At 70.6% G+C, this 55,837-nt stretch carries 55 protein-coding genes (2 of these 55 cut by a window edge); 22 read left to right on the top strand and 33 right to left on the bottom strand.

Features of this window, described 5'->3' with window-relative positions:
• The 4 genes in view from BWI15_RS35100 to BWI15_RS35085 are tightly spaced (at most 11 nt apart) and all read right to left on the bottom strand, a layout consistent with a single transcriptional unit that may run on beyond the window.
• On the bottom strand, positions 1–823 hold the start of the coding sequence (locus BWI15_RS35100; RefSeq protein ID WP_077018779.1) for an IlvD/Edd family dehydratase. 1,055 nt of this gene lie to the left of the window's left edge; the window shows 823 of its 1,878 coding nt (coding positions 1–823); its start codon is at positions 821–823; its stop codon lies off the left edge, out of view.
• Entirely contained in the window at positions 820–2,277 is a 1,458-nt protein-coding gene (locus BWI15_RS35095) for an aldehyde dehydrogenase (NADP(+)) (RefSeq protein ID WP_077018778.1), read from the bottom strand. Before BWI15_RS35095 ends, BWI15_RS35100 begins: the two co-directional genes overlap by 4 nt.
• Positions 2,274–3,164 (bottom strand): fumarylacetoacetate hydrolase family protein, encoded by an 891-nt coding sequence (locus tag BWI15_RS35090; RefSeq protein WP_077018777.1) that lies wholly within the window; start codon positions 3,162–3,164, stop codon positions 2,274–2,276. The genes BWI15_RS35095 and BWI15_RS35090 overlap by 4 nt, the downstream gene beginning before the upstream one ends.
• A gap of 11 nt (positions 3,165–3,175) precedes the next feature.
• Entirely contained in the window at positions 3,176–5,893 is a 2,718-nt protein-coding gene (locus tag BWI15_RS35085; protein WP_077018776.1) for a UxaA family hydrolase, read from the bottom strand.
• A 132-nt stretch (positions 5,894–6,025) separates the two neighbouring features.
• On the opposite strand from BWI15_RS35085, the gene BWI15_RS35080 reads away from it, so the two are divergent.
• Positions 6,026–6,712 carry a GntR family transcriptional regulator gene (locus BWI15_RS35080; protein ID WP_077018775.1) on the top strand — a complete coding sequence of 229 codons (687 nt, stop codon included), beginning with the start codon at positions 6,026–6,028 and terminating at the stop codon, positions 6,710–6,712.
• 24 nt (positions 6,713–6,736) lie between these two features.
• On the opposite strand, the gene BWI15_RS35075 is transcribed toward BWI15_RS35080, so the two are convergent.
• Entirely contained in the window at positions 6,737–8,353 is a 1,617-nt protein-coding gene (locus tag BWI15_RS35075) for a phosphodiester glycosidase family protein (protein WP_077018774.1), read from the bottom strand.
• A 138-nt stretch (positions 8,354–8,491) separates the two neighbouring features.
• Here BWI15_RS35075 and htpX point away from each other — a divergent pair, with 138 nt between their 5' ends.
• Positions 8,492–9,376 (top strand): zinc metalloprotease HtpX, encoded by an 885-nt coding sequence (gene htpX / locus BWI15_RS35070; RefSeq protein WP_077019510.1) that lies wholly within the window; start codon positions 8,492–8,494, stop codon positions 9,374–9,376.
• 120 nt (positions 9,377–9,496) lie between these two features.
• On the opposite strand, the gene BWI15_RS35065 is transcribed toward htpX, so the two are convergent.
• From BWI15_RS35065 to BWI15_RS35005, 13 genes are all read right to left on the bottom strand, one after another.
• Positions 9,497–10,693 (bottom strand): Gfo/Idh/MocA family protein, encoded by a 1,197-nt coding sequence (locus BWI15_RS35065; protein WP_077018773.1) that lies wholly within the window; start codon positions 10,691–10,693, stop codon positions 9,497–9,499.
• A 76-nt stretch (positions 10,694–10,769) separates the two neighbouring features.
• The gene (locus BWI15_RS35060; protein ID WP_077018772.1) at positions 10,770–11,450 is read right to left on the bottom strand and encodes a glycerophosphodiester phosphodiesterase; all 681 of its coding nucleotides are present in this window, start codon (positions 11,448–11,450) and stop codon (positions 10,770–10,772) included.
• Positions 11,451–11,496: 46 nt separating this feature from the next.
• Positions 11,497–12,819 carry an ABC transporter substrate-binding protein gene (locus BWI15_RS35055; protein WP_083751175.1) on the bottom strand — a complete coding sequence of 441 codons (1,323 nt, stop codon included), beginning with the start codon at positions 12,817–12,819 and terminating at the stop codon, positions 11,497–11,499.
• Entirely contained in the window at positions 12,816–13,631 is an 816-nt protein-coding gene (locus BWI15_RS35050; RefSeq protein WP_077018771.1) for a carbohydrate ABC transporter permease, read from the bottom strand. The genes BWI15_RS35055 and BWI15_RS35050 overlap by 4 nt, the downstream gene beginning before the upstream one ends.
• Positions 13,628–14,578, bottom strand: coding sequence for a carbohydrate ABC transporter permease (locus tag BWI15_RS35045; protein WP_237771591.1), 951 nt, complete (start codon positions 14,576–14,578; stop codon positions 13,628–13,630). Before BWI15_RS35045 ends, BWI15_RS35050 begins: the two co-directional genes overlap by 4 nt.
• Entirely contained in the window at positions 14,575–15,375 is an 801-nt protein-coding gene (locus BWI15_RS35040; RefSeq protein ID WP_077018770.1) for an inositol monophosphatase family protein, read from the bottom strand. Before BWI15_RS35040 ends, BWI15_RS35045 begins: the two co-directional genes overlap by 4 nt.
• A gap of 69 nt (positions 15,376–15,444) precedes the next feature.
• The gene (locus tag BWI15_RS35035; RefSeq protein ID WP_077018769.1) at positions 15,445–16,137 is read right to left on the bottom strand and encodes an MgtC/SapB family protein; all 693 of its coding nucleotides are present in this window, start codon (positions 16,135–16,137) and stop codon (positions 15,445–15,447) included.
• A gap of 25 nt (positions 16,138–16,162) precedes the next feature.
• Positions 16,163–17,185, bottom strand: coding sequence for a 2-hydroxyacid dehydrogenase (locus BWI15_RS35030; RefSeq protein ID WP_077018768.1), 1,023 nt, complete (start codon positions 17,183–17,185; stop codon positions 16,163–16,165).
• Positions 17,186–17,273: 88 nt separating this feature from the next.
• Positions 17,274–18,860 (bottom strand): FGGY-family carbohydrate kinase, encoded by a 1,587-nt coding sequence (locus BWI15_RS35025; protein WP_077018767.1) that lies wholly within the window; start codon positions 18,858–18,860, stop codon positions 17,274–17,276.
• 9 nt (positions 18,861–18,869) lie between these two features.
• Positions 18,870–19,664, bottom strand: a complete 795-nt coding sequence (locus BWI15_RS35020; protein WP_077018766.1) for a DeoR/GlpR family DNA-binding transcription regulator — start codon at positions 19,662–19,664, stop codon at positions 18,870–18,872.
• Positions 19,661–20,281 carry a histidine phosphatase family protein gene (locus BWI15_RS35015; protein ID WP_077018765.1) on the bottom strand — a complete coding sequence of 207 codons (621 nt, stop codon included), beginning with the start codon at positions 20,279–20,281 and terminating at the stop codon, positions 19,661–19,663. The genes BWI15_RS35020 and BWI15_RS35015 overlap by 4 nt, the downstream gene beginning before the upstream one ends.
• A complete protein-coding gene (locus BWI15_RS35010; protein ID WP_077018764.1) occupies positions 20,278–21,702 on the bottom strand; it encodes an FGGY-family carbohydrate kinase in 1,425 nt (474 codons plus the stop codon). Before BWI15_RS35010 ends, BWI15_RS35015 begins: the two co-directional genes overlap by 4 nt.
• A 63-nt stretch (positions 21,703–21,765) precedes the next feature.
• On the bottom strand, positions 21,766–21,999 hold the full coding sequence (locus BWI15_RS35005; protein WP_077018763.1) for a hypothetical protein: 234 nt from the start codon (positions 21,997–21,999) through the stop codon (positions 21,766–21,768).
• Positions 22,000–22,274: 275 nt separating this feature from the next.
• On the opposite strand from BWI15_RS35005, the gene BWI15_RS35000 reads away from it, so the two are divergent.
• The 5 genes from BWI15_RS35000 (at position 22,275) to BWI15_RS34980 (ending at position 26,870) form a co-directional block, all read left to right on the top strand.
• Complete coding sequence (locus BWI15_RS35000) at positions 22,275–23,123, top strand: hypothetical protein (RefSeq protein ID WP_143466092.1); 849 nt, start codon at positions 22,275–22,277, stop codon at positions 23,121–23,123.
• A gap of 97 nt (positions 23,124–23,220) precedes the next feature.
• On the top strand, positions 23,221–24,672 hold the full coding sequence (locus tag BWI15_RS34995) for a family 43 glycosylhydrolase (RefSeq protein ID WP_077018761.1): 1,452 nt from the start codon (positions 23,221–23,223) through the stop codon (positions 24,670–24,672).
• Between the two features lie 49 nt (positions 24,673–24,721).
• On the top strand, positions 24,722–25,333 hold the full coding sequence (locus BWI15_RS34990; protein WP_077018760.1) for a transcriptional regulator: 612 nt from the start codon (positions 24,722–24,724) through the stop codon (positions 25,331–25,333).
• Positions 25,330–26,034 carry a hypothetical protein gene (locus BWI15_RS34985; protein ID WP_077018759.1) on the top strand — a complete coding sequence of 235 codons (705 nt, stop codon included), beginning with the start codon at positions 25,330–25,332 and terminating at the stop codon, positions 26,032–26,034. Before BWI15_RS34990 ends, BWI15_RS34985 begins: the two co-directional genes overlap by 4 nt.
• A 113-nt stretch (positions 26,035–26,147) precedes the next feature.
• Entirely contained in the window at positions 26,148–26,870 is a 723-nt protein-coding gene (locus tag BWI15_RS34980; RefSeq protein WP_143466090.1) for a hypothetical protein, read from the top strand.
• 210 nt (positions 26,871–27,080) lie between these two features.
• Here BWI15_RS34980 and BWI15_RS40360 read toward each other — a convergent pair whose 3' ends face one another.
• Positions 27,081–28,520, bottom strand: a complete 1,440-nt coding sequence (locus tag BWI15_RS40360) for a serine/threonine-protein kinase (protein ID WP_237771590.1) — start codon at positions 28,518–28,520, stop codon at positions 27,081–27,083.
• Positions 28,521–28,683: 163 nt separating this feature from the next.
• On the opposite strand from BWI15_RS40360, the gene BWI15_RS34970 reads away from it, so the two are divergent.
• From BWI15_RS34970 to ptsP, 4 genes are all read left to right on the top strand, one after another.
• On the top strand, positions 28,684–29,271 hold the full coding sequence (locus tag BWI15_RS34970) for an RNA polymerase sigma factor (protein ID WP_237771589.1): 588 nt from the start codon (positions 28,684–28,686) through the stop codon (positions 29,269–29,271).
• A gap of 149 nt (positions 29,272–29,420) precedes the next feature.
• Positions 29,421–30,425, top strand: a complete 1,005-nt coding sequence (gene dhaK, locus BWI15_RS34965; RefSeq protein ID WP_077018757.1) for a dihydroxyacetone kinase subunit DhaK — start codon at positions 29,421–29,423, stop codon at positions 30,423–30,425.
• 2 nt (positions 30,426–30,427) lie between these two features.
• On the top strand, positions 30,428–31,048 hold the full coding sequence (dhaL, locus tag BWI15_RS34960) for a dihydroxyacetone kinase subunit DhaL (RefSeq protein ID WP_077018756.1): 621 nt from the start codon (positions 30,428–30,430) through the stop codon (positions 31,046–31,048).
• 4 nt (positions 31,049–31,052) lie between these two features.
• Positions 31,053–33,578, top strand: coding sequence for a phosphoenolpyruvate--protein phosphotransferase (gene ptsP, locus BWI15_RS40355; protein ID WP_077018755.1), 2,526 nt, complete (start codon positions 31,053–31,055; stop codon positions 33,576–33,578).
• Here ptsP and BWI15_RS34950 read toward each other — a convergent pair.
• The 3 genes from BWI15_RS34950 to BWI15_RS38550 are packed head-to-tail and all read right to left on the bottom strand — an operon-like array spanning position 33,566 to position 35,526.
• Positions 33,566–34,222 carry a hypothetical protein gene (locus BWI15_RS34950; protein ID WP_077018754.1) on the bottom strand — a complete coding sequence of 219 codons (657 nt, stop codon included), beginning with the start codon at positions 34,220–34,222 and terminating at the stop codon, positions 33,566–33,568. The two genes, ptsP and BWI15_RS34950, sit on opposite strands and share 13 nt — an antisense overlap.
• A gap of 13 nt (positions 34,223–34,235) precedes the next feature.
• On the bottom strand, positions 34,236–34,769 hold the full coding sequence (locus BWI15_RS34945) for a GNAT family N-acetyltransferase (RefSeq protein WP_077018753.1): 534 nt from the start codon (positions 34,767–34,769) through the stop codon (positions 34,236–34,238).
• 28 nt (positions 34,770–34,797) lie between these two features.
• Positions 34,798–35,526, bottom strand: a complete 729-nt coding sequence (locus BWI15_RS38550; protein ID WP_083751174.1) for a DUF1707 SHOCT-like domain-containing protein — start codon at positions 35,524–35,526, stop codon at positions 34,798–34,800.
• 221 nt (positions 35,527–35,747) lie between these two features.
• On the opposite strand from BWI15_RS38550, the gene BWI15_RS34935 reads away from it, so the two are divergent.
• Together BWI15_RS34935 and BWI15_RS34930 are read left to right on the top strand one after the other, a co-directional pair.
• On the top strand, positions 35,748–36,314 hold the full coding sequence (locus BWI15_RS34935; RefSeq protein ID WP_237771588.1) for an RNA polymerase sigma factor: 567 nt from the start codon (positions 35,748–35,750) through the stop codon (positions 36,312–36,314).
• Positions 36,301–37,149, top strand: coding sequence for a hypothetical protein (locus BWI15_RS34930; protein WP_077018751.1), 849 nt, complete (start codon positions 36,301–36,303; stop codon positions 37,147–37,149). Before BWI15_RS34935 ends, BWI15_RS34930 begins: the two co-directional genes overlap by 14 nt.
• Before the next feature lie 27 nt (positions 37,150–37,176).
• Here BWI15_RS34930 and BWI15_RS34925 read toward each other — a convergent pair whose 3' ends face one another.
• A complete protein-coding gene (locus BWI15_RS34925; protein ID WP_077018750.1) occupies positions 37,177–37,695 on the bottom strand; it encodes a DUF1707 SHOCT-like domain-containing protein in 519 nt (172 codons plus the stop codon).
• Positions 37,696–37,772: 77 nt separating this feature from the next.
• A complete protein-coding gene (locus BWI15_RS34920) occupies positions 37,773–38,507 on the bottom strand; it encodes an SDR family oxidoreductase (RefSeq protein WP_077018749.1) in 735 nt (244 codons plus the stop codon).
• 80 nt (positions 38,508–38,587) lie between these two features.
• Here BWI15_RS34920 and BWI15_RS34915 point away from each other — a divergent pair, with 80 nt between their 5' ends.
• Positions 38,588–39,163, top strand: coding sequence for a TetR/AcrR family transcriptional regulator (locus BWI15_RS34915; protein WP_143466088.1), 576 nt, complete (start codon positions 38,588–38,590; stop codon positions 39,161–39,163).
• 16 nt (positions 39,164–39,179) lie between these two features.
• On the opposite strand, the gene BWI15_RS34910 is transcribed toward BWI15_RS34915, so the two are convergent.
• Both BWI15_RS34910 and BWI15_RS34905 read right to left on the bottom strand, forming a co-directional pair.
• Positions 39,180–39,869 carry a tyrosine-protein phosphatase gene (locus BWI15_RS34910; RefSeq protein WP_077018748.1) on the bottom strand — a complete coding sequence of 230 codons (690 nt, stop codon included), beginning with the start codon at positions 39,867–39,869 and terminating at the stop codon, positions 39,180–39,182.
• A 45-nt stretch (positions 39,870–39,914) separates the two neighbouring features.
• Positions 39,915–40,784, bottom strand: coding sequence for a LysR family transcriptional regulator (locus tag BWI15_RS34905; RefSeq protein WP_077018747.1), 870 nt, complete (start codon positions 40,782–40,784; stop codon positions 39,915–39,917).
• Between the two features lie 83 nt (positions 40,785–40,867).
• On the opposite strand from BWI15_RS34905, the gene BWI15_RS34900 reads away from it, so the two are divergent.
• Positions 40,868–41,593: an SDR family oxidoreductase gene (locus BWI15_RS34900; protein ID WP_077018746.1), complete on the top strand. Its 726-nt coding sequence runs from the start codon at positions 40,868–40,870 to the stop codon at positions 41,591–41,593.
• 57 nt (positions 41,594–41,650) lie between these two features.
• Here BWI15_RS34900 and purL read toward each other — a convergent pair whose 3' ends face one another.
• From purL to purS, 4 genes are read right to left on the bottom strand one after another with little or no spacing between them, the layout of a single operon-like run.
• Positions 41,651–43,912: a phosphoribosylformylglycinamidine synthase subunit PurL gene (gene purL / locus BWI15_RS34895; protein WP_077018745.1), complete on the bottom strand. Its 2,262-nt coding sequence runs from the start codon at positions 43,910–43,912 to the stop codon at positions 41,651–41,653.
• 4 nt (positions 43,913–43,916) lie between these two features.
• Positions 43,917–46,022, bottom strand: coding sequence for a hypothetical protein (locus tag BWI15_RS34890; RefSeq protein WP_237771587.1), 2,106 nt, complete (start codon positions 46,020–46,022; stop codon positions 43,917–43,919).
• 14 nt (positions 46,023–46,036) lie between these two features.
• The gene (gene purQ / locus BWI15_RS34885) at positions 46,037–46,708 is read right to left on the bottom strand and encodes a phosphoribosylformylglycinamidine synthase subunit PurQ (RefSeq protein WP_077018743.1); all 672 of its coding nucleotides are present in this window, start codon (positions 46,706–46,708) and stop codon (positions 46,037–46,039) included.
• The gene (gene purS, locus BWI15_RS34880) at positions 46,705–46,956 is read right to left on the bottom strand and encodes a phosphoribosylformylglycinamidine synthase subunit PurS (RefSeq protein WP_077018742.1); all 252 of its coding nucleotides are present in this window, start codon (positions 46,954–46,956) and stop codon (positions 46,705–46,707) included. The genes purQ and purS overlap by 4 nt, the downstream gene beginning before the upstream one ends.
• A 138-nt stretch (positions 46,957–47,094) precedes the next feature.
• Here purS and BWI15_RS34875 point away from each other — a divergent pair, with 138 nt between their 5' ends.
• The 5 genes from BWI15_RS34875 to BWI15_RS34855 all read left to right on the top strand — a co-directional run bounded on the left by BWI15_RS34875 (position 47,095) and on the right by BWI15_RS34855 (position 50,854).
• Entirely contained in the window at positions 47,095–47,616 is a 522-nt protein-coding gene (locus BWI15_RS34875) for a PadR family transcriptional regulator (RefSeq protein WP_077018741.1), read from the top strand.
• The gene (locus BWI15_RS34870; protein ID WP_077018740.1) at positions 47,616–48,299 is read left to right on the top strand and encodes an ABC transporter ATP-binding protein; all 684 of its coding nucleotides are present in this window, start codon (positions 47,616–47,618) and stop codon (positions 48,297–48,299) included. The genes BWI15_RS34875 and BWI15_RS34870 overlap by 1 nt, the downstream gene beginning before the upstream one ends.
• Positions 48,296–49,627: an FtsX-like permease family protein gene (locus BWI15_RS34865; RefSeq protein ID WP_077018739.1), complete on the top strand. Its 1,332-nt coding sequence runs from the start codon at positions 48,296–48,298 to the stop codon at positions 49,625–49,627. The genes BWI15_RS34870 and BWI15_RS34865 overlap by 4 nt, the downstream gene beginning before the upstream one ends.
• Positions 49,627–50,247 (top strand): CDP-alcohol phosphatidyltransferase family protein, encoded by a 621-nt coding sequence (locus BWI15_RS34860; RefSeq protein WP_077018738.1) that lies wholly within the window; start codon positions 49,627–49,629, stop codon positions 50,245–50,247. The genes BWI15_RS34865 and BWI15_RS34860 overlap by 1 nt, the downstream gene beginning before the upstream one ends.
• 115 nt (positions 50,248–50,362) lie before the next feature.
• Positions 50,363–50,854: a VTT domain-containing protein gene (locus BWI15_RS34855; RefSeq protein WP_077019504.1), complete on the top strand. Its 492-nt coding sequence runs from the start codon at positions 50,363–50,365 to the stop codon at positions 50,852–50,854.
• 46 nt (positions 50,855–50,900) lie between these two features.
• Here the strand turns inward: BWI15_RS34855 and BWI15_RS34850 are convergent, their stop codons facing one another.
• Positions 50,901–52,469: a tannase/feruloyl esterase family alpha/beta hydrolase gene (locus BWI15_RS34850; RefSeq protein ID WP_077018737.1), complete on the bottom strand. Its 1,569-nt coding sequence runs from the start codon at positions 52,467–52,469 to the stop codon at positions 50,901–50,903.
• A 162-nt stretch (positions 52,470–52,631) separates the two neighbouring features.
• Here BWI15_RS34850 and BWI15_RS34845 point away from each other — a divergent pair, with 162 nt between their 5' ends.
• On the top strand, positions 52,632–53,468 hold the full coding sequence (locus BWI15_RS34845) for a helix-turn-helix transcriptional regulator (protein WP_077018736.1): 837 nt from the start codon (positions 52,632–52,634) through the stop codon (positions 53,466–53,468).
• Positions 53,469–53,471: 3 nt separating this feature from the next.
• On the opposite strand, the gene BWI15_RS34840 is transcribed toward BWI15_RS34845, so the two are convergent.
• Entirely contained in the window at positions 53,472–54,347 is an 876-nt protein-coding gene (locus BWI15_RS34840) for a phosphoribosylaminoimidazolesuccinocarboxamide synthase (protein ID WP_077018735.1), read from the bottom strand.
• A gap of 42 nt (positions 54,348–54,389) precedes the next feature.
• Positions 54,390–55,469: an FAD-dependent monooxygenase gene (locus BWI15_RS34835; RefSeq protein WP_077019503.1), complete on the bottom strand. Its 1,080-nt coding sequence runs from the start codon at positions 55,467–55,469 to the stop codon at positions 54,390–54,392.
• A gap of 47 nt (positions 55,470–55,516) precedes the next feature.
• Between BWI15_RS34835 and BWI15_RS34830 the strand changes: the two genes are divergently transcribed.
• On the top strand, positions 55,517–55,837 hold the 5' portion of the coding sequence (locus BWI15_RS34830) for a TetR/AcrR family transcriptional regulator (RefSeq protein WP_077018734.1). Its footprint extends 282 nt past the window's final position; only the first 321 of its 603 coding nucleotides appear in the window; it begins with the start codon at positions 55,517–55,519; its stop codon lies beyond the right edge, outside the window.

Here is a 55,837-nt window from a genome sequence, read left to right as displayed (position 1 = left end):
TCGAGTACCGCCGGGAGTCGACGGCCGGGATCGCCGCGGACCCGGTCAGCTGCAGACCCAGCGCCTCGGCCATGCAGGCCATCGTCGACGCCGTGCCCATCGTCATGCAGTGGCCGTTGCTGCGGGACATGCCGGACTCGGCCGCGGCGTAGTCCTCCTCCGACATCCGGCCCGCGTTGCGGTCCTGGGTGAAGCGCCAGACCGCCGTACCGGAGCCGATGTCGCAGCCGCGGAACTTGCCGTTCAGCATCGGGCCACCGGTGACCACCAGGGTCGGCAGGTCGACCGACGCGGCGCCCATGATCGAGCCGGGCGTGGTCTTGTCACAGCCGGTCAGCAGCACGGCGCCGTCGATCGGGTTGCCGCGCAGGGACTCCTCGACGTCCATGCTGAGCAGGTTCCGGAACAGCATCGCGGTCGGCCGGAGCATGGTCTCGCCGAGCGACATCACCGGGAACTCGAGCGGGAAACCGCCGGCCTGCCAGACACCGCGCTTGACCGACTCGGCCAGGCGGCGCAGGTGCGCGTTGCAAGGCGTCAGCTCGGACCAGGTGTTGCAGATGCCGATCACCGGGCGGCCATCGAACACCTCGTCGGAGAATCCCTGCGCCCGCATCCAGGACCGGTGGATGAACCCGTTGCGGTCCTTCTCCCCGAACCAGTGGTCGAAGCTGCGGCGACCGGTCGCGCCGTGACCCGCCGCACTCGGTGGCTCGCCCGCCGGACGGCCGGTCTTCTCGGGAGTCGGCTCGCCTTCGACCCCGCCCGCGCCGAGCGGGGGCGTGACGTCGTTGGGATCGTTGGTCGGGGGCAGGTCCGTCATCGAGATACCTCCGCGGTGGTGATCGTCCCGTTCACCCGGCGGCTGATGCCGGCCGGGTTCTTGTCCTGCAGTACGGCGGGCAGTACGGCGTCCGGCGTGTCCTGGTAGGCGACCGGCCGCTGGAACCGCCGGGCCGCCGTCACCCCGACGCTGGTGTGGATCGATCCGACCGTCGACGGGAACGGGCCACCGTGGTGCTGCGCCCAGGAGACGGCCACACCCGTCGGCCAGCCGTTCCACAGCACGCGGCCGGCCCTTGCCGTCAGCAACGGAAGCAGCCGCGCGGCGAGCTCGGCGTCCGGCTCGGCCTCGGCGTGCAGCGTCGCGGTCAGGTTGCCACCGAACGCCTCGACGCCGGCGACCAGCTCGTCGACCGACGCGTACTCGACCACGATCGAGACCGGTCCGAAGCACTCCTCGAGAATCTCGTCGGAGCGGGCCAGCAGTTCCGGCACGGTGGTCTGCAGCAGCGTCGCGCCGCCGCCTTCGCTCCACACGCGCAGCCCGTCGACCTTGCGCAGCCGGTCCAGCCCCGAGGCGAAGCCCTCGGCGATCCGCTCGTTCAACATGGTCGCGGCGGCGACCCCACCGGTTGCCTCGACGAGCTGCTCCTGCAGCCCGTGCCCGGCCGGCAGGAACAGCAGCCCCGGCTTGGTGCAGAACTGCCCGACCCCCAGCGTGTACGACGCGACGTACCCGCTCGCGATGTCCTTGCCGCGGGCATCGATCGCGGCCTGGGTGACGAACACCGGGTTGAGGCTGCCGAGCTCGCCGTAGAACGGGATCGGCTCCGGCCGCGTCACCGCGATCTCGTGCAGCGCCTTGCCGGCCGGTACCGAACCGGTGAAGCCGGCGGCGGTGATCCGCGGGTCCTTCAGCGCGTTCACGCCGACGTCGTAGCCCTGGATCAGCCCGAACGTCCCGGCCGGCGCGCCCGCCGTCCGCAGCGCCTCCATCATCACCTCGGCGGTCTTCACCGACAGCTCCGGGTGACCGGGGTGCGCCTTCACGACGACCGGGCAGCCGGCCGCCAGCGCCGACGCGGTGTCGCCGCCGCAGACGCTGAACGCGAACGGGAAGTTGCTCGCGGCAAACACGAGCACCGGACCGAGCGGGACCAGCACGCGCCGCAGGTCCGGCCGCGGGACCGGCTTGGCGTTCGGGTCGGCGGTGTCGATGACAACCTCGAGCAGCGAGCCCTCCTCGAGCACCTCGGCGAACATCCGCAGCTGGCCGGAACTGCGCGCGACCTCGCCTCGCAACCGCGCCTCGGGCAGCGACGTCTCGCGCATCCCGATCGGCACCAGCTCGTCGGCGGCCGCGTCCAGCGCGTCGGCCACCGCACGGATCCAGCCGGCCCGCTCGGCGGGGGCGGAAGCGGCCAGCGGCGCGGCGGCCTCGGCGGCGTCGGTGAGGGCCTGCTCCAGCTCGGCGGGAGTGGTGTCGGGGGTCATCGGTTCTCCTCCAGGGTCTCGGCGGCCAGGAAGGTGAAGGGTTCCCGGCCCACCTCCACCGTATTCGTCAGCGTGCCGACCTCCGCGATGGCGATCTCCACCACGTCACCGGCCTGCAGCGCGAAGTCCAGCTCGGGCACGATGCCGGTCCCGGTGGCCAGGATCACGCCGTCGGGGAAGTCGTTGGGCACGAACAGCACGTCGATCAGGTCCTGCAGCTCGCGGACGAGCTGCGCGGTCGACGTCGTTCCGGTGAACACCTCGTCGCCGCCACGCCGGATCACCAGGTCGATGGTCAGGTTCTTCGGATCGCCGACCTCCCAGGCCGGCCGGATGCCGGTGGACAGCGCGCAGCCCCCGGCGAACACCTTGGCCTGCGGGATGTAGAGCGGGTTCTCGCCCTCGATCGAGCGCGAGCTCATGTCGTTGCAGACCGTGAAGCCGACGATCTCGCCGTGCGCGTTGGCGACCACGGCCAGCTCGGGCTCCGGTACGTCGTGACCGGAGTCGACGCGGATCCCGACCGGGTCGCCGTCGGTGACGAGGCGCCAGGCCGGCGACTTCAGGAACAGCTCCGGACGCTTGGCCGAGTACACCCGGTCGTACACGTCCTGCTCGCTGCTCTCCTCCATTCGGGCGCCGCGAGACCGCTCGTAGGTGACGCCCGCGCACCAGACCTCACCGCGACCGTCGAGCGGCGGCAGCAGCCGGACCTCGCTGACCGGCAGCTCGGGGCCGGTCTTGGCCACCGCCGCGCGGAACTCCTCGGCGGTCAGCCGGAGCAGTTCGGCCAGGTCGGTGACGCCGAGCACCGGTGCCACCGTGTCACCGGTGCGCACACCGGCCTGGGGACGGCCGCCGGAGGATTGGTATCGGACCACGTGCATGTGTTCACCTTTCACATCGAGGTCCCGAGCAGACCGCGGGTGATCTGGAAACCTACGTTGCCGGAAGCAACTGCTTTGGGGACCTGCAGGCGGCTCGCGACCGCGGCGATCGCCTCCAGGCCGGTGCGCGCCTGGTCGGCAGGGCCACCGGCCGCGACCGCGTCCAGGTCGTCGCCGTACTTGGCGACCGTCTCCGGGTCGCTGCTGAACTCCACCACCGGGACGAACCGCTGTGCGGACAAGGTGCCGCCGGCAACATGCGCCAGGATCTGCTGGACGCCGCCGGCGCCGAAGCCGGTCGCGGTCTCCATCCAGTCGGTGCCCGGCATGCGCATCACGTGCCAGCCCGGTGCGGCCAGGCGCTGGCCGTGGGCGATCGTCGGGCCGACGTCGCCGGTGGAGCCGAAGGCCGTCGTACGGAACGTGCTGTTGGCAAGCAGTCCGCCGCGGGACGACAGGACGACGGAACCGCCGGCGCCGACGATCTCGCTGCCGATGATCGCTATCGCCTCGGCAGTCTGGTCGCTCAAGGGTCCGCGGGCCTCGAGGCCGACGGTCAGTGCGCCGACGTTGCCCTCGACATCGATCGGTGCGGGCAGATCGAAACTCGCGAACCATTCGCGGACCCGCTCGCCCACCGCGTCCAGGCCGCCGTCGGCCTGGATGCTCGCCCAGCCGAAGCGCGAGGGGTCCGCTCCGGCCTCGACCAGCTTGGAGCGGAAGTAGTCGTTGTGGGTCTTCTCGCAACCGTGTTCGAGCAGGAGGGCCAGGCGGGTGTTGGGGTGCAGGAGGTAGCCGAGCATCGTGCGGGCGAAGGTCTCCTCGGAGGCGCCGCCGGAGCTCCCGCAGCCTTCGGTGTGCGGGAGGGCGACCATTCGGGTGACGGCGTCGCCCGCCCATTTCTCGGCTTCGGCCTGAGCGGCCAGGCGGAGGGCGATCTGCCCGGAGCACAAGCTGGTGGGCAGGATGAGGCCAACAGCTTCGGGTAGTTGCCGACCATCGACGGAGAGAAGCCTGGCTGCTGTTGCCTGCCTCTCAACAGTTGGTACGTCGAGCGGAAGTCCCGGCAGCAGCGCGTCGCGGTCTTCGGCGGGCAGGTCGTCCAGTGGGCGGCTCATCCGGCCGTCGGTGGTGATCGAGATGCCTTCGCGCGGACCGGACTGGCGCCAGTTGCGCCAGATGGAGACCTGGCTGTGGCCGGCTCGTTCGCCGGCACTGCGCTCGCCGGACGCGACGCGGACGGTGAGGTCGAAGGTCTCCGCCGTGAGCTCGTCCATCGGCGTACCGGTCAGGTAGCGGCCGGCGTCGACGTCCATCTCCGCCTGGAGGTGCTCGTAGCGCGCCGTCGTGGTGACGAACTTGAGCGTCGGCACGAACGGGAAGTTGGTGATCGACCCGTTGCCGGTGGTGAAGAAGATCAGGTTGCAGCCACTGGCGACCTGGCCGGCGATCGACTCCAGGTCGTTGCCGGGGCTGTCCATGAAGACGTACCCGGTGCCGGGCAGCGGTTCGCCGTACCCGATGACGTGGTCGAGCCGGACGTCGCGCGGCAGCTTGCGGGCGGCGCCGATCGACTTCAGCACGATGTTGTAGAGCCCGCGGTACAGGTTTCCGCCGGACGGGTTGCCCTCCGCGGTGTGCCCGTGCCAACCGACCCGGTCCTTGAACGAGCGGACGGTCTCCAGGAAGCGTCGCGCGGTCGCGAGGTCCCGGACGTTCTTCAGCACGTACTGCTCGGCGCCGATCAGCTCGTCGGTCTCCGCGAGCACGGCCGCGCCGCCGTGCCGGATCACCTCGGCGCCGACGTTGCCCGCCAGCGGGTTCGCCGAGATCCCGGAGAACGCGTCGGACCCACCGCACTGCAGCGCGATCCGCAGGTCGACCAACGGGACCTCCACCCGCTCCTGCGCGTCCACCACCGGCAGCCACGGCTCGATCAGCGCGCCGGCGGCAGTCAGGTCCTGCTCGAATCCGGCCTGCCGGGTGAAGTAGGCGTGCGGCACCCGGATCTCCGGATAGCCCTCCTCGGCCATGAAGTCCCGGATCGCCTGTCCGGAGACCAGGTCGTCCTCGGTGTCGACGATCAGCACCGCCCCGACGTTCGGGTTCAGCGCGAAGCCGGCCAGCGTCGACAGCAGGAACCGCAGGTTGTTCGGCGTACCGTCCTCGCCGCCCTCGGTGTGCGCCACCGGTACGACGCCGTCGCCGGCCGGCGCGCCGTCGAAGCGCCGGGCCAGCTCGGTGACGAACCCGCTCGACCGGGAACTGGTTGCCAGCAGGACGACGTGGTTGCGCGTCCCGGCCGGGCCTTGCGCGCGCGGGAAGCCGAGGAACGTGCCGGGCTGCTCGACGGAGGTGACCTGGCGGCCGAAGTTCAGTGCGTTCTCGTCCAGCGTGTACGGGTCGAGCGGCTCGTTGCTCGCGGAGGCTTCGGCCGGCAGGCCATCCACGCCGCGCCCGGCGACGGCGGCCAGGCTGGTCGGCGTACAGACGTAGTCGCCGATCCGGAGATCGCGCAGGGCGCGGGCGAACGGGGTGTTCCAGGACGTGATGGCCTCGCCGGTCGCGACCGGGCGGACGACGATCCGGTGCCCTTCGAGCACGGTGTGCGGCAGCGTCACCGGCGTACCGCCGAAGTCGACAACGGTCCCGGCCTCGAGCCGGCGGGAGCAGATCGCGGCGTTGTCGCCCGGCTCGGGCACAACGCCGATCTCGTCGAACCTCAGCATCAGGTGGACCTCTCCCAAGCCGTTCGGTGCTGGTGGTCGAACCGCGAATCGTGCATGATGCATGATTACGACAGCCACCCTGCCGAATCCACGCGGCCGGGTCAAGGGCGAGACCACTGTGTGGAGAGGCCGATGACGGACATCCTGGAGCCGCACGACCGGCGGCTGATGCGTCGGCAGATGCTCGCGGACGACGTCTACGAGGCGATCAAGACGATGCTGATGGACCACACGATCCGGCCGGGTGGGCGGATCTCCATCGACGGGCTGGCGCGGGAGTTCCAGGTGTCGTCCACGCCGGTCCGCGAGGCGCTGGCGCGGCTGGAGTCGGAGGGGCTGGCCGACAAGGAGCCGCTCAAGGGGTACCGGGCGACGCCGTTGCTGACGCTGGAGGAGTTCGACGACCTGTACGCGTTCCGCCGCCTGATCGAGCCGTGGGCCGCGCGCCGGGCCGCCGAACTGATCGACGACATCGGGCGCGAGCGTCTCACCGCCGAACTGTCCACCGCCGTCGAGCCCACGTCGGTCGACTACGCGGGCTACCGGTCGCTCACCGCGCACGACAACCGGTTCCACACGCTGATCGCCGAACTGTCCGGCAGCGAGCAGGTCCGCCTCGCCTTCGAGCGGACCCACTGCCACCTGCACATCTTCCGGCTGCACTACGACCGCGACATCGGCCCCGAGGTGCTGGCCGAGCACCACCACCTGGTCGAGGCGATCTGCTCCGGCGACCCGGTCGCGGCCGAGGACTCGATGACCCAGCACCTGATCAACTCGATGTCGGTTCGCCTCCGCGGCATCTACGACCAGGCGTAGCCGGGGCTTCGACGGGTCCGGCTATCAGCGGCGGGGTGTGATCACCAGCGCGTCGCCGACCGGGCGTTCGCCGGTCGCGTCCGACGGGGCGTTGATGACCTTGCCGTTGGCCACCATCGTGGTGGAGCCGCCGCCGTCCAGGTTGATCGCCTCGCGCAGCCCGAACGACTTCGCCACCGCCGCGGCCTCGGCGATGCCCAGGCCGAGACTGGCGGTACTGCGGCCGTCGGCGGTGATCAGCACCGTCCGGCCCTGGCCGTCGACCCCGGCGATCGTGCGCGGGTTCCGCTTGTGCACCCAGCCGTAGTAGAAGTTCACGTTGTCGGCCGGCGCCATGCCGTCGGCCTTCGGCGTCCCGGTGATGCGCCCGTCGCGGACGAGCTCGGGGCCACCGTTGACGATCGTCGTCTTCGGTGACAGCCGGACATCGTGGCCGCGCTGGTCGACCAGCTCGGCCCGGATCCGCAGCCGCTGACCGAGCTTCGCGGCCGCCAGCAGCCGCGCGACCTGGTCGCCGGTCGCCTGGACGGTCCGGCCGCCCTCCGGGATCGCGCCGCCGCGGGTGGCCGTGCGGATCGCGGTGACGACCCCTCGGCGATCGACGATCACCTCGGCACCGGGTCCGCTCGGCGTCGCCACGCCGTACGACGCGTCGTACGCGATCAGCTCGTCGGGGTCCGTGCAGGTCACGTCGTGCAGCGGCTTGGCCGTCGGAAGGTCGTCGGTGGTGCCGCCGCAGTTGCGAATCAGGCCGGGCACGCGGTTCAGCCCGTCGAGCGGGAGCGGCCGGCCGATTCCGCGGACCTCGCCCTGCCAGCGGAAGCGCTCGACCGACGTACCGAGTGCTTTGTCGCTGATCACCAGCGCGGGCCGTCCCGCTGTCGGCTCGCTGACCAGGCGGCCGTCGTACACGGCGACGCCGGCCGGATCGCCCGGTGCGCCGGCCTTGGGGTCGAGCACGAAGAACCCGGCGTTCACCGCGGCCGTGGCCCCGGTCAGCGTCGCCAGCGTGCTGGTCGTCTCCCGCGCCTCCAGGTCCAGCCCGTACGACGCGTCGAGCGTGCCGCGGAACTTCTTCGGGTCGATCGTCAGCACCTGGACGCGCCACGGACCGGTCGATCCGCTGACGTCGTCGGGCTCGCCGTCCCAGCCGGTGTAGATGCTGGAACCGCTCAATCCGGCGGCGATCACCTTCGTCCGCAGGGCGTCCGCCTCGGCCTTCGTCGGGAAGGATCCGAGCCGCACCCGGTACCCGAGGTTGTTTCCGCCGGCGTCGGCCAGCTTCGGCGTCGGTACGTCCTCGACGCGCGGCTCCAGTCCTGCTGCCTTCAGCTTCGCCGCGGCGGCGTCGGCACCGGCCTTGTCCGACAGGGCCGTCGCCGGGGCATCGGGATCCGGCGAGCTCGACGGGATCGCGACCTCGACCGTCCAGGTCGAGCCGGGACCGGTCTGGCCGCGCGTGATCGTCGTCAGGGTGACGCCGGCCTGCAGGGTCGAGGTCTGGCGCGTCTCGGCGAGGTTGGCGGGGCCCAGCGGAAGTCCAGCGGCGTCCTGGGACTGAGCCCGGGCGCCTACTGCGGGAACGGCGGCGAGCGACACCACGGCGAGCGCGCTCAAGGACCGGCGAAGTCGAGACGTCATGCTCACTGTCCTATGTCAGCGGCCTACCGGCCGCAAGAGTCTGGCGGTGAACGACTGGCGATTTTCCTGGAATACCGCAGGTCAGAGCGATGTTCTGAGCAATGTAACCACTAGCTCCGATGGAGAGTGATCGACACCATGACCGGTCTTCGACGCGTTGGCAACACCGTCAAGACCGCCGCCCTGCTGGCTCTGCTGACCGCCCTGATCATCGCCGTGGGCGGCCTGGTCGGCGGTCCGACGGGTGTGGTCGTGGCGACCGTGCTGTCGCTCGGCCTGAACGCCTACCTCTACTTCAACTCCGACAAGCTGGCCCTGCGCTCGATGGCGGCGCGGCAGGTGAGTCCGCAGGAGGCGCCGGAGCTGTACTCCGTCGTCGCGGAGCTGTCGCAGCGCGCCGGGCAGCCGATGCCGCGGATCTACGTCAGCCCGATCGCGCAGCCGAACGCGTTCGCGACCGGGCGCAACCCGGAACACGCCGCGGTCGCGGTGACGGCCGGGATCCTGCGGCTGCTGTCGCGGCGGGAACTGCGCGCGGTGCTCGGGCACGAGCTGGCGCACGTCTACAACCGCGACATCCTGACCTCCAGCGTCGCCGCCGGCCTGGCCGGAATCGTCAGCATGCTGGCGAACCTGGCGATCTTCCTGCCGTTCGGTTCCGGTGACGACGACGAGGCGCCGAACCCGATCGCCACGCTGCTGACCGTACTGCTCGCGCCGTTCGCGGCGGGGCTGATCCAGCTGGCGATCAGCCGCAACCGCGAGTACCAGGCCGACCACGACGGCGCGGAACTGTCGGGTGACCCGCTGGCTCTGGCCAGCGCCCTCGCCAAGATCAGCCGCGGTACGACGGCCCTGCCGTTGCCCGCCGAATCCAGCGTGGCGACCCAGAGTCACCTGATGATCGCCAACCCGCTCACCGGCCGCGGTGTCGCGGCGCTGTTCGCCACGCACCCGCCGATGGAGAACCGCATCCGCCGCCTGCAGGAACAGGCGAGTCGCCAAGGCGTTCTCGCCCGCTGAACTCTCGCCCGGGCGAGAGGGGTAGTGCAAGGGAAGGCGGAGTTGATCGGGGCCTCTCCTCCCTCAACCACCGAACGGCCGCCCGCGCGGAGCGCGGGCGGCCGTTCGTCGTACCGCAGGTCAGGCCGGGGCGTCCCCGTGGTCCGGGATTTCCAGCTGGACTCCGCCCTGGAGGGCCGACTGGTGGGCGTAGATACCAGGCAGCGTGTACCGGGCCGCGACCCAGGCGTTGACCGGGGGCAGGGTCTTGTCGACGACCGCGCGGACGAAGTCGTCGGCCAGGAAGTGGTGCGAGCCCTCGTGGCCGTTGTGCAGGCCGGCGAACTCGGCGGGCAGGCGGGTGCGGTCGTGCACCGGGGACAGGCCCGACAGGAACGCGTCGCGCAGCGCGGGGTCGACGTTGGCCAGGTCGTCGTCCTCGAGCGAACCGGACGGCTTGGTCTCCATCAGGTGGCTGATGTCCTCGACGCCCTCCTTGGTCTGCCAGACCGTGGTGGTGGCGAGCTGCTCGAAGCTGCCCTCGGTGCCGAAGACCCGCAGGCGCGACTCGCGGATGTGCGACGGGTAGCCGACCCGGCGCATCTCGTTGGTCCGCATCACGCCGCCGTCGGCGAGCGTGAACAGCGCGGTCGCGTTGGAGAAGTCGTTGTCGAACTGGCTGACCGCCTTGTCGAACACCCCGTCGCCGCGGTCGTCCTTCACACCGACGCAGGACACGTGCGTCGCGTGCTGCCCGGTCACCGACAGCACGTTGCCGACGGCATGCGTCGGGTAGAGCATGGGCGGGAACGACGCGGTCTTCTTCCAGTCCTCACCACCGGAGTACTGGTACGCCGCGTAGAACCCGAGATCCATGTCGTGGACGTAGTCGCCCTCGCAGTAGAAGACCCGGCCGAAGTCACCCTTGGCCAGCCGGTCGCGGCAGTAGACCGACGACGGGTAGTAGTAGCTGGTCTCGCCCATCATGTACGTCAGGCCGGTTTCCTTGACCAGCTCGATGATCCGGGCGATCTGGTCGGCCTCGATCGCCATCGGGACCGTCGAGTAGACGTGCTTGCCGGCCTCGAGCGCCTGGATCGCCATCTCGCCGTGCAGCCAGCGCTGGGTGAAGATCGCGACCGCGTCGACGTCCGAGGCGAGCATGTCCTCGAACGACTGGTAGGTGACCTTCACCCCCTGCTTCTCGGCCATCGCGGCCAGCCGGTCCGGCAGCACGTCGGTCAGCGAGACCTCCGTGACGTCGGGATGCGCGGTCCACAACCGCAGGAACGAGGGGGCGAACTGGCCGGCTCCGACCACACCGATGCTGATGCTCATGACGCTAGGCAATCACACATTTTTGTTCCACGAAAGAACAAATCCGCACGTTGAAATATGTGATCCAGGCCACTCCCTAGATCCGTACGGCGGCCAGACGTTCGGGGTAGTCCGTGGTGATCCCGTCGACTCCCAGCTCAACCGCCCGCGCGAACGTCTCCGCGTCCGGCACCGGCCAGGCGGTGACGTCGAACCCCTCGCGATGCAGCTCGGCCACTGCCTCGACCGTCAGCCCCGCGATGCCGCACAACGCCGTACCGGCTTCGGCGGCGCGCGTCAGAGCCAGTACGTCGGCCACGTCCGGCGTCCGCCCGAAGATCAGGCCGGTGGACGCGGACGGCATCGCCTGCCGGATCGCGAGCAGGATCTCCGCGTGCGACGACGTGACCATCGTCCGGGCGGCCAGCTCCGGATCAGCCTGCAGCGACTCCACCAGCAGCGGTACGGCGCGGGCCGCCTTCACCTCGGCCTGGATCCGTACGCCGACGACCTCGATCGTCTCGGCCCACGTCGGCACCCGCTCACCGAGCCCCGCGTCCAATGCGCGCAGCTCGTCGAACGTGAGTTCCTCGACCGGCCCGGTGCCGTTCGTGGTCCGGCCGACCGTCGCGTCGTGCAACACCACCAGCCGGTCGTCCGCGGTGACCCGCAGGTCCAGCTCGATCTCGTCGCAGCCGTCGGCGATCGCGCGCCGGAACGAGCGGATCGTGTTCTCCGGTTCGGATCCGAGCGAACCTCGGTGTCCGGTGACGATCACAGCGTGTTCTCCTCGACTCGATTGCTCTCGACAACGATGTGGTTGCTCACAGCACCTTGCTTTCGTACAGCCGGGACACCTCGTCGGCGATCGCCTCCAGCCGTCGGGCGACCGAAGCGAACACCTTCTTCGGGTCTGCGTTGTCGGCGTAGATCTGCTGCAGGCCGGTGTAGATCGCGACGTTCGCGTTGCGCCCGTAGAGCCGGATCGCGTCCTGCGGGCGGGCGTTCACCAGCTGGGCGATCGCCACCCCGTAGTTGGGTTCGTCGGCCACCAGCTTCTTCAGCGCCGGATCCTCGCGGGCCTTGTCGACCACCGGCAGGTAGCCGCTCTGGGTGGTCCACCAGGCCGAGTTCTCCGGCGTGGCCAGGAACTCGAGGAACTTCGCGGCCGCCTGCTTGCGCTCGGCCGACGCGTTGCGGAACATCCCGATCCCGCCACCGCCGGTCGCGAGTCCGGCCGCGACCTCGGAGGGGATGAACCCGGCGCCGACCTTGAACTTCGCCTTGCTCATCGCGCTTTTCAGGCCACCGGTGGAGTCCTGGCACATCGCGACCAGGCCGCCGGCGAAGTCCGTCATCGGGCTGCTGGCCATGTAACCGTGGCCGTCGATGTGGATCAACTGCCGCTGGAACTCGCCGGCCGCGACCGCGCCGTCCTCGTCGATCGTCACGTCGAGGCCCTTGGAGTACGCGCCGCCGAACTGCCAGACGTTGCCCTGGAACTGCCAGTCGCCGTCCACCTTCGCCAGCGCCAGCGTCCGCATCGGCCGGCCGTTGGCGTCGACCTTCGCGAGCGTGGCACCCCACGACCGCAGCTCGCTCCACGTCCGCGGCGCCCGATCGGGCAGTCCCGCCTTCGCGAACACGTCGCGGTTGTAGTAGAGGATCGGCGTACTCCGGGCGAACGGGACGCACCAGCTCTGCCCCTTCACGACGTACTCGTTGAACAGCTTGGAGTGGAAGACCGCCGGGCCGAAGCCGTCGGTGAAGTAGCCGTTCAGCGGTTCCAGCGCGTCGTTCAGGAAGAAGCGTTCCCAGGTGACGTCGGACAGGACGGCGAGGTCCGGGGTCTGCCGCGCGATCAGCCCGGCCGCGATCTTCTGCGCGACGTCGTCGTAGCTGCCCTGGAACTGAGCCTCGACGTAGACGTCGGTCTGCGACTCGTTGAACTTGGCAACGAGTTTGTCGACCGCCTTGCCGTTCGTCCCGCCGTACGACGACCAGAACACGACTCTGGTCCGCCCGGCGTACTGCTTCGGTACGGCGCCGGCCGGCTGCTTGTACTCGGCGTCCGGCGAGCGGTACCCACAGCCCGCCAGCGACGCCACACCGGCCAGGCCGAGGAAAGTTCTGCGGCGCATCGTCATCCCTTCAGCGCTCCTTGCGTGATGCCGCCGACGATGTAGCGCTGGGCGAACAGGAAGATCAGCAGCATCGGCGCCAGCACCAGCAACGTGCCGGCCATGATCGTGCCCCAGTTCGCCAGGCCTTCTTCGTCCTTGAGGATCAGCAGGCCGACCGGCAGCGTGCGCATCTCGGCGGTGTTGGTGACGATCAGCGGCCAGACGAAGTTGTTCCACTCCTCGACCGCGGTGATCACCACCACGGTGACCAGCATCGGCCGCGACATCGGCAGCACCACCCGCCACAGCGTCCGCAGGTGACCGGCGCCGTCGACCGCGGCCGCATCGGTCACCTCACCGGGCAGCGTGAGGAAGTGCTGGCGCATCAGGAACGTCGCGAACGCCGACCCGATGCCGGGGATGATCAGCCCGGCGTAGGTGTTGATCCAGCCCAGCGACGCCACGGTCAGGTAGTTCGGCAGCAGCGTCACGTGGCCCGGCACCATCATCGCGCCGAGGATCAGCAGGAACAGCACCTTCTTGAACGGGAACCGCAGATAGGCGAACGCGTACGCCGTCAGGACCGCGTTGGCCACCTTCAGGATCGTGCCGGCGACCGTGATCACCGTCGAGTTGACGAAGAACCGGTCGAACGGCGCCGCATCCCAGGCGAGCTTGAAGTTGCCCCAGGTGAAGTCGTCGGGCCACCACACCGGCGGCCACTGGTAGATCTCGGCCGGCTGCTTCACGGCCGCGCTGATCAACCAGTACAGGGGCCCCAAGAAGATCGCCGCGACGCCGAGCAGGACGACGTACTGGACCGCACGCACCTTCATCGGTAGTGCACCCGCCTTTCCATCACCCGGGCCTGGATCGTGGTGACCACCAGCAGGATGGCGAACATGATGATCGACAACGTCGCGGCCCGGCCGGCGTTGAACGCCTGAAAGCCCTCGTTGTAGATCGACCAGCTCAGCGTCGTGGTGGCGTCACCGGGACCGCCGCCGGTCATCACGGCGATCACGTCGAAGGCCTGGAAGGTGCCGATCACGGTGGTGATCAGCAGGAAGAACGAGATCGGCGCGAGCAGCGGCAGCTTGATCGCGCGGAACCGGGTCCAGGTGCCGGCGCCGTCGATCGCGGCGGCCTCGTCGAGTTCCTTCGGTAGTCCCTGCAGCCCGGCCAGGTAGATCAGCGCGGTGAACCCGACGTTCTTCCACAGGTAGACGATGACGAGGCCGGGCAACGCCCAGTCGGAGTTGTTCATCCAGTCCGGTGGCTCGGCGCCGAACGGCTCGATCAGCGCCCGCATCAGGCCGTAGCCGGGATCGAAGACGAACAACCAGATCGTCGCGACCGCCGCCCCGGACAGGATGTGCGGCGCGAACGAGATCGTCCGGACCAGGCCGCGGCCCTTCAGCGGCTGGTTGAACAGCACCGCGAGCGCGAGGCCGATCACCAGGCTGCCGGCCACGATCAGTCCGGTGAACGCGACCGTGACACCCAGCGTCTTGTGGAAGGCCGGGTCGGTCAGCGTGTTCACGTAGTTGTCCAGGCCGACGAACGTCGGCCGGGCCGCGATCATGTTCCAGTCGGTCAGGCTGAGCCACGCGTTGTAGACGATCGGCCAGTACGCGAACACCGCGATCACCAGCAGGTTCGGCGCCACCAGGAGCGCGAACAGCCCGTACTCGCGGCGGGTGCGCCGCCGTCGTTCGTCGGTCCCGGGCGGTTGCCGGACCTCGTCCGGGTGCGCCCGGGCCGGCAGGTCGACCACTGTCATGCCACTTGTCTCCTCACCCTGCTCAACAGACGCTCTATGGCCTCGGCCAGGTCGGGCGGGGCCGCGAGCAACCCACCCGGCAACGACGTGCCCGGCCCGCCGATCGTGCGCGCCCCGGCCTCCCGCGCGATCAGTCCACCGGCGGCGACGTCCCACGGCTGGATGACGTGCTCGTAGTAGGCATCCGCCGAACCGTCGGCCACCGAGCACAGGTCGAGCGCCGCCGACCCACCCCGCCGCAGATCCCGTACGGCGGGCAGCAGGTGGCGCAGGTACTCGGCCTGCTCCGCGCGGCGCTCGGCCAGGTACGAGAAGCCGGTGGCGACCAGCGCCTCGGCGAGCTTGCGGCGGTCGCGGATCCGCAGGTACTTCCCGTCGCGGGACGCTCCCGCTCCGCGCACCGCCGACCAGGTGATCCCGGTCGTCGGTTGGTGGACCACGCCGACGAGCGCGCCGCGCGCGTCCTGGACCGCGATGCTGACGCACCAGTCCGGGCGGCCGTACAGGTAGTTGACCGTCCCGTCGAGCGGGTCGATCACCCAGGTCAGTCCGGTCGTGGATCTCTCCCTGGCGCCCTCCTCGCCGAGCAGTCCGTCACCGGGCCGGGCGGTCAGCAGCCCGTCGACGATCAGTTGCTCCGAGGCCCGATCGGCTGCGCTGACCGGGTCGGTGCCGGAGCTCTTGGTCTGGGCGCTCTCCAGCGACACCTCGTCCCGCCGGGACAGCAGTTCCGCCCCGGCCGCATGGGCCAGGCGGGTCGCCAGGCCGAGCAGGTCGCGCGGATCGGGAGTGGACATGCCGGTGAAATTATCACCGAACGATGGTTTCAAACAGTCCTAGGATGTGATTTTCTCACTCAATTCACATCAATCGTCATCCGCGCGCCGTCTGACCGCGGTCACACCGTCCAGCTCTCCGAGCGCGAGGACAAGGTCCTGCAGCGGCGGACGGCCGCGGAACCGCATCTCGGCCCGGACCTGCGGCCGGCCGTCCTCGCGCCGGACGTCGGTGCCGAGGATCGACGCCTCGAAGCCCATCACGGTCGCGGTCGACAGGATCGACCGCAGGACTCCGGAGCCGTCGAGATACCGGACGACGACCAGCCGGTTCCGGTCGGGCGACGGCAGGCACCTCGCCAGGCGGCCGAACGCGCCGACCGCGATCAGGTGCAGCACGGTCGCCGCGGCCGCGAGCACCGGCATACCGGCCCCGCAGGCCATGCCGATCGCCGCGGTCATCCAGATCGTGGCGGCGGTGGTCAGCCCGCGGACGACGTCGCGCCGCATGAAGATCACGCCGGCCCCGAGGAAGCCGACACCGGACACGACCTGGGCGGCGATCCTGGACGGGTCGAGATTGACGTCCGTCCCGAGCACGGTGTTGAAGCCGAACCCCGACACCAGCGTGAACAGGGCCGCGCCGGTGCCGACCAGGGTGTGCGTGCGCATCCCGGCGGCCTTCTGGTGCACCTGCCGTTCGATCCCGATCACCGTCGACAGCACGAACGCCATCACCAGCAGGAGGAGCTCGGTCCAGGTGCTGTCGGACACCAGCCTCATGCCCTGACCTGTTCCCTCCACGGAGTCATCGCTTGACCCCGATCGGGTCGCGCCCGGCCAGGTACGCCGCGACGGCCTCAGCGGCGATCGAGGCAGCTCGCTGAGCGGTCTGCCGGGTCGCACCGGCCAGATGCGGGGTCATCACGACATTGGGTGCCGTCAGCAACCGCGAGCCCTCGGGCAACGGCTCGGCCGGGAACACGTCGAAGGCGGCGGCGCCGAGCTGCCCCGACTCCAGCGCATCCACGGTCGCCTCGTAGTCGAGCAGGCCACCGCGCGCCGTGTTCACCAGTACGGCGCCCGGCCGCATCCGCGCCAACTGGTCGGCGCCGATCATGCCGCGGGTGTCGTCGGTGAGTCGCGCGTGCAGGCTGACTACGTCCGAGCGGGTCAGCAGCTCGTCCAGCTCGACCACCTCGATCCCGTCCGGCGGGGACGCCGCGTCGAGCACGGGATCGACCACGACGACGTGCGCGCCGAACGCGAGCATCACCCGGGCGACCCGGCTGCCGATCGCGCCGTACCCGATCAGGCCGACGGTCGCGCCCTCCAGCTCGGAACCGCACTCGTCGTAGGCGTAGAGGTCACTGCGCCACTCACCCTGCTCCAGGGTGCGCTGCAGCTGGGGAAGCTTGCGCAAGGCACCCATCGTCAGAGCGACCGCGTGCTCGGCCGCCGCGACCGCGTTGCGGCCGGGAGTCGAGGCGACGACGACGCCGCGCTTCGTTGCCGCGGGCACGTTCACGTTGACCGGACCGCCCCGGCAGCAGACCAGGAACCGCAGGTCGGGCGCGGACTCCAGCACCCGCTCGGTGAACGGTCCCATCTGCGTCACCGCCAGCTCGACACCGGGCAGTGCGGCGATCAGCTCGTCCTCGACGTCACTCGCCTCGTCCACCTCGGCCACCCGCCCGTACGGCGTGAGCGGCCAGGGCAGCGTCACCTCGCGGAAGTCGAACCGGACGTCCGGCAGCGCGGACAGCGCCTCGGCGAGCAGCTCGTTGCGGACGAAGTGGTCGCCGGCCAGCAGGGTCTTGACGGTTCTCATCGAACTCCTGAAATCGTCGGGCGGGGCTCCGGGGACGCATCGCCGGGGCTCGGGCGGGGGTCGGGTGGTCAGGGCGGGCACCGGATGGTCAGGCCGGGGCTGGGAGCGTTGCCGCTTGATACGCCGGCGCCGGATCCGCCCAGCGCGGGCGGGCGGCCTCGATCCGGCGCAGGTAGTGCGCGTAGCCCTCGGCGTAGAAGGCCGCGCGGGTGGGATCGGGATCGATCTGGCGGGTCTCGGCGATCCACTCGGCACCCACGTCGCCGAGCACCCGCTTGGCGGCGATCACCGCGCCGCGGGCGGCGACCTGCGAGGCCTCGGTGGTGTGCAGCGGGGCGTCGAGCACGTCGGCGAGGATCTGGGTCCACTCGTTGCTGCGGGCACCGCCGCCGCACACGGTGACCTTCCCGGACCAACCGGCCGCCTCGAGGCAGTGCCGGGCGGCATACGCGATGCCTTCGCAGGTGGCGCGCAGCAGATCACCCTGGGTCGTGGACAGGGAGATGCCGTCGAAAGTACCGCGGGCGTTGGTGTCGACGAAAGGCGCACGCTCACCAGCTTCGGACAGGTACGGCAGGACAGTCACGCCGTTCGCGCCGGGCGGGCTGTCGGTGAGGAGCTGCTGCAGCTGGTCGGTGGTCGCGCCGACGAGGTGCAGGACGCGGTCGAGCGCCGCGGTACCGACCATCGCGGGCATGGCCCGCAGCCAGACGCCGGGGGTCCAGGTACCGAGAATGAGCCCGGCCGGTTCGCCGTCCACCGGGAGGTCTCGCGTGACCACCTGACAGGCGAGCGTCGTACCGACGGTGAGCAGCGCGTCGCCGACCTCGGTCACGCCTGCGCCGATCGCCGCGGCCGGCAGGTCGTACGGGCCGGAGGAAACCCTGGTGCCCTTCGGCAGGCCGATGCTCGCGTCGTGCAGCTCGCCGACCGGGCCGTCCGGCGCGACCGGAGCCAGCAGATGTCGCCAGTCGCTCAACCCGCAGGCGCTCAGCGCTTCCGCGTCGTAGTCGCCGGTTCGCGGGTCGAGGAACGGCGCCGACGCGTCGGAGATGTCGGTGGCCCGGACTCCGGTGAGCCGCTGCATCACCACGTCCTTGCAGTACGCGGCGGTGGTTGCCCGGGTCAGCGTGTCCGGTTCCTCTTCCAGGACAGCTGCCAGCAGCGGCCCGGACGCCCCTGGGAACATTCGGTTCCCGGACCGCCGAAAGACTTGCTCGGCCACACCGCTGTCGGTCCAGCGACCCAGGATCGAGCTGCTCCGTGCGTCCAGCCAGGAGATCGCAGGACGCACGGGACGCCCGGCTTCGTCGACCAGCCAGAGCCCATCCCCCTGTCCAGTGATCGCCACCAAACTCACGGGCTCGCCGGCTGCGCCGGCCTCGCCCCCGAAAGAGGAGGAGGTAGGCCCAGCGCCACCCGCGGCTGACCGGCGTGCTTCGCCCGCCGAGCCGTCCGATCCTCGGCCGGCGCCCCTGTCGCCACCCAGGCGGTGCACCAGCTCCGCGATCACCTCGTTGACCGAAGCAACGATCTCGTCGGTGTCGTGCTCGAACCGGCCGGGCCCCGGGCGGACCAGGCGGGTCGGGCGGGACGCCTCGCCGACCTGGCGACCCTGGTCGTCGAAGGCGACGGCCTTGGTGACTGTGGTTCCGACATCGACACCGATCTCCACTGCGGCCTCCTAGAGTGGTGCTACTTCAACGGTGGCGCCCTGGTCGCGCAGGCCGCGGACCAGGTCCTCGGGCGTCTTCTCGTCGACGACGACCACGTCGAAGTCGGTCAGCGGTGCGAGCCGGTGCAGCGCGGTGCGCTGCAGCTTGCCGTGGTCGACGAGCAGCACCTTGGTCCGCGCCGACCGGAGCATCGCCTGCTTCACCAGGACGATCTCCTGCTCCTGGTGGAAGGCGTGCGTGGGCGAGACCGCCGAGACGCTGCAGAACAGCAGATCGGTGTGCAGGGCACCGACGGCCTCCGCGCACGGCAGTCCCCCGAACGAGTCGTGCGTCGCGGAGTAGATCCCTCCGAGCGCCAGCAAGGTGACGTCGCGCAGCTGCGTGAGCCGGGTGATCGCGGGCAGGAAATTCGTTGCCACGGTCAACGGAGTGATGTCCTCGAGCAGGTCGACGAGGGCCAGCGCGCTGGTCGAGTCGTCGAGCATCACCGACATGCCGGGCTCGATTTTCGTCCGGGCGTGCCGGGCGATCGCGGTCTTCTCGGACTGCGCGGTGTTCAGCCGGTAGGCGACGTTGCTCTCGAACACGCTGGTCGGCTGCGCGGTCACCCCGCCGCGGAACTTGCGGACGACGCCCTGGCGCTCGAGCTCGTCGAGGTCGCGGTGCACGGTCATCACGCTGACCCCGAACGCCTCGACCAGATCGTTCGCGGACACCGAACCGTGCTGGACGACGTACGCCGCGATCTCGGCCTGGCGGCGCGCGGGGCGGCTCAGCTCGGTGTCGGTGTCGATCTCGTTCATTGCGGGATCTCCGTTCGCAGTGCGGGGACGTTGAAGGCTTCGAGACCCACTGTGCCGTCCTGCTCGCGCAAGCGCACCAGCGCCGCGGGACCGAGTGCCGGGAGAAGTCTGCGGTAGTCCTTGACCGCGAGGCCGAGGACCCGGCAGACCAGCAGCCGGATCAGCGTGTTGTGCGCGACGACGAGCACCTTGCCGCCCGCGTGCCGCCGGACGATCTGGTCGAAGGCGCCGTGCACCCGCACGGCCGCGTCCGCGACGTTTTCCCCATCAGGGAAGGGATTCGCGACCGGGTCGAGCTCGAAGGCCTGGCCGACCGACGGCGGCAGCTCGCTCAGCATCTTGCCCTCGGCCGATCCGAAGTCGACCTCGCGGAGCCGCGCGTCGACGGTCGGTTCGAGCCCGAGCGCTTCAGCGGTCGGTGCGGCGGTCTGGCGGGCGCGGAGCATCGGCGACGACCAGAGCGCGTCCGGCCGGAACTCCTCGACCGCCCACGTCCGCAGGAACTCGGCCTGCCGGACACCGACCGAATCGATCGGCAGGTCGGTCGATCCGGTGTACCGGTTCCCGTGGTGCCACTCGGTCCGCCCGTGCCGCGCCAGGACGACGGTCGTCCTCATCGCAGGTACCCCCGGCGCTCCAGCTCGGCCACGAAGGCGCCGTACAGGTCGGTGAGGCGTTCGCTCGGGCGCGGCTCGATCACGCGGCTGATCCGGACCATCCGCCGCGCGGTCCCGGCCACCGACGTACCGCGGGACGCCGCCAGCACAGCCATCCCGTACGCCGGATCAGCGGCCTCCGGCAGCTCGACCGGTACGCCGAGAACGTCGGCGCGCAGCTGGTTCCAGTGCTCGCTGCGGACCGCGCCGCCGGTGAGCGCGACCGACCGCGGCGGCTCGGCGCCGAGCCGGGTCAGGTGCTCGAAGGCCAGCCGCTCGACGAACGCGACGCCCTGCAGCACGCCGAGGTAGCGATGCAGATCGTCCGGGACGTCACCCAGCTCGAACCCGACGGCGTCGGGCGCGACAAACGGGAATCGCTCCCCAGGCTTGGTCAGCGGGTAGATCGCGGCATCGACCGGCCCGGTCCGGTGGGCCTGCTCGACCGCGGCCCGGTCGAGCGCGTCGAGATCCGCGCCGGGCAGCATCGAGGTGAGGGCACCGGCGCCGGTGTTGGACGCGCCGCCCGGAAGCCAGCCGTCGCCGTCGGGATGGCGGTGGCTGTAGACAGCGCCGGTCGGGTCGCGCAGCAGGTCCTTGGTGACGCCCTTGAGCACGAGCGTCGTCCCGAGCACCGAGTTCCAGGCGCCGGGGGTGAGCGCGCCGGCGGCGATCTGGGCCGCGCAGCCATCGGTCATGCCGGCGACGATCGGCGTACCGGCGGGAACCCCGGTGACCTGCGCCTTCGCCTTCGAGACCGCGCCGATGACGGTTCCCGGCAGGACCACCTCGGGCAGCGTGCCGACGGGCAGTCCGAGCTTTTCGAACGCCTCGGCCGGCCAGCTACCGGCGAGGTCGTAGCCGGTCTTCAACGCGTGACTGGTGTCGGTGGCGACCGGATGGCCGGCGAGGTCGGCCGCGACGACGTCCGCGCTATGGGCAACGAGCTGGTCGTCGGCGGGGCCGAGCCACAGGATCTTCGGCAGCGCCCAGGTCGGCTGCATCGCGGCGGCCCAGCGCTCCGGATCGGCGGCGACGACCCGCGGCAGCAGTTCGGCGGCGCGGGCGTCGTCGTACATCAGCGCGGCGGAGGCGGGCCGGCCCTGGCGGTCGGTCAGGACAACGGTGCCCGAGGTCGAGCAGATCGCCAGGCCCTCGATCTCGCGGTCCTGAGCCAGCGAGCGCTGCGTGTCATCGGCCTGGGTCACCTCGGCGAGGACTTGCTCGACGGTGGTGATCCACTCCCGCGGGTCCTGCTCGTGGCGGACTCCGTCGCGGTGGCTGGTCAGCGGGCGCGCGGCTCGCGCGAGCACCTCGCCGGCGGCGCCGACCAGTACGGCGCGCACGCTCTGCGTGCCGAGATCAAGGCCGATCCACGCCACAGTTCCGCCTCCCGATGTTAGTTACGTTGGTAACATAACACCAGGAAGCGATAAGAGGATCCCTCAGCAGTGCATCAGCAGCAACGACCGGTCGGCCGTGGCGACCTCGAGGCGGCCCGCGTCGACCGCACCGAAGGCGCCGATCGGTCCACTCGCCGGCCGGCCGTGCCGGTTGAGCCAGAAGCCCCAACCGGCCGGTGCGTCCGGCCACTCCGGATCGGGTTGCCAACCGAGCGGCGGTCGCCACGACTCGGTCGGCGGCTCGGGCCAGCTGGGTGGTGAATTGAAGCGATGCACGGGCGGCCTTTCCGGATCCCCAGGAGACCCCGATCGGTGAGAGGTATCTGACCGCTCAACGACCGGCGTCGTCGGAACGTCACGCCTAAATCTTCGTAAAGTTTATGGTCGGCAACCCCTTTCTCCCAGCCCAACAGGTAGTGACGATCAGCCACGCTGCGTACCGTTGCCGACAGCCACGAACCGTCACGCTGCGCAGCCGGATCACGGAGGGTTGACATCCCCGGCGGACCGACGGACCTTGAACGGAGACGATCGGCGTCGGTGGGGGGACCATGGATACTGATCAGAGCGTCGTGCTGCCACACCGGTTCACCGGCCGGACCGGCGGCGCGACTCTGCTGAAGCTGCGCTGCGCACGAGCACGCCCGGGCCGCCCCTTCGGCTCCGACGCCGTCACCCAGCTCACCGACGACGGCCTGCTCGGCCAGGTCCTGTGGAGCACGACCTGTACGGCGACCGACGTGACGCAGGCAAACTTCCGGCAGCTCCGGGACAGTGGGCTCTTCCTCGTCCACGTCACGCTGAACGGAGTCCCCGGAGAGCAGGCGCGGGTCCGCGAGCTCATCCTCGCCGTTCAGGTGCTGCGCAGCCTGGGAGTCCTGGTCGAGTACGACCTGGACCTGTTCGCCGGGACGCCGCGCTTCGCCGGCGTGCGGGACAAGGTCGCGATGCTGCGGGCGATGGTCGGCGACGGCTCCACCCCGGCGTACTTCACGACCGCGGCGATCGAGGCCGACTGCTCACCCTGGCTTGCGGGCTACCAGCAACGACTTGCTCCGGCGGTCCGGCCGTGGCTGGGCACCGACGGACTGTCGCACCAGCTCGCCGAGGCGTGGGCCGAGATCCTGCTCGGCGAGCGACTGCTGCTCGGACTGCGCGGTGGCGCCGCGCACCGGATCGCCCTGCAACGGCTGACCCTGCGCAGCAACACCGAGCTGCTGAACCTGGTCGCCACCAGCGCCCGCGAGTTCGAGACCTCCGGCGACACCAGGCTGCTCGACGACGAGCTGGTCCGCCCGCGCGCCGAGCTGCTGGTCGCGACGATGATTGCCCTGCGCAACAGGTTCTGGGCCGCCAACGCGCAGTCCGCCGCGGACCGGCCCGCCGCCTACGGCGGGTGACCACCTTTCGATCTGGGTGCGAAGGGTTCCGGTCGCCGCTTCAACGTTGTAATACTGAGGCAGGGATCCGTACCGTCCGCCCACGAAGGGGTCCGCCATGAGGTTCGCCCGCCCGCTGCTCACGTCCGCCCTGACCACGCTGCTGGTGGCCGGCTCCGCGCTGCTCGCCTCAGCCGCCGTACCGCCGGAACCATCCGGATCTCCTGCCAGGACGGAGAATGTGATGGCCCAGACCTTCCGCAACCCGGTCAACGCCGGCGCCGACCCGTCGATGATCTGGCACAACGGCAGGTACTACGTCGCGACCACGACCGGCGACCACATCGGCATCTGGTCGTCGCCCAGCCTGGCCACGCTGCTGGTCGCGCCGGAGATCGTGGTCTTCCGGGACAGCGATCCGAGCCGGAACACGCAGATGTGGGCGCCGGCGTTCCGGCACGTCGGCAACCGCTGGTACATCTACTACACCGCCTCCGACGGCGTCGACGCCAACCACCGGATGTACGTGCTGGAGTCGGCCGGCGACGACCCGCTCGGGCCGTACACGTTCAAGGCGAAGATCGCGGACTTCGGCGAGTACGCGATCGACGGCGAACCGATCACGCACAACGGCCGGCAGTACTTCGTCTGGACCGGCCCGGGCCGCGGGCAGGGCGGCCCGGCGCAGCTCTACATCGTGCGGATGAGCAATCCCTGGACGGCGACCGGCAACCGCGTCGCGATCCCTGCCAGCGGTGGATGCACCGAGGTCCGCGAAGGCCCGGCACCGCTCTACCGCAACGGCCGGACGTGGCTCACGTACTCGACCTGCGACACCGGCAAACCCGACTACCAGTTGTGGATGAAGAGCATCGCGAACGGCGCCGACCCGATGGTCGCGGCGAACTGGGTACAGCACCCCGGACCGATCTTCTCCCGCAACGACGCGACCGGCGTCTGGGGTCCGGGCCATCACTCGTTCTTCACCTCGCCGGACGGCACCGAGGACTGGATCGCCTACCACGGCAAGAACACCAGCACCTACACGTACGCGTTCCGCACCACCCGGGTGCAGAAGATCAGCTGGAACGCCGACGGCTCGCCGAACCTCGGCAGCCCACTCGCTGCCGGCGCCACCCAGCAACTGCCCTCCGGCGATCCCGGTGCGGCGACCTCGGTGATCAACGACTTCGACCTCGGCACCGGCCAGAACCAGGTCGAGTACGCCGGCCCGTGGAACTCCGGCTCCGGCTGCGGCAACCAGTGCTTCTGGGGCAACGACCACTGGACCGGCATCGCAGGAGCGTCGGCCACGATCCGGTTCACCGGGACCAAGGTCGCGTTGCTCAGCGTCGTCGACCGCGGCAACGGCATCGCGGCGATCTCGGTCGACGGCGGCCCGGAGCAGCGGGTCGACTACTACAGCTCGATCCGGGTCGGCGAGCAGCTCACCTACGTCAGCCCGACGTTGCCGCCCGGCCCGCACACGCTCCGGATCCGGGTCACCGGCGAGAAGAACCCCGCCTCCACCAGCACCCAGGTCAGCGTGGACCGGATCGAGGTGTACTGACCATCGGCAGGCAGCCCCCGGTGTCGTGGGCGGATGACAGAATGGCGAGGTGGGTGAGACGGCACAGGAACTGGTGAACGGGCAGAGCTCCGCCTGGCAGCGGATTCTCGCGCACCCGTTCGTGCTCCGGACGTCCGACGGTTCGCTGCCCCGCGAGACCTTCGACCGGTGGTTGACCGAGGACTACTTCTTCGTCCGGTCGTTCCAGGTCTACCTGCGCGAGCTGAGGGCCATCGCCCCCGACGACGAAGCCCACGCGGTCCTGGCGAACGGGATCGCCGCGCTCGTGCCGGAGCTCGCCCTGTTCGAGAAAGCCGCCGCGGAACGGGGACTCGACCTGGCCGTCGAGCCGTCCCTGCTGAACGTCGGCTACTCGGCGTACCTCCTCAGCACTGTGCGTGAAGGCTGGCCGGTCGCGATCACCGTCCTGTACGCCGTTGAAAAGGCCTACTACGACGCCTGGGCCTCGGTCCGCGACCGGACCGGCCCGGAGACGCCGTACGCGGGATTCATCGCGAACTGGTCGTCCCCGGAGTTCGCCGCGTACGTCGACCAACTGGCCGCGCTGGTGGACCGGGAGCCGCTGACGCCGGCGATGGAGCTCGGCTTCGACCGGGTGGTGCGCTTCGAGCTCGCGTTCTGGGATCTGGTGCACGGGTGAAAACCGCAGTCCTCGCGAGCGGCGTCGTACTGGTCGCAGTGATCGGAGGCGTCGGGGGCTACGTCGTCGGGGACCTGACCGAGCCCACGACGACTGCGAACGCGAACGGCACCTACCCCACGGGCGACGACTCCCCGCCGGCCACTGATCCGCCGCTGCCCCGGAAGACACCCGAGCCGAATACGCTCGCCGCGCTCGAGGCCGACGAGTTGAGCTTCCGCACCCAGAACTTCACGATCCACGACGAGTCCGGTGCGCCGGTCCGGCTGTCGATCCGGGTCCCGCGCGGCTGGCAGCTGACCCGGGACCCGAAGATGCCACGCGAGGTGAAGTTCCTCGATCCCGAGCGGGAGCGCGCCGTCCGGGTCGAGTCCGCGCTGCCGGATCAGCTGTCCCCCACCGATTCGATGAACAAGCTCGTGGCCGGCCTGAAGTCGAGCCAGCCGTACGAGAACGACCTGAAAATTTTGTCCCAGACCGACGGGCAGCTCGAGGCGAACGGCGAGGTTCGTACGGTCTCCACGCTGGTCTACACCTTCATACCGATCAAGACCCTGCGCCACGTCATCGTGCGCTGGGTCGCCACCGGCGGGGACGATGTCGCGACGGTGGAGATGAGCATCACCGGGCTGCCGCAGGACGCCGCGGGACTGAACGCGGTGGCGCTCGAGGCGTCCCGGTCGGTTCGCGAGACCGGCTGACCGCAGACGACCGCGTCGATCACGCGGCGAAACCGGCCGCGCGGGGTCGAACCTTTCGCCGGTTTACGGTGTCCAAGAGCCAACGGGGGCTGGACCGGGGAGGAGGGATGCCCGTGGCCGGGCGACGCGCCGGAGCGGTGCTGCTGAGTGCTGGGCTGGTCGTGATCACGCTGGCCGGCGGCGCCGGTGGTTACGGCATCGGGCATCTGACCCAGCCGAAGGCTCAGCCGAGCGGTTCGGCGGCGCCGTTGCACGTTGACGGAGGCGACGGTACGCCGACGCCGGTCGAGCCGGTGAACACCGCCGTACCGGATCCGACGCCCGCGTTGCGGCGCAGCGAGCTGCGGTACAAGGAGCGGGAGTTCGTCGCGGAGCAAGCGGTGCGGTCCCGGGTGACGGCCGAGGTGCCCAAGAACTGGCGGATGACCCAGCCGGATCCGCCGAAGGAGGCCCGTTACACCGACCCGACCGCAAGACGGTACGTGCGCATCGAGGCAGGGTTCACCATCGAGCGTCCACCGCAGGCGTCGATGGAGCAGCGGATCCTGATGCTCGCCAACACGCCGAGCCGGGAGGACCTGCGAATCCTGAACACGCAGGTCACCGAGGACGGGCGGTCGGCCACGCTGACCTACACCTTCATCCCGACCCGCGCGGACGGCGACCCACGCCCGCAGGCCTTGCGGTACGTCGTGGTGCGCTGGGTCGCGCTCGACGACTCCGGTGACTGCGCTGTCGAGATCAGCTCGACCGGGCTGATCCAGGACAAGGACGCGATCTGGGCGGTGCTCGAACGGGCGTCGGACACCGTCACCCGCAGCGACTCGGAGTTATGACGCGTCGACCGGCCAGATGGTGCGGAAGACGACCGAGCGCAACCGGTAGAACCGGCGACGACTCGACTGAACCAGGGCTGGCGACGGCAGAAGCCGGTCGAAAACATCCCGCACGGGGGAACTCCTCAGCGGCGCGGTGAAACAGGGGCCGCAGCAGAGTAGGCGGCCGGACGCACTCTGTGAAATCCCCCTGACACCAAAGTTTACGAATCAGTTGCGTTGGACGGTGCTGTGAGCGGGCAGCTCACCCATCGTCCGCGGCTCCACGTAGCGCTGGTAGCTGAAGCCCGCGGCGCCACCGAGCAGCAGGGCCAGCACGAACGCGACCACCCAGCGGCCGCGGCGCCGCCCGGTCCTGGCGGGCTGGTCGGAAGGGGCTATGTCGTCCGTCGAGGCGGCGATCGAGGCGAGGGGCGCGATCGAAGCCGCGCCGGATCCTGGCGCCGCCGGGGCGACGGCCGAGCCGCCGGCCGGCGACGCGGCCTGCGCCGCGGGGGCAACACCTGAGGCGCTCGCGCCGGCCGCCGGCGCCGCGGGCTGCGCGCCTGGAGCGGCGGCATCCACCCCGGCGGAGCCCACGCCACCGCCTGCCTGAACCGAGCCGGACTCCGGCGACCGGGCACTGTCGGCCCCTGCGCCCGAGCCGGCCTCTTCGCCGGGCTTCAGCAGCGTCGGCGCGTTGGCGTCGCTCGGGGCGGTCGGCTCGGGGTCGGCGCCGACGGGAACGGGGGTGGTGACTGCCTCCGCGGACGGCAGCTCGGTGGGCGCCTCCGACGGCGGGCGCTCGGTGGGACTGTCCACGGCCGACCGATCCACCGTGACCTGCTGCGTCGGCAGACCGGAGACCGACGCCGGGACGAACCCGTGCGTGGTCTCGTCGAGCGCACCGACCAGCTCGCGGGTGAACGTCGCGACGTCCGGCCACCGGTTGGCCCGGTCGGGATCGAGTGCCCGGACGATGGCCTCGTCGATCTTGTCGGGGATGTCGAAGCCGAGGCTGCTCGGCGGCGCCGGAGCGTGCACGCGGCCGGCCGCGCCGAGGCCGTCGACCTGGTGTGGGGAGCGGCCGGTCAGAGCGGCGTACGCGACGGCGCCCAGCGAGTACTGGTCGGCGCGTTCGTCGAGGCGTTCGCCCATCGCCTGTTCGGGCGCGACGTACGACGGAGTGCCGCCGGGCATGGTGATCCGGGAGACCTCGTCGAGCGACTTGCCCAGTCCGAGGTCCGACAGCACCGCCCGTTCGCCCTCGTCGGTACTGCGGAACAGGACGTTCGCGGGCTTGACGTCGCGGTGCAGCAATCCGCGCCGGTGCAGCGCCTGCAGGCCCCGCCCGACCTGGACGACGACGCCGACGGCGTCGGCCAGCGCGAGCGGCTCCTTCTTCAGCCGGTCGGCGAGCGTGCCCCGGTCGGCGTAGGTGAGGACCAGGAAGGGGCGCCCGTCCTCCAGCTCACCGACGTCGTGCACCTGAACGACGTGCTCGGACTCGACCCGGCGCAGGAACCGGCCCTCCTCCAGGAACCGCCGCCGGACCGCGTCGTCGTGGGCCCAGTTCTCGGCCAGCACCTTGACCGCGACCTCGGCGTCCAGCTGCTCGTCGTGAGCCAGCCACACCGTCGCGAAACCGCCTGAGCCCAGGCGTCGGCGCACGACGTACCGGCCTAGTCTGGATGGGACCCCCATACAAGGCATTATGGATCACTGGGAGTTCCGCGCTCCGGGGCCGGTGAACAACCCGGTTGACAACCGGGCCCACCGTGAGGACACAGTGAGCCACGACCAGCCCACCACGAGCCCGGCCCCGAGCACGACCATGGCGATTCGAGCAGACAAGGCGCAGATGAGCGACAGCAACAGCCCGACCGACGACCTCGGAGTCCTGGCCGAGCGCGCCCAGGCCGGCGACAAGAACGCGCTGGACGATTTGTTGCGCCTGGTCCACCCGCGGGTCCTGCGGATCTGCCGCAGCGTGCTGCCGTACTCCGCCGACGCCGAGGACGCCGCGCAGGAGGCCCTGCTCAACATCGCCACGAAGATCAACAGCTACTCGGGCCGGAGCAGCTTCTCCACCTGGGTGCACTCGGTCGCGGCCAACTCGGCGCGATCGACGTACCGCAAGCTGAAGCGGACCGCGCAGGCGGCGCACAACCCGGACACGATGGACAAGCCGGACCCACGCACCACCAGCGTGATCGCCGGGACCCGCCTCGATCTGCTCGAGGCCCTGGAGACGCTGGAGAAGTCCCGCCCGCAGATGGTCACGCCGCTGGTGCTGCGTGACGTCTACGGCCTGTCGTACGAGGAGATCGCGGCCGAGGTCGGCGCTCCGCTGGGGACGGTGAAGTCGCGCATCCACGACGCCCGCGAGGTCGTCCGCCCGCTGCTGCGGCCGAAGGACTGACCGCGGCGGGCCTCCGCCCGCCGCACCACTGCCCCCAGGAGCTGCCCGGACGGGCACATCTGCCGGGGCGGTTCTTGTTTCGCACGTTCTCCGCCGGACCCTCCGCCGGGGACTCCCGCCGCGGCGTCCGGTGTGCTCAGATGGGGGGCATGAAGAAGCTCATCAACGACCCCGCCGATGTCGTGAGTGAAGCGCTGCGTGGGCTGGCGCTCGCGCATCCCGACCACGTCCGGGTCGACCACGAGAACCGGATCGTCTATCGCAAGGACGCACCCCGCAGCGGGAAGGTCGGGCTGATCTCCGGGGGCGGGTCGGGGCACGAGCCGATGCACGGCGGGTTCGTCGGGCCGGGCATGCTGGACGCCGCCTGCGCGGGTGAGGTGTTCACCTCCCCGGTGCCGGACCAGATGATGGCGGCGACCAAGGAGGTCGACGCCGGAGCTGGCGTCCTGCACATCGTGAAAAACTACACCGGCGACGTGATGAACTTCGAGATGGCCGCCGAACTGGCCGCGGCCGAGGCCGGCACCGAGGTGCTGTCGGTGGTGACCGACGACGACGTCGCGGTCCAGGACAGCCTCTACACGGCCGGCCGGCGGGGTGTCGGCGTGACCGTGCTGCTGGAGAAGATCGTCGGCGCCGCCGCCGAGCAGGGCCGGTCGCTGCAGGAGGTCGCCGACCTGGCCAAGAAGGTCAACGGCAACGGCCGCAGCATGGGCATGGCGCTCACCTCGTGCACGGTGCCGGCCGCGGGCAAACCGACGTTCGAGCTGGCCGAGAACGAGATGGAGGTCGGCATCGGCATCCACGGCGAGCCCGGCCGGCAACGGTTGCCGCTGGCCCCGGCCAAGGACGTCGCCGCGCTGCTGGTCGACCCGGTGCTGCAGGACCTGCCCTACAGCCAAGGCGACTCGGTGATTGCCTTCGTCAACGGTATGGGCGGTACGCCGCTGATCGAGCTGTACCTGATGTACAACGAGGTCCGCCAACTGCTCGACGCGGCAGGCATCACCGTCGCGCGTTCGCTGGTCGGCAACTACATCACCTCGCTGGAGATGGCCGGCTGCTCGGTCACGCTGCTCAAGGTGGACGACGACCTGGTACGGCTCTGGGACGCGCCCGTGAACACCCCCGGCCTACGCTGGGGCGCGTGAGCATGGCTGTCGAGAACTTCGCGAACTGGCTGCGGGACCTGGCGAACACGTTGCACGACAACGCGGCGTACCTGACCGAGCTCGACTCGGCGATCGGCGACGCGGACCACGGCAGCAACATGGACCGCGGCTTCCAGGCGGTTGTCGCGGTGCTGGACGAGACCAGCTTCGACTCGGTCGACGAGCTGCTGAAGAAGGCCGGGATGACGCTGGTCAGCAAGGTCGGTGGCGCCAGCGGACCGTTGTACGGCACGTTCTTCCTGCGCTTCGGTACGGCGCTGGCCGGCGCCGAGGTGACGGCCGAAACCGTCGGCGAGGCGCTGAAGGCGGGCGTCGGCGGGATTCTCGCCCGTGGCAAGGCGGAGCTGGGCGACAAGACCATGTACGACGCGTGGGCACCGGCGCTGACGGCGTACGACGAGGCTGTCGCGGGCGGGTCGGATCTGCGCGGCGCGCTGGTCGCCGCCGCGGAGGCCGCGGCCAAGGGCCGGGACGAGACCGTGCCGCTGGTCGCCCGGAAGGGGCGCGCGAGCTACCTGGGTGAGCGCAGCGCGGGTCATCAGGATCCGGGAGCGACGAGTACGACGCTGTTGCTGGAGTCGGCCGCACGCACGCTGGGTTGATCCCGTGATCGGAATCGTGGTGGTGTCGCACAGCCGCGCCCTGGCCGACGCCGCGGTCGGGTTGGCATCGGAAATGGTTGCCTCCGACAACCGTCCGGTCATCGCGGTGGCGGCCGGGCTGGACGAGACGACCTTCGGCACCGATGCCGCGGCCGTCGCCGAGGCGATCGCGACGGCGGACGGGCCGGACGGCGTACTGGTGCTGCTGGATCTCGGCAGCGCGGTGCTGAGCGCGGAGATGGCGCTGGAGTTCGTCGATCCGGAGACTGCTGAGCGGGTCAAGCTGTCGAGTGCTCCACTGGTCGAGGGATTGGTCGCCGCGGTCGTGACGGCGTCGACAGGGGCGACGCTGGATGCTGTGCTTGCGGAGGCCGGGCGTGGGTTGGCCGGTAAGCAGGAGCATTTGGGTGATGCCGCGCCGGATGAGGTCGGCGCGATCGGATCCGCCGAGCAGCTCACACTGGAAGTTGCCCTGGGCATCGAGCACGGGCTGCACGCTCGGCCGGCGGCGAAGCTTGTCGGGGTTGTCGGTCAGTTCGATGCTGTGGTGACGCTGCGCGATCTGGACACCGGCCGGGGTCCGGTCGACGCCGGCAGCCTGAGCCGGGTCGCGACGTTGAACGCGCAGCAGAACCATCGGCTGGAGTTCGCGGCGAGTGGTCCGCAGGCCGCTGAGGCGCTCGAGGCGATTCGTGAACTGGCGGATCGGGGCTTCGACGACACCGCCGAGGCGGAGCCGAGTGCCCAGCCGGGCGGGGTGTTGGCCGCCGGCGGCGGCGGCGCGGGGAACGCACAGCCGGACGCGGCCGCCGCAGGCGGCGCGAGCGGCGCAGGCACGAGCGGCGCAGGCACAAGCGGCGCAGGCACAAGCGGCGCAGGCGAGAGCGGCGCGGATGAGAGCGCCGTCGCGCCCCTAGCAGGTGGGTCGGGGCTGGATGTGGCGGTGGGCCCGGCTGCCGTCGTCCGCGGGGACGTCGACCTGAGCGGCTACCTGCCCGGCGACCACGAGGTCGAACGCGAGCGTGCCGAACAGGCCCGACGCGCTGCCGAGGACCAGTTGTTGCGGCTGCGGGATGCGACCGCCGGGCGGCTCGGAGTCGGTGAGGCGGGGATCTTCGCCGCGCAGGCCGGCCTGCTCGGTGACGTGGCCGTGCTCGACCCGGTGTTCCGATCAGTTGCCCAAGGCACCGATGCGGCGACGGCCTGGAAGCAGGCGCTGGACTCGCTGGCGGAGACCTTCGACGGCCTTGACGATCCGTACCAGCGCGAGCGCGCGCAGGACGTCCGCAGCGTGCGCAACCGGGTGCTGCGCGCCCTCACCGGCGCCGCGGAACCCGTCGAACCTGCCGCGGGCAGCATCCTCGTCGTACCGGAGCTCGACGCGGCCACCGCGGCGTCCGTCGACGGAGGCCGCGTGGCCGGGATCGCCGTCCGGGCAGCGGGTACGACCGGGCACGGCGTGATCGTCGCGCGGTCGCGAGGCATCCCGTTGATCACCGGGATCGGGGACGTCGCCGTCGAGGATGGTGCGACGGTGGGGTTCGACGCGCGGACCGGGTCGTTCGTGGTCGAGCCGGACCAGCGGGCGTTCGAGCTGACCATCCGGGAGCGGACGGGCGAACGGGACGTGGCTCTGGCCGCCGTCGACGAGCCCGCGACGACGCTGGACGAGCGGACGATCCCGGTGATGGTCAATGTCGGCTCGGTGCAGGACGCGCGGGACGCGCGCGGCGCGGACGGGTCGGGACTGGTGCGGACCGAGGTGCTGTTCGGGGACCGGCGGACTCCGCCGACCGCGGCCGAGCAGGCGGCGGCGTACCGGGAGATCGCGGCCGCGCTGGGCGGCAAGCCGATCACGATCCGGACCTGGGACGTCGGCGGCGACAAGCCGTTGCGGTTCCTCCCGCAGGACGCCGAGGCGAACCCGTTCCTCGGCGACCGTGGCCTGCGCACGTTCCGTCGCCGGCCCGAGCTGCTGGCGACGCAGCTGGAGGCGATCCGCGAGGTCGCGGCGGAAACCCCTGTGCAGGTGATGTTTCCGATGGTGACGACGGCCGAGGAGGTCGCCTGGGCGCTCCAGCAGCTCGGACCGCGGCCGGACGGGCTCAAGGTCGGGATCATGGTCGAGGTGCCCGCGGCGGCGCTCCGGATCGAGACGCTGGCCGCCGGGCTCGACTTCGTCAGCATCGGCACCAACGACCTGACGCAGTACACGACCGCGGCTGACCGGACGAACACAGCCGTCGCGGCGCTCGCCGACGGCCTGGATCCCGCCGTACTGCGGCTGATCGATCGCGTCGTGCGTCAGGTCCCGCTGGGCGTGCATGTCGCCGTGTGTGGAGACCTGGCGAGCGATCCGCTCGCTGCGACGCTGCTGGTGGGGTTGGGCGTGCAGGAGCTCAGCGCGGTCGGGCCGCAGGTACCGCTGGTGAAGGCAAAGCTCCGTCAGGTCAGTGCGGTCGACGCTGCGATGGCGGCAGCGACCGCACTGACCCTGGACAGCGCAGCAGCCGTCCGTCAGCGGCTGTAGTAGCGCAGCTCGACCAGGTTGTAGCCGGAGGTCCGAGTGGGCTTGGCGGGGAGCGTGTACGACTCCCCCGGCTCCAGGTAGACCAGACCGCTCAGCGGCTCGGTCGCCAGGTCCAGGTCGACCACCAGCGCGGGGTAGGCACCGGTCCGCCAGGTGTAGGACTCCCCTGCCTCAGGTGTCACGTGCTGGACGCGTACGTCGTCCTCGTCGACGACGACCTTCGCCGGGACCTCCCCGACCTCGGCGAAGCCGCTGTCGGCGGCAACACCCTCCGGTACGTCGTACGGCGCACCGGACGCCTCCTCGCCGAGGTCCAGGACCTCGATCAGCCGGTTCCGGTAGGGCGCGTCGCCGTCGTTGGTCAGCATGTGCACCGGCGACACCGGCCGGTAGACCGAACCACCGACCGTCTCGCTGAGCTGCCGGGCCGGGCTGCCGTCGAGCCAGTCCATGTGGCAAGGCGACGTGGACAGGCAGAGCACGACGTACGGGTTGTGGTGCAGGTGCCAGCCCTGCGCCTCCCCTGGGTCCAGCGCGACCTCCCAGACCCGGACCCGGGGGTTCTCCAGCAGCACCCGGGTGCCGATCTCGCCGAGCACGACCTCGGTGCCGTCGGGGGCGAGCACGGTGGTTCCAGCGGTCATGGTGGATCTCCGATCAGTCGACGGACCGTTGCATCGCGATGCCGTCCAGGACGACGCCGTCAGGCATGGTCAGCTTCTCCGCACCGAGCTCGGTGAAGCCGAAGGACTTGTACAGCGGTACGCCGGGCAGCGTGGCCATCAGCGCGAGCTGAGTGAACCCCTCCGCCCGCGCGGCGTCCACGCAGGCGGTCAGGATGGCCCGGCCCAGCCCGCGGCGGGTCCAGTCGGCCCGGACGAACATGGCCCGGATCCGGGCCGGCTCGGTCGCGGGATCGAGCAGCCGTGCGTCCGCACCGGCGTCGGTCCCGTTGTAGAGCTTGTTGCGCCGGCTCCAGCCACCACACGCGACGATCTCCCCGGCGGCTTCGTGCACGTAGTACGTGCCGTCCTCGATCAGCGCGAGGTCCAGCGCCGCGATGTGCACCGCCGCACTGGCCGTCTGCCGCTCGTCGTAGTACGCCGGGAACAGCTCGACGACCGAGGCACGCATCAGCTCGGCGATCGCGCCGGCGTCACCGGGCACCGCCGGCCGTTGAACAGGAGTCACGCCGTCAGGTTATTTCAGCTTGGGGCGATCAGGTCCGCCGGGAGCGCCCTCGCCGGACCCAGCCGAACGCGAAGAGCGTCCACAGCACGGCACCGACGGTGAGAAAGGCGCCGAACCCCCGATCGCCCGCGTCCGAGCCGGCCAGCAGGAAGAGCAGACCGGACAGCAGAAAGGGCACTGACATGCCCGCGGCCACCCCGAAGACCACCCAGCGCCAGGTGCGGCGCTTCGGCTCGATCTGCTCACCGTGCAGCTGTGGACGAGGCAGACCCAGGAAGACCGGCTCGAGGTCGGCACGCGTCTTCGCGGCGTACAGGAGTTCGGTCCGGCGGTGCAGCTCGGCCATGTCGATGCGGCCGAGTCCCACCTGCTCGGACAGGGCGGTCGAGCACACGCTGCGGTCCTGGTCGGTCAGCAGGAGCTTGGACTGCTGCTGGCGAACCACCGCCTGCTCGGCCTCGGCGTGAGCCGCCGCCGTCATCCCGATGAACGTACCGAACCCGACCGATCCGTTGGTGGCCAGCTGGTTGCTCAGCGACAGCCGCGCGATCCCCGCCGGTGCCAGCTGGTACTCCGGCTCACGGATGTCCTGGGGCAGCTCGGTCACGTAGGTGTCCCGCACCAGGCCGCGCAGCAGCCGGGCCAGGCGGCGCGGCTCGGCGCCGACGGCTTGGACCAGCTCCGCCTCGGTCAGCGTCTGCCGGCTGAGAGCGGTCAGCACGCTGTACTCGACCGCGCTGTCGTCGTCTTCGAGCATCGAACTCCCCCAGGAACAAGCGGCCACCCCAGGCCGGTCCCAGTAGTTTCCCACTCACCGCCGGTCACCGCTCCGCCTGCGCAACTGCAGGAAGCTGCAGCTGCCACGCTCCGCGATGGCGTCATCACGGGCTGACACTGCGGTGCGGTGAAATGGATGAGCAGGGTGGCGGACATGTACGAGGTATGACGCAGACACCGATCAGGCCCCATCCCGGGCCAGTGAGCGAGGCAGCTGTGCACGACCCGCCGGGGGACGGGCGCCGGGAACGGTTCGAGGAGGTGTTCGGCACCCATCGGGAGGCGGTGCTCGGCTACCTGCTGCGGCGTACCGGTTCCAGTCACGACGCTGCCGACCTGCTCGCCGACACGTTCGTGGTGGTGTGGCGGCGGCTCGACGAGGTTCCCGGCGGTGACCAGACCAAGCCCTGGCTGTACGGCGTCGCGCGGCGCGTGCTGGCCAACCACCGGCGGGGTGAGGGACGGCGCAACGCGCTGGCCGACCGGCTCCGCGACGAACTGGTGGAGACCTCGACGCCCAGCCCGGAGCCGGTCGACGGCGACTCGGCCACCGCGCGGGCGTTCCGGGCCCTGCCCGAGCAGGACCGCGAACTGCTGACGCTGGTCGCCTGGGAGGACCTGGACACCGCCCAGATCGCGACCGTGCTCGGCTGCTCCCGCAACGCCGTACGGATCCGCCTGCATCGCGCCCGCAAACGATTCGCCAAGCTGCTCACCACCCGCCCACCGGCCGCGGTGAGAGGAGAGGTTTCCCATGAAGACGTCTGACATCGACGCGGCCACCCGCGCCCTGAAGCCCAGCACCACCACCGAGGTCGATGCCGGCACCTGGAGCCGTCTGTCCGACGACATCGTCAGGACCACCCCGGATCCGCTGGCGGCCACAGCCAGTACGCCGGACCGCAGCCGATCGAGCCGCACGGCCCGGCCACGGCTGGTGCTGGCCGGTGCGTTCAGCCTGCTGATCCTCGGCGTCGTCGCGGCGACGGTCGTCCGGAGTCCCGGGCAGGATCAGCCGCAGGCGCTGTCGTTCACCGACACCGGCAACTCGGTCATCGTCCGGGTCGTCGACCCGGCCGCGGACCCCGCGCGGTACAACGCGGAGTTCAAGGCGATGGGCCTGAGGGTGAAGGTGGCAGCGGTGCCGGTCAGCCCGTCGCTGGTCGGCAAGTTCGCCGGCTACTCGGTGCCCAACGAGGAAACGAGATTGCGGCTGCTCGACCCGGGCGAGAAGTGCAACGGCACCCTGAATGCCGCCGACCCCGGCTGCCAGGAAGGCGTCGAGGTCCCGAAGGACCTGAAGGGCTGGGCCGAGATCGACTTCGGCCGCGCCGCCGAGCCCGGGGAGATGTACCGGCACAGTTCGTCCTCGGCCGGAGACCCCGGCGAGCCGATGGCCGGCCTGAAGTTCAGGAACCGGCCGGTGGCGGAGGTTCTTCCGCAGCTCCGGGCGCGCGGCCTGAAGGTCGTCGGCTACAACTCCGGACCCGGACCGAACCTGCAGGGCCACGATTCGGTCCCCGGCAGTTGGTATGTGCACGACGTCACGCCGTTCGCTCCCGGCGAGGTCGTGTTCTTCGTCGGCGAGTCGCCCGACAAGTAGCCCCGGGCGGCCCGCCGTCGTACCAACTCAGCGGCGGCGGGCTTCCCGTTTCGGCGCCGACGCCCAGCGCCAGGTCGCCAGCACCCAGAAGACCGCCGGCAACCCGAAGATCGCCGCCGCGATCTCCCTCCCGAACACCAGAAACACCAAGCCGGTCAGGAAAAACGGCAGCGCCAGCCACACCGCTCCCACGAACGCCGCCCACCGCCAGCGCCCGGGCGCCTTCGGTTGCGGCGCATAGAACCCCGGCGCCGGCAGTCCCGCGAACGCCACCAGCAGATCCCCGTGCGTCACCGCTTCCTGCACCAGGTCCACCCGCCGGTGCAGTTCCTGCTCGTCCAACCGGCCGACCGCGAACTGCTCAGCCAACTCGTCGAAACAGACCCGGCGCTCTTCGTCGGTCAACCGCACCGAAGCCAATCGCCGCCGAGCCGCCACCACCCGGGCCTCCTGCCCAGCCGCAGCCGCCATCCCCGCCAGATTCCCCAGCTGACCAGCCCGGCCCGAGCGCAGATCAGGCCGCCGTTCCCAGTCTCTGTCAGCCATCCGACACACTCCCCACTAGCGTCCTTCGAGTGTGCCAGACCCCTGGTCAGCCAAAAGCCGCTGCGCCGTCCGCTCGGTCAGGCAGGCGCCGGCACCAGCCCCTTGAGCTGCTCGTCGAGCCACGGGTAGAACTCCTCGGCCTTCTGACTCAGCCGCGACTTCAGCTCCCGGGTCGGCTCGTCGGCCAGGACCTCGATCGAGCCGTCCGCGACCCCGTCGTACGCCTGAGCGACGACGTCGGCGGGGCTGACCTTCGGAACGTCCCACCGCTGCGCCATCGGAGTGTCGATCATGCCGACCAGCAGGCCGATCACCTGCGTGCCCTGCGCCCGCAGGTGCACCCGCAGCGCGTTGGTGGCCGACCACATCGCCGCCTTCGACGCCGCGTACCCGGTCGGCACGTTGATCCAGCTCGCGGCGGACAAGATGTTCAGCAGGGTCCCGCCGCCGTTGGCGCCGAGCACCGGGCCGAAGGCGTTCGCCACCCGGAGCGTGCCGAAGAAGTTCGTCTCGAAGATCCGGCGAAGCTCCTCTTCCGGGCCCGCGATCGAGTCGCCGTCCGGCGCGATCGCCGCGTTGTTGATCAGCAGGTCGACGTCGGGTGCGGCTGCGACCGCGCGGGCGACGGCCTCGGCGTCGGTGATGTCGAGCGCCAGCGGCTGGACGCGGGGGTCGTCCCACCGCTCGGGGCCACGCGCCGCGGCGTAGACCTTGGCCGCTCCCCGGTCGAGTGCCTGGGCCACGAACTCCTGCCCGAGACCACCGTTCGCGCCCGTCACGAGAAGCGTCCGGTGCTCGAGTGACTGGTTCATCTATACTCCCTGGATAAGTGGGGACTATCCCCGAATCCAGTATGTGGGGACCGTCCCCACTTTTGCAAGGGAGCGATCTGGTGACTGCCGCCGCCAAGGCGTCGCGCCCGCTGCGGGCCGACGCCCAACGCAACCGGGACGCGATCCTGACCGCAGCGCGCGAGAAGTTCGAGGAAGAAGGCGTGCTCGCCTCGCTCGACGGCATTGCCCTGCGGGCGGGGGTGGGCAACGCGACGCTCTACCGGAACTTCCCGACCCGGGACGAGCTGCTCGCCGCGGTCATGCAGACCAGCATCGAGGCGGCACTGGTTGAGGCGGACGAGCTGGCCCGCACCCGCAGTCCGCGTGAGGCCCTGGCCGAGTGGCTGATGCGACTGACCTGGCAACTGCGCATCTGGCACGACCTGCCGTACTGCGTCGCCACCGCCCGGGAGCAGCCGGACTCGTCCGTGAACACCACGTGCAACACCCTGCAAGAGCAGACCGGCGTCCTGCTCGACGCGGCGAAGGCCGTAGGCGACGCGGTCGACACCGTCACCGCCGATGAGGTGTACGAGCTGGCCCTCGCGCTGTCCTGGGGTGTGGACCGCTTCGGCGACGACGAGCGAACCGCACGCAACCGGGTGCGGGTGGCGACGGCCGGCATCTTCACCTGACCGGCAGCTCCCTACGTCATGCGAAGTCTGCTGCGACCAACCGCTCTCTCAGCCGGTCCAGCTGTTCGAAACTCAGCCCACTGGCGGTGAGGAACCCGGCCACGTCCACCGAGCCGAGAAACCCCACCAGTTCGGCGCAGGCCTGGGCACAGTGCTGGTCGAGGGTCTGGTCCGCCGGGGCCTGGTCGTCGCCGTGTTCGGCGTAGGTGCGGACAGCGAGTTCGTAGTCGTCGAGGATGTCGGCCACCGGCGTAGCGGCGAGGGTGAGCAGCATCGCGACGATCATGCCGGTGCGGTCGCAGCCTGCTCGGCAGTGGATCAAGACGCCGCCGGGTGGGGCGTCCGCGATCCGGGCGAAGACGCTGGTGACGAAGCCAGGCCAGCGATGCAGTACGGCGCTGTAGTACGCCGGACTGTTCAGCCGCTCACCCCACTCGGCCATGAACGCCGCATCGGCCTGGTCCTCGACCGGCTGGTGGTGGACCGTCACTCCGTCGATCACCTGCACGCCAAGGCGCTCGTCGGCGTTGCGCAGGTCGACGACGGTCTTGACTCCCGCCTCCGCCAAGGCTTCCCGACCCTGCTCGGTCAGGGCGTCCGGGTGAGCCGACCGGTAGACCCGCCCGTACTGGATCGTCCCACCGGATGCCGGCAGTCCGCCGAGGTCTCGGGCATTGACGACTCCGTCCCACTTCAGCTCACGCATGCACCTACCCAAGCAGACGAAGGTCTTCAGAAGCTGTCCCGGTGGTCAGCTTGTCGGCGCGACGCGGTGAAGCCCAGCCGCTGACCGGACGAGCGATGCGACCGCCGGTGAGTAGCCGCTCGGCGGCCAGGCGATCACCGTGGTGACCTCCGGCGCGTCCACGACGGGTACGGCGACGTGATCGGGCCACTGCCAGGCACGGCTCGACGCGGGGATGACGAGCAGCGTCTTGCCGAGCGCGACGAGCTGAGCGAGCTGGGACTGGGTGTGCACCTCGGGACCGGGCCCGTCCGGGTAGGTCCCGTCGAGCTGGGGCCAGCGCGCGATCGGCAGGCCCGGTACGTCGCGGACCTCCGCCAGCGTGAGCTGATCGCGTGCCGCGAGCGGATGCCCGGCGGGAAGCAGCGCGACCTGGCCTTCGACGTACAGGTCCTCGGTGTCGAACCCGGCGAGATCGTCGTACGGCCGGTGCATGATGGCGACGTCGGCGCGCCCGTCGCGCAGGAACCGCGCCTGCTCGCCGACCTCGCACAGGACGACCTCGACCGGCGCCGCATCGGGTGCGCTCGCGTGCGCGACGAGGAGTCGTTGCAGCAGCTCGTGAGACGCTCCGGCCTTCGTGACCAGCATCAGCGGCCGCTTCTCGTCACCGGCACGTCGGGTACGGCGCGCGGCGGCCGCGACCGCGTCGAGGGCCGCGCCCGCTTCGCGGAGCAACACCCGGCCGGCGTCGGTGAGCGCCGCGCCACGCCGGTCACGGTCGAGCAGCTGGACGCCGAGCCGATGCTCCAGCTGGCGGATCGCCCGGGACAGCGCCGGCTGGGCGATCCCGAGCCGGTCGGCGGCGCGGCCGAAGTGCAGTTCCTCGGCGACCGCGACGAAGTAGCGAAGCTCGCGGGTCTCGAGATCGTCCACGAGCGCAGAGTACTTGCTGATACCTGAAGGGCATCAGCAAGTGCCGAACCGGTCTTGGACAGCGAACGCGCGGCGCGCCGAGCATGGAGCGCGTGAACGACACGAAGATCGCGCTGGTCACCGGCGCCAACAAGGGAATCGGTTTCGCCATCGCCCAGGGGCTGGGAGCGAGCGGCTTCATGGTCGCGGTGGGCGCGCGGGACAAGGCCAGGGGCGAGGAGGCGGTCGAGCGGCTGCGCGCCGCGGACGTCGACGCGTTCGTGGTCGAGCTCGACGTCACGTCCGAGGACAGCGTCGCCACGGCGGCCGCCACCATCGAGCAGACGGCGGGACGGCTCGACGTACTGGTCAACAACGCCGGGATCTCCGGCCGGACCGACGGCACCGTGCAGGACCCGACGACGCTCGACCTCGACGTCGTCCGCACCGTCCTGGACACGAACGTGTTCGGGGTCGTCCGGGTGACGAACGCGATGCTGCCGCTGCTGCGCCGCGCGACCTCGCCGCGCATCGTCAACATGTCGAGCAACATGGGTTCGCTGACCTTGCGGACCGGCCCGGTGATGGCCGCGTACGCACCGTCGAAGTCGATGCTCAACAGCATCACCGTCCAGTACGCCCGGCGGCTCGCCGACACCAACGTCATCGTGAACGCCGCCTGCCCCGGCTACGTCGCCACCGACTTCACCGGCTTCAGCGGCTCCCGCGCCCCTGAGCAGGGCGCCGCGATCGCGATCCGGCTGGCCACTCTGCCCGACGACGGCCCTCGCGGCGGCTTCTTCGACGACGAGGGCGTCATCCCCTGGTGACAAGCGTTGGGCCCTGGCCGGCATCGGCCAGGGCCCAACTCATGCTCCTGCTCGCCGTCAGCCCAGAGCGGCCGGGAGCGTCGCACTCCAGGTCGCCTGCAGCTCGGCCAGCGGGATCTCGAACTGGTCCTGCACATCCAGCGTGTCGCCGGTGATGACGCCGATCTTGGCGTGCGGGAAGCGGCGTGCGGTGCACATGTCGGTGAAGCGGACCTCTTCGGTGCGCGGGACGGCGACGACCGCGCGGCCGGCCGACTCGGCGAAGAGGAACAGGAACGGGTCGAGGCCGTCCGGAGCCCAGACCCGGGCGCCGACGCCGCCGCGGAGGGCTGACTCGACGAGCGTCTGGGCGACGCCGCCGTCGCTGACGTCGTGGGCCGCGTCGATCAGGCCGTCGCGGGAGGCGTTGATCAGGATGTCGGCCAACTGCTGCTCGGCGGCCAGGTCGACCGCCGGCGGGCGGCCACCGAGGTGACCGTGCACGACGTGCGCCCACTCGGAGCCGGACAGCTCCTCGTCGGTCTCGCCCAGCAGGTAGAGCTGGTGGCCTTCCATCTCGGCGGTGAAGCCGATCGGCGTCCGCCGGGTGACATCGTCGATGACCCCCAGTACGCCGACGACCGGCGTCGGCAGGATCGGGGTCTCGCCGGTCTGGTTGTAGAACGAGACGTTGCCGCCGGTCACCGGGATGCCCAGCTCGATGCAGCCGTCGACCAGTCCACGGATCGCCTCGGAGAACTGCCACATCACCGCCGGGTCCTCGGGCGAGCCGAAGTTCAGGCAGTCGGTGACCGCGGCCGGCCGGGCGCCGGTGGTCGCGACGTTGCGGTACGACTCGGCCAGCGCCAGCTTCGCGCCGGTGTACGGGTCGAGCTTGGCGAAGCGGCCGTTGCAGTCGGTGGAGACCGCGACGCCCAGGCCGCTGGTCTCGTCGACCCGGATCATGCCGCTGTCCTCGGGCTGCGCGAGCACCGAGTTGCCGAGCACGTACCGGTCGTACTGGTCGGTGACCCACGACTTGTCGCACAGGTTCGGCGAGGCGATCAGCGTGAGCAGCGTGTCCCGCAACTCCTCGCCGGTGGTTGCCCGAGGCAACTTCTCGGCGCCGTCGGCCTGCAGCTCGTCCTGCCAGGACGGCCGCGCGTACGGGCGCTCGTAGACCGGGCCCTCGTGCGCGACGGTGCGCGGCGGTACGTCGACGACGCGCTCGCCGTGCCAGTCGATCTGCAGGCGGCCGGTGTCGGTCACCTCACCGATCACGTCGGCCTGGACGTCCCACTTCGCGCAGATCTTCAGGAACGCCTCGACGTTGTCCGGCGTGACGACCGCCATCATCCGCTCCTGCGACTCGCTCATCAGGATCTCTTCCGGAGCGAGCGAGGCATCCCGCAGCGGCACCTTGTCGAGCGAGACGTACATGCCGCCGTCGCCCGCGCTGGCCAGCTCCGACGTCGCGCAGGACAGGCCCGCGCCGCCCAGGTCCTGGATGCCCTCGACCAGCCGGGCCGCGAACAGCTCGAGCGTGCACTCGATCAGCAGCTTCTCCATGAACGGGTCGCCGACCTGGACCGCCGGGCGCTTGGTCGGGCCGCCCTCGGCGAAGGTCTCCGACGCGAGCACCGAGACGCCGCCGATCCCGTCGCCGCCGGTCTTGGCGCCGTACAGGATGATCTGGTTGCCGATGCCGGTGGCGTTCGCGAGGTGCAGGTCCTCGTGCTTCATCACGCCGACGCACAGCGCGTTGACCAGCGGGTTGCCCAGGTACGTCGAGTCGAACACGACCTCGCCGCCGATGTTCGGCAGGCCGAGGCTGTTGCCGTAGCCGCCGACGCCGGACACGATGCCCGGCAGCACGCGCTTGGTGTCCGGCGCGTCCAGCGGGCCGAACCGCAGCGGGTCCATCACCGCGACCGGCCGGGCGCCCATCGCCAGGATGTCGCGCACGATGCCGCCGACCCCGGTCGCCGCGCCCTGGTACGGCTCGACGTACGACGGGTGGTTGTGCGACTCGACCTTGAAGGTGACCGCGTAGCCCTCACCGATGTCGATCACGCCGGCGTTCTCGCCGATGCCGGCCAGCATCTTGCCCGCCGGGGTCTCCTGCGGGATGTCCCCGAACTTCTTCAGGTGCACCTTGGACGACTTGTACGAGCAGTGCTCGCTCCACATCACCGAGTACATCGCCAGCTCGCAGCTGGTCGGCCGCCGGTCGAGGATGTCCCGGATCCGCTGGTACTCGTCCGGCTTGAGGCCGAGCTCCGCCCACGGCTGCTCGACGTCCGGCGTACTGGAGGCGTTGCTCACGGTGTCGGTCGACACGATTTCAGTGCTCCTGAACTAGATGGGACTCGGGAGAAACGGTAGCTGGCCGGGGCGAGGCCACGAGATGGGCGACCAGCAGCGGGACGGCGAAGCCGGTCATGATCGCGGGCAGGGCGACGCCCGCGTCGTTGAGCAGCATGCCGACCAGACCGCAGGTCGACAATGCGAGCAAAGTGGGCCGGACCATCGGCCGGCTGGCGAAGAACTCCCGGTACGCCGCCGACGGCACCCGGTCGGGCAGCACGGTGGCGAGCATCGCGAGGATCACCGCGACCAGCATCGCCCAGCCGGCCGGTCCGGAGAAGAACTGCACGGCCATCTCCAGCTTGCGGATCAGCACGTCCGCCACGTCACCGTCGAGCAGCCGCGCCACGAAGGTGCCGAAGTGGCTGCGCTGGTCCTCGGGCCGCAAGTAGTCCAGGTAGGCGACCGCGGACACGGCGAGCACACCGGCCACGCCTATGCCGATCAGAGCGCGCAGCGAAATCCCGCCCCGCCAGGTCAGCCAGGCCATCAGCAGGACGGCCGGCGTCAGCGCGATGATGCCGCCGAAGTCGGTGCCCCAGCCCGGCCGGCCGTCGACGACGATCGCGGCGCCGCCGATCGCCAGGACGGCGAGCGCCGCCTGGACCCGGCTGCGGTCGATCAGCTTCTGCGCGGCCACGCCGGCCACGACCAGCGCCGCGACGGCCAGGGTCGCGAAAGTCGAGTTGCCGAAGCCGTAGAACCGGCCGCCGATCACCGGCCCGTCGGTGAACATGCTGCCGAACTGCAGCGGCGTCCCCAGGACGCCGTCCACCAGCAGGATCAGGTACGCCGCGAGCGCGATCCCGACGTACGCGTACCGGCCGAGCAGCACTTTGGCCAGCCCGGCGAACAACGCGCTGATCCCCAGGACGACGAAGTACAGCGAGAGCGGCGGCGCGGGCCAGCGCCACCAGACGGTCGCGGTCGAGAGGAAGACGGCGACGAAGAAGCCGCCCTGGGTGAGCAGCGTGAAGGTGAACGCACCGCGGGACCGCCGGCTGCGGGTCTTCAGGAACCAGCCGAGCGCGATCAGCTCGGCCGCGAGGATCGTCATCGAGACGGCGACCAGCATCGGGCGCGGGTACCTGAAGCGCTGGTTGGTGTCCATCCGGTCCTCGATCACCGCGGCCGAGTCGGTGTGCACGTCGCCGGTCACGGTGATCGCGGTGCCGTCGAGCGGACCGGCCTTCTGCTCGCCGGCCGGGTCGACGTTCGCCGCCTGGCGGCCGCGCAGGATCGTCGCGGTGAGGTCGGTGAGCTGGATCAGCCCCGGGCGGCGGGTGGAGTCGCTGGTCAGCCAGCGGGGCTCGCCGTCGGGCGGGAGCTGGAGGGCCACAAGAGGTTCCTGGTGGGCCCACTCCACTTCCTGGCTGATCCCGGCGAGCACAACCCAAGCGCCGGCCGCCTTCGCCTGGGAGACCAGGTCGGCGACCTTCTCGCGCGCTTCGGTCCGGCCTTCGCGGATCGGCATCGCCCCGGCGTCGACGATCGCGTCCGAGCAGCCGCTGAGGGCCGCGGGGGTGAAGGTGGGACGCCAGTTGGTGACCGTGCCGTCGGTGCGGGCCAGGGCGATCGCCGCGCCGGGCCCGAAGCCGCAGATCGGGTAGCCGGCCTGACCGAGCCGGCCGATCGGGGCGCCGGTGTGATGCTCGGCCTGCCGGTCGACGTAGGTCTGCCAGTTCTGGATCCTGCCGCCGACCACCGCGGGCAGGTCGCCGCAGGGCTCGTCGGGAACGCTGCCCCACGCGCGGGTCCCGGCACCGACGGTGAGCCAGCCGTCGACCGGGCAGGTGTGCGGGCCGGCCGTCTTCACGGTGATCGACCCGACGTTCGCCTCACCCACCAGCGCGGTCAGCTCCGGCGAGTTCTGCACGTCGAACCAGGTGATGCCCGGTACGCCGATCACCACGACCTTCGCCGCCGGCGCCTCCCGCGCCTGCGGCGCGGAAGGCGCCGAGGAAGAGGAAGGCGCCGGAGCCTCCGCGGCGGCAAGCGGCTGGGCCGCTGCCGGGCCGGCTGCGCCTGCGAACAGCGCGCCGGTCGCGGCCAGGAACAGGGTGCGGGCAACAGTGCGCCGCACCCGGGTGAGGCTCATCAGGAGGCGACGACGGCTTTCAGCACCGAGGTGAAGAAGCCCAGGCCGTCCGTGCTCGGACCGGTCAGGGTCTCGACGCAGTGCTCGGGGTGCGGCATCAGGCCGACGACGTTGCCGCGCTCGTTGCTGATCCCGGCGATGTCGCGGTACGAGCCGTTCGGGTTCTGGCCGAGGTAGCGGGCGACCACGCGGCCCTCGCCCTCGAGCCGGTCCAGGGTCGCCTCGTCCGCGACGTACGAACCGTCCTGGTTCTTCAGCACGATGGTGATCTCGTGGTTCGCGTCGTAGTCGCTGGTCCAGGCGGTGCGGTTGTTCTCGATCCGCAGCGGCTGGTCCTTGCAGACGAACTTGCGCACGTGGTTCTTGATCAGGGCGCCGGGCAGCAGGTGGGCCTCGCAGAGCACCTGGAAGCCGTTGCAGATGCCGAGCACGGGCAGGCCCTCGCCGGCCTTCTTGATCACGGTCTCCATCACCGGCGCGAACCGCGAGATCGCACCGGCCCGCAGGTAGTCGCCGTAGGAGAAACCGCCGGGCAGGATCACCGCGTCGACCCCGTGCAGGTCGGCGTCGCCGTGCCACAGCGCGACCGCCTCGGCGCCGGCCACCGCGGCCGCGCGACGGGCGTCGGCGTCGTCCAGCGAGCCCGGGAAGGTGACGACCCCGATCTTCATCGGTCAGCCTCGACGTGCAGGGTGTAGTCCTCGATCACCGGGTTGGCCAGCAGGGTGTCCGCGGCCTTGCGGATCTCGGCGACCCGCTCCTCGGTCGCCTCGCCCTCGAGGGTGATCTCGAAGCGCTTGCCCTGACGGACGTCGGCCACGCCGTCGAAGCCGAGCCGGCCGAACGCGCCGTGCACCGCCTTGCCCTGCGGGTCGAGGATCTCGGGCTTGAGCATGACGTCGACGACAACGCGAGCCACTGACTACTCCTGGTTTCGATCCGGGGTGACGAGGCGAATCCTACCGACTTGGGCCCAGCGTCCCCGCATCGGCGGTCCACCGCACGCTCGTCCGGCGGCTATTCACTCAGTACATACATTGAGTGTATAGTCGCCGGCATGGCGACCGCGGAGCTGGTTCTGGGACTGCTGTCCCGCGCTCCGGCGCACGGGTACGACGTCAAGCGGGGCCACGACGCGTGGTTCCCCGACGGGCGGCCGCTGGCGTTCGGGCAGGTCTACACGACGCTGGCGCGGCTGGAGCGCGACGGCTTGGTCGAGGTGACCGAGAAGACCTCGGGCGGCGGACCGGACCGGACCGTGTACGCGATCACCGAGAAGGGCCGCAAGCACCTCGACGACTGGCTCGCCGACCCGGTCCCGCCCGCCTGGGGCACGGCCGACGAGATGATCCGCAAGCTGGTCACCGCGCTGCGTACCGGCGGCGACGCGACCTCGTTCCTGGCCCGGCAACGGGCCGGCCACCTGCGCCGGATTCGCGAACTGCAGGAGCTGCCACCAGCCTCCGGCGACCCGACGACGAACCTGGTCCGGTCCTACCTCGTCACCCATCTCGACGCCGACCTGCGCTGGCTCGACCTCGCGCTGGACCGCCTCACCGACGACAAGGAGTCCAGCTGATGACGCTCACGCCGGCCCTGGAACTCACCGGTCTGGAGTACGCCTACCGCCGCAACGTCGCACTGCGCGGGGTGACCGTCGTGGTCGCACCGGGCGAGGTGGTCGCGGTGACCGGCGCCAGCGGCTGCGGGAAGTCGACGCTGCTGCACTGCGCGGCCGGCATCCTCGAACCCGACGCCGGGACGGTCCGGGTCACCGGCCAGGACCTGTCCGCGCTGGCCGAGCAGGACCGCTCCGCACTGCGCCGGACGCGGATCGGCATCGTGCTGCAGTTCGGCCAGCTCGTGCCGGACCTCTCGCTCGCCGACAACGTGGCGCTGCCCCTGCTGCTCGGTGGCGCCAGGCGCGACCCCGCCCGGGCCGCCGCTGTCCAGTGGCTCGACCGGGTCGGCATCGCTGACCACGCCGACGCCGTACCGGCTCAGCTGTCCGGCGGGCAGACCCAGCGGGCCGCTATCGCCCGGGCGCTGATCACCGATCCGTCCGTCGTACTGGCGGACGAGCCGACCGGCAGCGTCGACAGCCAGGCCGGACAGGACCTGCTCAAGGTGCTGCTGCAGTCCACCCGGGACCGCGGCGCCGCGCTGGTGATGGTCACGCACGACAACCTGCTCGCCGCCAGCGCCGACCGGGAGATCCGGCTCCGCGACGGCAAGATCCAGCACGAGGTGACGCTGCGATGAGCCTCCCGCTGAGCACCACCCTCCACCTGGCCAGAACCCGTACGCCGGCCGACCGCAGCCGAGTCAGGCTGGCCACGGCGGCGCTGGCGTTCAGCGGGGCGCTCGTCATCAACGCCGTGGGGGTCGTCCGGATCGGACCTGGCGACCTCGACAACAGCGTCTACAGCAACTACATCGCCGAGATAGGCCTGCGCTCCGGGCTGGCCGCCATCCTGGTCATCCTGGCGTTGCTGTCCGGCGGTCTGGCGTTCCAGGCGCTGCGGATCGGCACCGCCGCCCGCGAACGCCGCCTGGCCGCACTCCGCCTCGCCGGCGCATCCGAGCGCCAGGTACGCCGCCTGTCGGTCGCTGACGCCGGTCTGGTCGGGCTCGTCGGTGGACTGCTGGCCGGACCGCTCTACGTGCTGCTGACAGCTGTCTTCGGGCAGCTGCCGCGGATGGCGAGGCTGTTCCCGGGCCTGAGCGCGTGGGACGTGCTGGTCTGGCTCGTGATCGTCGGGCTGCTCACACTGGGCGGGGCCTCGATCGGCTACCTGCTCGGGGATCTGCGGAGCACGACCGAGCAACCTGTCCTCGTTCCCGCGCGGCTGCGAGTCATGGTCGGAGCGGTACTGCTGCTGGTGGGTCTCGCGTCGGCCCCACTGTTCGGCTACGTGGGCTCCGCGGCGACCATCATCGGCCTGGGGACAGTGTGGTGGAACAGCCTTCCCTGGCTGGGCCGGAAGGCCGGGCGAAAACTGATGCGCTCGGACGACCCGGTCAGCCTGCTGACCGGGGCCCGGCTGGTCGCGGACGCCAGGGCCACGGCCCGGATGGGGTCGCTGCTGTTCTGCTGCGGCTTCGTGATCGGCGCCCTGGTCGCCTCCGCGATCGGTGTCACCACCGACCGGCCGGACTGGAGCGATCGCGAGTTCTACCTCACCGGCTTCGCGCTGAGCATGATCGGCATCCTGCTGATCGCCGCCATCTCGCTGGCCTCGTTCACCGTCGGCGTGGCCGACCAACTGGTCGACCAGCGACGGCAGTTCGCCTCGCTCACCGCACTCGGCGTCGACGCCGCTCTGCTCCGCCGCGTGATCCGCCGCCAGTTGCTGATCACCGCCGGCCCCACCTTGTGTCTCGGACTCGTCGCCGGGGTGTGCATGGGGCTGGCCCGGCTGGTCGGTGGCTTCACCGAGGACGACACCCCCATCAACACCCTGTACGCCGCACTGGTGCTGCTCGTGCTCGGCTGGGCCGTGGCCTCGGCCGGGGCGGCGCTGGCCGGATTCCTCTTGCGTTACCAGCTACGGGACGCACTCGATCCCGAGAATCTGAGGGCCGCCTGATGAGTACTGTTCACGTCGCCATCTCGCCGGCGCACCTGCTCGGGATCCCGAACCGGATCACGTTGGTCCGGACCGTGGTGTCGATGCTGGTCGCGACCTTCGCCTTCGCCACCGGCGATCTCAGACTGCTGGTCATCGGGTACGTCGTCTACTGGTTCGGCGACTCGCTCGACGGCGCGGTGGCCCGGATCCGCGATGAGGAGACCGTCGCCGGCGCGGTGTTCGACATCGTGTGCGACCGGGCCTGCTCGTTCCTGCTGGCGGCGGCGTTCATGGCGACGTACCCCGAGACGATCGGGCCGCTGGCGATCTACCTGGTCCAGTTCGGGGTGCTGGACACGATGCTGTCGCTGTCGTTCCTGCTCTGGAAGGACACGATCAGCCCGAACTACTTCTACAAGGTCGACCAGTTGATCTACCGGTGGAACTGGTCGCGGCCGGCCAAGGCGGTCAACACCGGCGCGGTCGTGATCTCGCTGATCGTCGGGCACCAGTTGCACCTGTTCTGGTTCCCGTACGTGGTCGCCTGCGCGGCTGCCGTGGTCAAGGTCGCCTCGCTCGCCCGGCTGGTCGCGATCCTGCGCGGCCGTCGTCCCGCCGTACCGGCGGTGGGCCTGTGACCGGTACGCACGGTGTCAAGGGCGCCAGGACCCCGGAGGGGTGGGTCCCTGGTTCGTCCCTGGGGTGGTGCTGGCGACCGTGACCGGTCTGATCGTTACGTCTAGCCTCGGAGGCATGTGGGTGTGGCAGTTGGTGCTGGCGGTCGGCTTCGGGATCGGGTCGGCCGTCGTACCGGTGATGAACGCCGAGGCGTACGTGCTGGGGGTCGGGGTCTCCGGTGCGCTCGACCCGGTGGTCGCGGCGGTCGGGGTCTCGGTCGGGCAGACGATCGGCAAGGTGGCGATGTTCCTGGCCGTGCGGTACCGGCCGGGCTACACCGCGAAGAAGAAGACCAAGGAGCCGAAGGCGGTCGACCTGGACAGCCGCTGGGGACGGTTCGTGCAGTGGAACCGCGATCTGAGCAAGCGGCTGCTGGACGCGTTGAGCGACCGGCGCTGGGGCATCCCGGTGACGTTGCTCAGCGCATCGGTCGGGATTCCCCCGCTGTACGGCGTGGCACTGATCGCGGGCGCCAGCCGGATGGGAGTGATGACGTTCAGCCTGTCGGTGCTGGCCGGACGGCTGGCGCGCTTCGTGACGCTGGCTCTCGGCGTCGGTCTGTTCTGACGCCGAGAGCCAGCTGGGGGGCCGGCGGCGGACGGGCCGCCGGGGATCAGCGGCAGACGAAGTTCGCTGCCTGCTTCGGGTCGCCCTGGCCGGTGTAGCGGGCGGTCAGCGGGTAGGCGCAGAGGTTGCGCGTCGCGCCGTCGGCGGTTGCCGCAGGCAACGTCTTCGGCGCCTTGCCCTGCTCGACCCAGCTCACCAGCGCGGCCAGCGGATCGGTCGGAGCCGGACCGACGCCACCGCCGCAGTGCTGCGCGCCCGGCGCGAGGAACAGCCGGTAGAAGCTGTTCACGTCGCCGCCGACGGTGCGCTCGACCCGCTTACGGTAGTCGACCGTGCCCTGCTGGAAGACCAGCTCGTCGTTGCCGCCGTGCCAGCTGAGCAACTTGCCGCCGGCCCGTTTGAACGCCGACAGGTCGGGGTTGTCGGTGCCGATCACCTGGTTGTACTGGACCCGCGACTGCAGGAACAGCTTCACGAACTCGGCGTACCCGATCATCTTGGTGTCGTACTGCGGGTTCTGCTGCAGCCAGAACTTGATCCAGCTGTCGGCCACGATGAACGGCGCACCGGTCGAGCCGCCGGTGGTGCCGGCCGAGACCAGGCCGCCGAACGGCGCGCCCCGGTTCAGCCCGTACCAGAGGCCGCGCGGGCCGTCCCAGATCCGCCGGACCACACGGGCGTCTGCGGCCGAGATCGTGACCTGCTGCCCCTCGCACAGCACGGTCTTGCCGACCAGCGACTCCGGCGCGAAGTCGCACTTGCCGGGCTCGTCGATGACGCCGTCGCGAACACCGTCGTTGGTGTCGCACGCGGCGACAGCGGCGGTGTTGAACGCGGCCAGCTCACAGCTGGTCGGGTAGGTCTTCTCGGCGTTCATCACGACCGCGGGCCAGGCCGCGGCGACCGCCCAGCGGTCCCAGTTGATCGCCGGGGACGCCGCGAGAATGCCGTCGAAGTCGCCGGGGTACCGCTGCGCCTCGGAGTAGCCCTGGCGGCCACCGGTCGAGCAGCCGTTCCAGTAGTTGTACGCCGCGGCGCGGCCGTAGTACGCCTGGGTGACCGCCTTGCCGACCTGGGCCAGCTCGTGCGGCGCGCGGTAGGCGAAGTTGGTCAGCAGGGTCTTGTCGACGCTGCCGGCCGACGTGAGCGCCCAGCTGGGGATGATCGGCGACGGGCCGAGGCCGCCGTCCGTGGTGGCGACGGCGTAGCCGTTCTTCACGCCCGCGTAGAGCTTGGTGGTGAAGTCGCCGGCGTAGTACGCGCCACCGCCGACGGCCTGGAACCGGTTGTTCCAGTCCTGCGTGGGCAGCAGGACCTTGACCTTCACGTGGTCGGTGCCGTGGGTCAGCGTCACCGTGACGTCGCAGTGGGCCGGCACGCCCGGCACCGGCTGTGGCGCGGGGAACGGCGGGGCGGCCGGGAAGGTCACGTCGCCGGCCGCCTGGTCCGCGGCCACGACGGACTCGATGCGGGCGCCGGCCGGAGCCGGGACCGCGAAGGTGGAGCAGGCCTGCGGGGCGGTCTCGGCGACCGCCTGCGTGGCCGAGCCGGCCGCGACGGGCACCAGCGCCGACAGCGGGACCACCGCTGCCAGGATCATCACAAGTCGTTTCATGACGTCGATCGAAACAAGGCTCGAGGCTGTGAAACAGGGTCGATCGATCCCGTGATCCGGACCACATCGCTAATTTCGCCGTCACCCTGCTAAGGGGTTACCCTGGATCCGCAGTAGCTTCCGTGTCAGACATCGCCGTGGTGCCCGAAAGGACAGACCGAGATGGACCGGGCCGTCCTCGCCGACTTCCTCCGCGCCCGCCGCCAGGCGCTGCAGCCCGAGGACGTCGGACTGCCGCGGGCACGCCGCCGCCGCGCCACCGGGCTGCGCCGCGAGGAGGTCGCCGCCCTGGCCGGGATGTCCACCGACTACTACTGCCGGATCGAGCAACAGCGCGGACCACAGCCGTCCGAGAAGCTGCTCGCCGCGATCGCGACCGGTCTGCGGCTGACGCAGGCCGAGCGTGAGCACCTGTTCCGGATCGCCGGCTACGCCCAGCCGCTGCAGGTCGAGGACCACGGCCGGCTCACGCCCGGCGTACGGCGGATCTTCGAGCAGCTCGACGGATCACCGGCCGAAGTGATCAACCTGCTGACCGAGAAGGTCGTGCAGAACCGGTTGTCGACCATCCTGTTCGGCGACCAGACCAAGTTCCCCGGGCTGCGGCGGGCGCTGTCGTACCGGTGGTTCACCGATCCGGCCGCCGAGCGCGCGCCGTTCCCGGTCGAGGACCACGCGCGGCACTCGCGCACGATCGTCGCCCATCTGCTGCTCGCGCACACCCAGAACAGAACCGAGCCACGGCTGGCCGCTCTGATCGGGTCGTTGCTGCACACCAGCCGCGAGTTCGAGGCGTTGTGGCACGAGCACCCGGTGACCGAGACCGATCCGGCGCCGCTGCTGGTCAGGCACGCCGAGGTCGGCGACGTGCACCTCTACCGCGAGACGCTCTACAGCCCCGACCGCTCCCAGCACCTGGTCGTCTACACCGCCGACCCGGGCAGCGAGAGCGAGGAGAAGCTGACGTTCCTCTCGGCCGTGCGCTACGAGCTGATCTGAGGCTCAGGCGGTGAAGGTGCGGCCGGTCAGGCGTTCGTAGGCGTCCACGTACGCCGAGCGGGTGCGCTCGATCACCTCGTCGGACAGCGGCGGCGGAGCGTCCCCGGACTTGCGGTCCCAGCCGGACTCGAACTGCAGCCAGTCCCGGACGAGCTGCTTGTCGTACGACGGCTGCTGCCGGCCCGGCGACCACTGGTCGGCCGGCCAGAACCGGCTGGAGTCGGGCGTCAGCACCTCGTCGGCAAGCACGATCGTGCCGTCCGCGCGGGCCCCGAACTCGAACTTCGTGTCGGCCAGGACGATGCCCCGCTGCTCGGCCATCGCGTGCGCCTGGGAGTAGATCTCCAGCGTCAAGTCACGCAGCCGCGCGGCCGTCTCGGCGCCGACGGTGGCCACCACCGCGTCGTACGAGACGTTCTCGTCGTGCTCGCCCAGCTCGGCCTTGGTCGCCGGGGTGAAGATCGGCTCGTCCAGGCGCGAGCCCTCGACCAGTCCCGCGCGCAGCGGGATGCCGCAGACCTCGCCAGTGGCGTTGTAGTCGAGCAGGCCGGAGCCGCTCAGGTACCCGCGGGCGACGCACTCGACCGGGAACATCTCCAGCTTCTCGCACACCACCGCGCGCCCGGCGACCTCGGCCGGGACGTCGGTCGAGACGATGTGGTTCGGCACGCCGAGCTGCTCGAACCACCACAGGCTCATCGCGGTGAGCACCTTGCCCTTGTCCGGGATCGGCGTCTCGAGGATCCAGTCGAACGCGCTGATCCGGTCACTGGCGACCATCAGCAGGTCACCGGACTCGAGCTCGTACAGGTCCCGCACCTTGCCCGAGTGCAGATGCTTGGCCCCGGGAATCTCAACCGCCTGCGGAGGTGTGGTCACGAGCCGATTCTTCCATCCGTCTCGGCATCCGGGCGCACCGCCTCACTGAGCGACCCGTCGCCGGGCCAGCACGCCGGCGACCTTTCCGCCGGTCACCAGCAGCCCGTCGCGTACGGCGTTGGCGATTCGGCCGTCCAGCTGGCCGACCCAGCCGATCCCGCGGGACTGCCGTACCAGCTTGGTGGCGATCGGGCGGCGTTCGGCGTCGTACGCCGTCAGTGCCGCGGTGAGGTCGCCTCCGTCTTGCAGGTGCCGGGCGAGGGCGGCGGCGTCCTCGATCGCCGTACAGGCTCCTCGGCCGAGATTGGGTGTCATCGCGTGGGCGGCGTCGCCGAGCAGGACGACGGTGCCGTGCACGAACGGGACCAGCGGCAGCGTCAGGTCGTAGATGTCGTTCTGCAGCACGGCGTCCGGCTTGGTTGCCTCAAGCAACTTCGGGATCGGGTCGTGCCACCCGCCGAAGCCCGACCAGACGTCGCCGACGGTCCCGGCCGCCCGATTCTCCGTCGCGTACCAGTAGTACCGCCCGTCGATCAGCCGCGCGAAGCCGAACCGGCGCCCCCGCCCCCAGGTCTCACCGCCGCCGTCGTCGACCTCCACCTCCGCGATCCCCCGGTACGCCGCATAGCCCGAGTACCGCGGTCCGGCGTACTGCGGCGCGACAGCATCCCGTACGACGCTACGCAGGCCGTCGGCCGCGACCACCAGATCGGCACGCAACTCCTCGCCACCGGCAAGCACCGCGCCGCCTGCGAAACCGTCGACCGTGACGCCGGTCCGCACGGTCACGCCGGCCCCGAACCGGCTGGTGATCAGCTCGTGCAACTGCGCCCGGTGAATCATGACGGGCGCTTCCATGCCCAGCGCCGACGCCTTGACCACCCACTGCCCGTTCGGCCGGCGCATCCCCGCCGGTGCCGACACCGCAGCCGCCTGCTCGACTCCGGTCACGCCCAGCTCATGCAAGGCCTTCACCGCCGACGGCCAGAGCGAGATGCCCGCGCCGACCTCGCCGAGCTCCGGCGCCCGTTCCAGCACCGTCACCTGCCAGCCGGACCGCTCCAGCCCGAGCGCCGCCGCGACGCCACCGATGCCCGCACCCACCACGATCGCTGTCCTCATGCTCATGACTCTACATCTGTAGAGTCCGGCTGGGTAGAGTTGGCGCCGTGCCGAAGAACCCCCCACGCGGAGACGACCGTCGCGCCGCGATCGCCGACGCCGCCATTCATCTGGTCGCCACCCGGGGCCTGCGCGGCCTGACGCATCGCGCCGTCGACACCGAAGCCGGCCTGCCGCCCGGCTCCACGTCGTACTACCTGCGGACCCGGGACGCCCTGCTCACCGCCTGTGTCAGCCGCATGCTCGAACGCGACCTCGCCGCCGCGCCTCCGGCCGCCGCCGAGACCGACCACGGCGGTTCGAGCGAGCAGACCGCCGACCTGCTGAGTGGGATGGTGCTGCAGCTCATCCGGCACCGAGCCGAGGAC

The sequence above is a fragment of the Kribbella sp. ALI-6-A genome, from assembly GCF_001984195.1.
Classification (GTDB): Bacteria; Actinomycetota; Actinomycetes; order Propionibacteriales; family Kribbellaceae; genus Kribbella.
This window is presented reverse-complemented; position numbering and strand designations above follow the sequence as displayed.

What these genes read in the sequence shown, in the direction of transcription:
- BWI15_RS35095 (WP_077018778.1), bottom strand. Translation starts at nt 2,277, where the DNA reads ATGACCCCCGACACCACTCCCGCCGAGCTGGAGCAGGCCCTCACCGAC.
- BWI15_RS35090 (WP_077018777.1), bottom strand. Translation starts at nt 3,164, where the DNA reads ATGCACGTGGTCCGATACCAATCCTCCGGCGGCCGTCCCCAGGCCGGT.
- BWI15_RS35085 (WP_077018776.1), bottom strand. Translation starts at nt 5,893, where the DNA reads ATGCTGAGGTTCGACGAGATCGGCGTTGTGCCCGAGCCGGGCGACAAC.
- BWI15_RS35080 (WP_077018775.1), top strand. Translation starts at nt 6,026, where the DNA reads ATGACGGACATCCTGGAGCCGCACGACCGGCGGCTGATGCGTCGGCAG.
- BWI15_RS35075 (WP_077018774.1), bottom strand. Translation starts at nt 8,353, where the DNA reads ATGACGTCTCGACTTCGCCGGTCCTTGAGCGCGCTCGCCGTGGTGTCG.
- htpX (WP_077019510.1), top strand. Translation starts at nt 8,492, where the DNA reads ATGACCGGTCTTCGACGCGTTGGCAACACCGTCAAGACCGCCGCCCTG.
- BWI15_RS35065 (WP_077018773.1), bottom strand. Translation starts at nt 10,693, where the DNA reads ATGAGCATCAGCATCGGTGTGGTCGGAGCCGGCCAGTTCGCCCCCTCG.
- BWI15_RS35055 (WP_083751175.1), bottom strand. Translation starts at nt 12,819, where the DNA reads ATGACGATGCGCCGCAGAACTTTCCTCGGCCTGGCCGGTGTGGCGTCG.
- BWI15_RS35050 (WP_077018771.1), bottom strand. Translation starts at nt 13,631, where the DNA reads ATGAAGGTGCGTGCGGTCCAGTACGTCGTCCTGCTCGGCGTCGCGGCG.
- BWI15_RS35045 (WP_237771591.1), bottom strand. Translation starts at nt 14,578, where the DNA reads ATGACAGTGGTCGACCTGCCGGCCCGGGCGCACCCGGACGAGGTCCGG.
- BWI15_RS35040 (WP_077018770.1), bottom strand. Translation starts at nt 15,375, where the DNA reads ATGTCCACTCCCGATCCGCGCGACCTGCTCGGCCTGGCGACCCGCCTG.
- BWI15_RS35035 (WP_077018769.1), bottom strand. Translation starts at nt 16,137, where the DNA reads ATGAGGCTGGTGTCCGACAGCACCTGGACCGAGCTCCTCCTGCTGGTG.
- BWI15_RS35030 (WP_077018768.1), bottom strand. Translation starts at nt 17,185, where the DNA reads ATGAGAACCGTCAAGACCCTGCTGGCCGGCGACCACTTCGTCCGCAAC.
- BWI15_RS35020 (WP_077018766.1), bottom strand. Translation starts at nt 19,664, where the DNA reads ATGAACGAGATCGACACCGACACCGAGCTGAGCCGCCCCGCGCGCCGC.
- BWI15_RS35015 (WP_077018765.1), bottom strand. Translation starts at nt 20,281, where the DNA reads ATGAGGACGACCGTCGTCCTGGCGCGGCACGGGCGGACCGAGTGGCAC.
- BWI15_RS35000 (WP_143466092.1), top strand. Translation starts at nt 22,275, where the DNA reads ATGGATACTGATCAGAGCGTCGTGCTGCCACACCGGTTCACCGGCCGG.
- BWI15_RS34995 (WP_077018761.1), top strand. Translation starts at nt 23,221, where the DNA reads ATGAGGTTCGCCCGCCCGCTGCTCACGTCCGCCCTGACCACGCTGCTG.
- BWI15_RS34970 (WP_237771589.1), top strand. Translation starts at nt 28,684, where the DNA reads ATGGCGATTCGAGCAGACAAGGCGCAGATGAGCGACAGCAACAGCCCG.
- dhaK (WP_077018757.1), top strand. Translation starts at nt 29,421, where the DNA reads ATGAAGAAGCTCATCAACGACCCCGCCGATGTCGTGAGTGAAGCGCTG.
- dhaL (WP_077018756.1), top strand. Translation starts at nt 30,428, where the DNA reads ATGGCTGTCGAGAACTTCGCGAACTGGCTGCGGGACCTGGCGAACACG.
- BWI15_RS34950 (WP_077018754.1), bottom strand. Translation starts at nt 34,222, where the DNA reads ATGACCGCTGGAACCACCGTGCTCGCCCCCGACGGCACCGAGGTCGTG.
- BWI15_RS38550 (WP_083751174.1), bottom strand. Translation starts at nt 35,526, where the DNA reads ATGCTCGAAGACGACGACAGCGCGGTCGAGTACAGCGTGCTGACCGCT.
- BWI15_RS34930 (WP_077018751.1), top strand. Translation starts at nt 36,301, where the DNA reads ATGAAGACGTCTGACATCGACGCGGCCACCCGCGCCCTGAAGCCCAGC.
- BWI15_RS34925 (WP_077018750.1), bottom strand. Translation starts at nt 37,695, where the DNA reads ATGGCTGACAGAGACTGGGAACGGCGGCCTGATCTGCGCTCGGGCCGG.
- BWI15_RS34920 (WP_077018749.1), bottom strand. Translation starts at nt 38,507, where the DNA reads ATGAACCAGTCACTCGAGCACCGGACGCTTCTCGTGACGGGCGCGAAC.
- BWI15_RS34910 (WP_077018748.1), bottom strand. Translation starts at nt 39,869, where the DNA reads ATGCGTGAGCTGAAGTGGGACGGAGTCGTCAATGCCCGAGACCTCGGC.
- BWI15_RS34900 (WP_077018746.1), top strand. Translation starts at nt 40,868, where the DNA reads ATGGAGCGCGTGAACGACACGAAGATCGCGCTGGTCACCGGCGCCAAC.
- purQ (WP_077018743.1), bottom strand. Translation starts at nt 46,708, where the DNA reads ATGAAGATCGGGGTCGTCACCTTCCCGGGCTCGCTGGACGACGCCGAC.
- BWI15_RS34875 (WP_077018741.1), top strand. Translation starts at nt 47,095, where the DNA reads ATGGCGACCGCGGAGCTGGTTCTGGGACTGCTGTCCCGCGCTCCGGCG.
- BWI15_RS34870 (WP_077018740.1), top strand. Translation starts at nt 47,616, where the DNA reads ATGACGCTCACGCCGGCCCTGGAACTCACCGGTCTGGAGTACGCCTAC.
- BWI15_RS34865 (WP_077018739.1), top strand. Translation starts at nt 48,296, where the DNA reads ATGAGCCTCCCGCTGAGCACCACCCTCCACCTGGCCAGAACCCGTACG.
- BWI15_RS34860 (WP_077018738.1), top strand. Translation starts at nt 49,627, where the DNA reads ATGAGTACTGTTCACGTCGCCATCTCGCCGGCGCACCTGCTCGGGATC.
- BWI15_RS34855 (WP_077019504.1), top strand. Translation starts at nt 50,363, where the DNA reads ATGTGGGTGTGGCAGTTGGTGCTGGCGGTCGGCTTCGGGATCGGGTCG.
- BWI15_RS34850 (WP_077018737.1), bottom strand. Translation starts at nt 52,469, where the DNA reads ATGAAACGACTTGTGATGATCCTGGCAGCGGTGGTCCCGCTGTCGGCG.
- BWI15_RS34845 (WP_077018736.1), top strand. Translation starts at nt 52,632, where the DNA reads ATGGACCGGGCCGTCCTCGCCGACTTCCTCCGCGCCCGCCGCCAGGCG.
- BWI15_RS34835 (WP_077019503.1), bottom strand. Translation starts at nt 55,469, where the DNA reads ATGAGGACAGCGATCGTGGTGGGTGCGGGCATCGGTGGCGTCGCGGCG.